A 53560-nucleotide genomic window follows, 5' to 3' on the forward strand; every position below is an offset into this window, starting at 1 on the left:
GGCCGTCCAATTGCGAGAGATGCTGCTCGCGCTCCAGCACCAGCTCGGTCGCCGCCAGCGCGGTCGACAATTGGCGCGCCTCGTCGGAGACGCGGGCGGCGTAGAGGCCGATGAAGGCCGCGCTCAGCACCAGCGCAGTCCACACGCCCGTGCGATAGAGCAGCGGAAAATGCAGCTCCACGCCCTCGTACCAGGGCAAGGGCTGAAATTCGACGGTCAATATCGTCGCCGCGGCGATCATCAGCACGCCGAGCAGAATGGTGAGCTTGCGCGGCAGCGACACGGCCGAGATCATCACCGGCGCCAGAAACAGCATGGCGAAAGGATTGGCGACGCCGCCGGTGAGATAGAGCAGGGCGGAGAGCTGCAATATGTCATAGGCCAAGAGCAACGCCGCCTCGCCGTCGTCGAGACGGAATGTGCGCGTCGTGGCGAGCCGCAGCGCAGCGTTGAGGCAGGCCGAGGTCGCAATCGCGATGAAGCTCAGACCGATCGGGAAATCGAACTGAAAATAGAAGAAGGTGACGAGCGTCGCGAAGGTCTGGCCTGCGATCGCCAGCCAGCGCAGGATGATGAGCGTGTCGACGCGAAGTTGGCGGGCCTGATGGCCGAAATCGGCGTCGGCGGTATTGGTCATGAGGCGGCGTTGTCTCGAAAATTGCAGCAGCGCGAGACGCGCGGCTCTGTGATTTGTAGCGCGTTTCGCCTGTGCTCGGCAGCGATTTTCCGTAGGACTATATGCCGCGCCCCCTCGCCGCGCGCCATAGCCGCCATTGTCGTCGCCATTGCGCGGGCTCGGCGATGGAGCGGAAGGGATCGAAGCCTTTGCGCTCCATCTCGCCGAGATAGAGTGGAATCAAAGCGGCGGGCAGCAGCGCGGCGCGCGCCGCGCCATCGCCGCGCACGGATTTGCGCGCTCTCTCGAAAGCGTCGCGGGCCGCGCCGCGCAGTTCCGCCAGAGCGGCGGCGACCGCCGGCGTCGCTTTCGCTTCGGCGAAATCCTCCGCGGCGCGATGGCGCGCGAGAAGATCGGCGGGCGCGAATCGCTGCCCCTGCGCCAGATGGCGGGGCAGGGCGCGCAAAATCGCCGTGAGGCCATAGGCGCGACCGGCGAGGCGCAGCGCCTCCTCCTGCCGCGCGGCGTCCGCAGCGTCGATGATGCGCGCGCGCCAGCGCAGAGGCGCGCCGAACACGCGGTCGCAATAGGTCTCGAGCGCCTCGAGGCTCTCCATCGGATCGTCATAGAGATCGAAACTATGCGCTTCGAGCAGCTCGGAGACCTCTTCGCGCGGGATGGTGCAGCGGTTCAGCGTATCGAAAAGAGCGTCGGCGATCGGATGGGCGCGGGCGCCTTCGTTATCGTCCGCCGCCTCCAGCGCATCGTACCACCAGCGCAGCCGCATCTCGCCGAGAATCGGCTGCGAGACACGGGCGCGCACGCTGGAAATCTCCGCCGCGAAAGCGCCGATCGCATGGAGATGCGGCCGCGCCTGCGCCGGCGCGAACAGGCAGGCGAGCCAAAGGTCGAGGTCCTGCTCGCGCAGCGCCGCCTCGCAATGGCGGTAGTGCTCGGCGAGCTCCGTCTCGCGCTCGGTCGTCGCGGCCTCATCCATGGGCGAAACCTCGGCTCACACCACGATCAGCACGGCGGCGACGCGGCGGTCTTCGTCGAGCAGCATATTATAGGTGCGAACGGCGGCTCCGGTGGCCATGGCTTCGACCATGATTCCCGCCTGCTTCAGCCGCGCGCGCGAGGCGACCGAGGGCGGCCGCAAATTTTCGCCGGAGCCGAAGATCAGCAGTTCGATCGTCCCTTCGCCCTCGGCGAAGAGAGGAGCGAGCGCGGCCTCGTCGATTTCCGCCGCGGCGACCGCCTCCAGCGCATGAATTCCCGAGGGCAGCGCGAGCAGCGAGCCGCGATGCGACATTTCCGCGAAGCGAAAGCCGCCGCCACCATAGGACTCTATCTTATGGCGGCCCGGAACGAAGCCTCGACCCTGCTCGGCCATCAGGCCGCTTTGGGCTTGGCGCGCGTCGTCGCTTTGGCGGCCTTGCTCGGCGCCGTCTCCGGCGCCTTGTCGGTGTCCTCGTTGCGCAGGCCGAGATAGATCAGCATGGGTGAGCAGATGAAGACGGAGGAATAGGTGGCGACGAAAATGCCCCAGATCATGGCGAGCGAGAAGGAGCGGATCACATGGCCCCCGAAGATCGCCAGCGACAGCAGCGCCAGAAACACCGTCGTCGCCGTCATGATCGTGCGCGGCAGCACGGCGTTGATGGAGAGGTCGATCATCTGATCGGTCGGCATTTTCTTATATTTGCGCATCATCTCGCGAATACGGTCGAGCACGACGACGGTCTCGTTCAGCGAATAGCCGACGATGGTCAGGATCGCCGCGATCGACGTCGTGTTGAATTCGAGATGGGTGAGCGAGAAGAAGCCGACGGTGAGCAGAAGATCGTGCATTGTGGCGATGACCGCGCCGACGGCGAATTGCCATTCGAAGCGGAACCACAAATAGGTGAGCACGGCGACGATGGAGAGCACGACGCCGAGCGTGCCGGACTGCACCAGCTCCCCGGAGACGCGCGGGCCGACCACCTCGACGCGGCGCAGCTCATAGTCGGAGCCGACCGAGCCGCGGACCTTTTCGACCGCCGCCTGCTGGGCGACGTCGCCGCCCTTCTGCGGTCCGAAGCGGATCGTCGCATCCGATTGATTGCCGAAGGCCTGCACCTCGACGTCGCCGAGCTCGAGCTTCTCCATGGTCGAGCGCAGCGTCGCGATCTCGGCGTCGCCGGTCTTGGCGCGCAATTCGATGACCGTGCCGCCGGCGAAGTCGATGCCGAAATTCATGCCGCTGAGAAAGAACAGCAGCAGTGAGCAAATGGAGAGAAAGGCCGAGAACGGATAGCTCACGCGGCGGAACCGCATGAAGGGGAACTTGGTGTTCTCCGGGGCGAGACGCAGCAGCTTCATGTCGGTTTCACCCTCAGATCGGCAGGCGCGTCGGGCGCGCGTAATGATACCAGATCGCGATCATCATCCGCGTCATGGTGACGGCGGTGACGATGGTCGTCAGAATGCCGAGCGCGAGCGACACGGCGAAGCCGCGCACCGGGCCGGAGCCCAGAAAGTAGAGGATCGCCGCGGCGACGAACATCGTCACATTGGAGTCGACGATGGTCGCAAAGGCGCGGTTGAAGCCGGCGTCGAGCGAGGCGAGGATCGAGCGCCCGCCATGCTGCTCCTCGCGGATGCGCTCATAGATCAGCACATTGGAGTCGACCGCCATGCCGATCGTCAGCACGATTCCGGCGATGCCCGGCAAGGTCAGCGTCGAGCCGAGCAGCACCAGGCCGGCGAAGATGAAGGCGATATGGACGAACAGCGCCAGATTGGCGAAGATTCCGAACACGCCATAGGTGATGAGCATATAGACGACGACGAGGCCGGCGCCGACGTAAGCCGCGCGCTTGCCGGCGTCGATCGAATCCTGGCCGAGGCCGGGACCGACGGTGCGCTCCTCGATGATGTTCAGCTTGGCGGGCAGGGCGCCGGCGCGCAGTAGGATCGAGAGGTTGTTGGCCTGCTCGACCGTGAAATGGCCCGAGATCTGGCCGGAGCCGCCGGTGATCGGCTGCAGAATGCGCGGCGCGGAAATCACCTTGTTGTCGAGCACGATGGCGAAGAGCCGGCCGACGTTTTTGGAGGTCACCTCGCCGAATTTCTGCGCGCCGCGAATGTTGAAGCGGAAATTCACCACCGGCTCGCCGCCGCGCTGCTGGTCGAAGCCGGGCTGAGCGTCGGTCAGATCCTCGCCCTGCACCATGACCTGCTTCTCGATGGCGATCTTGCCGGATTGATCGGATTGCTCGAGCTCTTCCAGCTCGGACGGGCTTTGGCCCGGCTCGGCGACGAGGCGGAATTCGAGCTTGGCGGTCTCGCCGAGAACGATCTTCAGCTGCTTGGGGTCCTGGAGGCCCGGCACCTGGACGTTGATACGGTCGTCGCCCTCGCGCTGAATGCTGGCCTCGCGCGTGCCGAGCGCATCGACGCGCTTGCGGATCACTTCGATCGATTGGTCGACGGCGTGGCGGACTTTGTCCGTCACGCCGGCGTCGGTGACCGTGATCTGGACCAGTCCGTCGCCCGAATCGCGCACTTCGAGCGGCGGCGCGCCGCCGATTTTCGCGCCGGCGAAGCTGTTTGCCAGATTGCGGAATTTCGGCAGCACTTTGGCGCGGTCGGCGGCGTCGGGAATGCGAAGTTGCACGCCGCGGGCCTGCGTTCCGATGCCGCCGGTGATGGCGACCTTCTCCTCGCGCAGGATGCGGCGGACGTCGTCGCGTAGATTGGTCACCTGCGTGTGCAGGACCGAGGCCTTGTCCACCTCCAGCATCACATAGGAGCCGCCTTGCAGATCGAGGCCGAGCACGATGGTGCGCGGCTGCGCCCAGGACGGCAGGGCGCGTTCGAGCGCCTTGAAGCTCGCCGGCGCGAGCGTGCTCGGGACGATGACGAGAACGGCGGCGAGCGTCAGCGCCAGTATGGCGATGATCTTCCAGGTGGCGAAGCGCAGCATGGATCGTCGGTCCTTGAGAGGCGGTCCTGAGGGATTTGTCCCGGCGCCGGAGGGGCGGCCGGGACGGGGCGGCGCATTCTTCGAGAGGGCTAGCGCGAGGCCGCTTGATCCTTCACCGGCTCGCCCTTGGCGCGCACCTCGGCGATGGCGGAGCGCAGCGCGCGCACGCGAATATTCTGGGCGAGCTCGACCTCCACTTCAGCGTCGTCGACGACCTTCGTCACTTTGCCGATGAGCCCGCCGCTGGTGACGACGGTGTCGCCGCGCCGCACGTTCTTGAGCGATTCCTTCTGTTCCTTCGTGCGGCGCGCCTGCGGGCGCAGCACGATGAAATAGACGATCAGCGTGACGAACAGCAGCGGGACGATCTGTGAGATCATGTCGGGCGCCGGAGGCGCGGGCGGAGCGGCGGCGTCCGGCGTGGTCTGCACCGTCGCGCTCGGCGGAACCGGCGGCGCCGCGGGAGGCGCCGGAACGGGCGGCGCCGTGGGGGCGGGCGGAGCGGGGGGCGTCGCCGCAGGGGCGTCGGTCTGAGCTTGGGCGGTCTGGATCAATTTCATGTTCGATCTCTTGGAAGCGGCGCGCGCGCCTTCGTGCCGGCAGGATGCCGCCTTGCAACGGGCGCGGACTATAGCCGGCCTTATCTCGAAATCAATGGCGGCCGGCGCCGCGGCGCAACGCCGCTCCCGGTTATGATTTCGGCGAGCTCTGTGCGACAACTCACAGTCGGCGGCCTCGGCGGGGGATATGTCGCTTCATGGAAGCATCGGGGCGGAGAGGCTCCGCGCGCTTCGCAGCGAAGGTTGAGGAGATACCGATGTCGAAGAAATTGTCGCTCGTTCTCGCGCTGGGCGCCGCTCTGGCGCTGCCGGCCGAGGCGCTCGCTCAGCATTACGGCGGCGGCCACGGGGGCGGCCATGGCGGCGGCCACTGGGGCGGAGGTCACGGAGGCGGCCATGGCGGCGGCGGCCACTGGGGCGGCGTCCATGGCGGAGGCCATGGCGGTGGAGGTTGGCACGGGGGCGGTCACGGCGGCGGTCACTGGGGCGGAGGCCATGGCGGTGGAGGTTGGCACGGGGGCGGTCACGGCGGCGGCCACTGGGGCGGCGGCCATGGTGGCGGCTGGCATGGCGGCGGCGGTTGGCATGGCGGCGGCCATGGCTACGGCCGCGGCCGTTATTGGCACGGGCGCTGGTATAATTACGGGGTCGGGCCGTGCTGGCGTTGGGCCGGCTATTGGGTCTGGGCCTGCTACTGAGCCGAACATCGCGCGACGCTCGGCGCCTCTAGCCTAGGCGCCGAGCTCGCGGGCGAGGCCGCGCATGAAATCGACGCAGGCCGAAAGTTCGCTCACTTCTATATATTCGTCCGGCTGATGCGCCTCGTCTATGCGGCCGGGGCCGCATATGACGCTCGGAATGCCGGTCTGCTGGAAGTGCCCCGCCTCGGAGGCGTAAGGCACGGCGATGGTGCGGTTGGCGTGGGCGAGCCGCAGCGCCAGGGTTTCCGCCGGCGAGCCCGGCTGCGGCGCGAGGCCTGGAACCTCCACCTCCATTCGGGTCTCGATCCCGGTTCCGGGAAAGGGCGCGAAGAAACGCTGCGTCAGCTCCGCCGAATAGGCGGAAATGCGCTCCTCGACGATTCGGGCTGCGTCGGTTCCCGGCACGCCGCGCACTTCCCAATGGAAGACGCAGTCCTTGGCGACGATATTGCGCGCCGTCCCGCCTTCTATCGCGCCGATATGCAGGGTGGAATAGGGCGGATCGAAACGCCCGGTCGGATCGCCCGCGGCGACCAGCTCCTCGCCGATTCGCAGCAGCTCCGCCCCGAGCAGCAGAGCGACATGCACCGCGCTGACGCCGCGATGCAGATTGGCGGAATGAATCTCATAGCCGCGGACCCTGGTGACGAAGGTCGTCACGCTCTTATGCGCATCGGCCACCTGCATGGAGGTCGGCTCGCCGATGACGGCCGCCGCCGGCCGCGGCAGCTCATAGCCGAGCCGGCCCAGCAGGTCGAGCGGCCCGAGGCAGGTGGTCTCCTCGTCATAGCTGAGAAACAGGTGGATGGGGCGCTTCAGCCCCGCCGCCTTGAATTCCGGGACCATGGCGAGGCAAACCGCGCCGAAGCCCTTCATATCGACGGCTCCGCGGCCGAGCAGCCGGTCGCTCTCGCGGCGCAGAGTGAAAGGATCGGCGGTCCAATTCTGCCCCGTGACCGGCACCACATCGGTATGGCCGGAGAGCACCACGCCCCCCTCGATTTGCGGGCCGATCGTCGCGAAGATCGCCGCCTTGTCGCCCTCGGCGTTGGGCGCGCGGATGAACGGCACGTCTTGCGCGCGCAAATAGCCTTCGACGAAATCGATGAGCGCCAGATTGGATTTGGAGCTCTCCGTGTCGAAGGCGACGAGCCGGCCGGTCAGCTCGATCGCGCGCTCGAGGGTCGACATGTTCTGCGACATGGGCCGGCTCAGTTGAGAGTCGGCTTGGAGAGCGGGCTGTCCAGCGAGAAGGCCGGCACTTCTATGTCGAAGGTCTCGCCGTAGGGAGTGATCATCGTATAGCTTCCCTTCATCAGTCCGGAGGGCGTCGAGAGCGGACAGCCCGAGGCGTAGCGGAACGTCTCGCCGGGCTCGAGAATTGGCTGCTCGCCGACCACTCCGGGTCCTTTCACTTCTTCCCGACGCCCATAGGCGTCGATGATGATCCAATGGCGTGACAGCAATTGGACGCGCTCCTTGCCGAGATTGGCGATCTCGATCGTATAGGACCAGACGAAACGATCGTTGGCGGGGTCCGACTGCTCCGGCAGGAAGTCGGGCAGCGCGGTGACCTGAATGTCGCGAGTGACGGATATATACATGAGGCCTACTCTAGGACGCGGCGCGCCGAAGGGGAATGTGGAATGTGTCGGCGCCCCGCCGCAAAAGCCGGCGCCGACCCGCATCTGCGTAGCAAAATCTGTGACATAATTGACACGGGTCAAGGAAAAGACGCTCCGTCGACGATGAGCTCGATTGCTCGCGCCGTCTTCGGCGCGTAGCTTCGGCGTGGGAAAATCTCCCGAGCGGCGAATGGTGGCGATGCGTCGAATTTCTCTCCGCGGCATGTTGGCGGTCGTCGCTCTGGCGCTTCAGGCGCTGAGCGCCGCCTATGCGCTCGGCGCTCCCATCGCCGGCGCGCATGGCCGCGGCGACTTCGCCTATTGCGAGGCGGCCGGCGTAGAGAGCGACCGGCGCGCGCCGGCCGGCGGCCATAGGGACGCTGGCGCCTGCCTCACCTGCCAGCTTTGTCTCGGCGGCTTCTCGCCCCTGCTGCCCTATTCCCTCGCAGGCCGTGCGCTCGACCGGCGCCGCGTCGCCGATGCGGATTGGAGCCGGGATGCTGTGGCCGGCGTCGGCTCTGGCCGCGCCCATGCCCATGGGGCCCGCGCCCCGCCCGCATTTTCCTGACACGACGGCGCCGCCGCCCGAGCGCTGCGGCCGACGAGGCGATGTCACGCGGACGCCGGAGCGTCGGCGAGCGCGCGCCGCTCCGATCCATCCCATCGAGACCAACCTCCCCATCGAGACGATGCGCGCCGGCTTTGGCGAGCCGCGGCGCGTCGAAAAGCGCCCGACCGAAGGCGCAGGAGACCAGAATGAGCGATCATTTCCATTTGCTGCGCGGCGCCTCCGCCTGCGCGCTGACCTTGTCACTCGCCGCCGGAGCGGCGCGCGCGCAAGAGGCCTTGCCGTCGATCGACATCGCCGGCGAACAGAAACCCGCCCAGGGACAGGGCTCCGGGCGTGGGCCGGAGGCGCCGGTCCGCCGCGCCATTCCGGACAATATTCCCGCCGTGGTGGAGAGCGTCACCCGCGCCGACATCGACCGCACGGTCAATGTCATGACCACCGCCGAGACGATGAAATATATGCCGAGCGTGCTCGTGCGCGAGCGCTTCATCGGCGACCGCAACGGCATATTGCAGACGCGCGTCAACACGCCGATCGCCGGCGCGCAGAACCTCGTCTACGCCGACAATATGCTGATCTCAAATCTGTTCGGCAACACATTCAGCACCGCGCCGCGCTGGGGCATGGTGTCGCCCGGCGAGATCGACCGCGTCGATCTCATCTACGGACCCTTCTCCGCCCTCTACCCCGGCAATTCGATGGGCGGCGTGATGACGATCACGACGCGTATGCCGGAGAATTTCGAGGTTCACTTCGCGGGCAACGCCGGCGTGCAGACTTTTTCGCTCTATGGCTCGAAAGAGACTGCGCTCGCCGGCGACATGAACCTCCTCGTCGGCCATAAGATCAATGATCTCTCCTTCTGGGTCAGCTATGACCGGCTCGACGCGCAAGGCCAGTCGCAGACTTTCCCCGGCGGCAATGTCAAGACGGGCAAGGTGAGCGGAACGCCGATTCTCGGCGGCTTCGCCGACGTCGATCAGGCGGGCAATCCGCGTTTCGTCGGCGGCGCCAATCAGGCCGACCATTCCCAGCAGCATATGGCGAAAATAAAGCTCGACTACGAGCTGGCGCCCAAAATCCACGCCACTTATCAGCTCGGCTTCTGGTCGCTGATCGACGACACTTTTCCGACGACCTACATACGCGACGCCAATGGCGTGCCGATCTATAATACGCAGAACGGCAATGTGCAGGTCGGCAACGCCGTCTTTCCCTTCACCGTCAATCCGAGCCATGGCAACGCCTCGCATCTGATGCAGGCGCTGTCCTTGAAGTCGGACACCAAGGGCGTCTTCGACTTCGATATCTCGGGAAGCTCTTACAATTATCTGCGCGACTACAATAATACGGCGCGCGCCTATGGCTGGCTGCCCAACGCCGCCGGAACCTCCTATTCGATCAATCCGCGGGGCTCCAACGTCAATCTGACCGGCAGCTTCTGGCATACGCTCGACATTCGCGGCGTCTGGCGTCCCGAATGGACCGAGCTCGGCCGGCACGAAGTCTCGGTCGGCGCGCATTGGGACATTTATTCGCTGGCGCAGACGCAGACCAACACCAATGTCTTCACCGATAATTACTACAACTCCATCCAGGCGATAAACCTCGGCAAGACCGAGACCAAGGCGCTCTATCTGCAAGAGGTCTGGTGGTTCGCGCCGAAATGGAAGCTGACCGTGGGCGGGCGCCAGGAGTTCTGGAGCGCCTTCGGCGGCGTCAACAACACGCTCGGCCAGAACTATGCGCCGGGCTTCGCCGGCTGGCCGCCCATGCTGGTCACGCCGCCCACTCTGCCCGCGGTCTCCAAGCCGACCTTCTCGCCCAAGGCGGCGATCGAATATCAGGTCTTCCCCGATTTCACGCTGCGCGGCTCGGTCGGACGCTATTATCGCTTCCCCACCGTGCTCGAATTGTTCCAGAACATCTCGGGGCCCAACTCCGTCTCTATCAGCAATCCGACGCTACAGCCGGAGAGCGGCACGTCCTATGACCTGACCGGCGAATATGTGACGGAGAATGTGTTCGGCGGCCTCATCGGCGAGGCGCGGCCGCGCATCTCGCTGTTCATGGACCATCGCTGGAACTCGATCGTCTCGCAGACCGACTTCACCACCGGTATCCCGGTGTCGCAGAACTCCAACATCGGCAAGGCGATCTTCCGCGGCGTCGAAGGCTCCGTCGTGCTGAAGGACATCGTCTGGAAAGGTCTCGACTTCAACGGCAGCGTGACCTTCACCGACGCCAAGATCGTGTCCGACTATCAGCAGCCCTGGATTCAGGGGATGCAATATCCGCGCATTCCGCGCATCCGCATCCGCGCTGTCGCCTCCTATGCGCCGACCGACGAGTTTTCGATTGCGGCGGGCGTGCGCTATGGTTCGGCGGCCTTCGTCAGCCTCAATAATTCTGACTTCAATCACAATATTTACGGTAGCGTCGACAATGAATATCTCGTCTTCGACGCCAAGGCGACCTATAAGCTCACGAAGGAATGGACGCTCAACGCCGGCGTCGACAATATCGGCCGTTGGAAATATTACGTCAATCCGAACCCATATCCGCAACGGACCTATTTCCTCGGTCTGAAATATGACTTCGGCGGTCCGGCATCGGGGATGTTCTCCGATATGAAGCTCGGCGCGAAATAGAGCGTTTGCAGCCGAATGCGACGCGACGACGGGGAGGTGATGCTGCGGCGCATCACATTCCCCGCCGCCTCGTCTCTTGCTCCGCGGGGTGAATTGCGACAGACTTTCGTCCCGTCGCAGGCAGGAGCGTTCATGCGTCGGAATTTGGCCAGCATATTGCTGTTTTCGTTGGCTTTGGCCGTTCAGGCTATTGCGCCGGCGACGGCTGGGCTCGCCCGATCCGCGCTCGCTCCGGGGCAGATTTGCGCGGCCTTCGCCGATAGCAGAGCAGCGCCTTCGGTCGTCCCTGCGGGCCATGCCGAGGCGGGACCTGAGCTCTGTGATCTCTGCGCCCTTTGCTGCGGCGTCGCGGCTCCTCTGGCGGCGTCTCCTGAAATCGCGCGGATTGCTTCGCCGGGCTGGACCGGGGCCGAATGGGCGGCGACGGTCCGACGCGCGGCTATTTTCGAGCCCGATCATGCGCGGCGGGCGCGGGCGCCGCCTCTCTCCATCTGACTTCCGACCGAATTCGACCGCCCGCCGTCTCGCGGGCGTCGGCACGTGGTTTCGAAAAAAGATGATGCGTCGCGAAAGGCGGCGCGGGGAGGGGAGATTGTTTGGATTTTCGATGAACGATCGCGCCGGCGTCGGCGCGTTTTTCCGCGATTTTCTGCGGACGCTCGCCGGCGAGCGCCGCACCTTCGGGCTGTTCGAGACGCGCGGCGTGATCGGCGTTCCGCTCCCGCAGCCGGAGGAAAAGCCGCGGCCGGCGCCCGTTGTCGCTGCGCGGCGCAGCGGCCGCCTCATCAACCTCGAGCGCCGTGCGAAATTCGGCCAGTTCTGACCGTTCAGCCGCGCGCGGCGGAAAGGCCGCGCGCAAGATCGTCGAGGAGATCATCCGTATCCTCGAGCCCGACCGAGAGACGCAGCAGCCCATCGCCGACGCCGATGAGCGCCCGCGCCTGTGGCGTCAGCCGCTGATGCGTCGTCGTCGCCGGATGGGTGACGAGACTCTTGGCGTCGCCGAGATTATTGGAAATCTTGACGATTTTCAGCGCGTTGGCGAGGCGGAAGGCCGCCGCCTTGCCGCCGGCGACGTCGAAAGTCACCAGCGTGCCGCCGCCCGTCATCTGCCGCCGCGCCAGCTCCGCCTGCGGATGATCGGCGCGGAAAGGATAGAGAACGCGGGCGATCTCCTTCTGCTCGGCGAGGAAATCGGCGATCCGCGCCGCGCTCGCCGTCTGCTGCGCGACGCGCAGCGGCAGAGTTTCCAGCGCCTTCAGCATGGTCCAGGCGTTGAAGGGCGACAGAGCCGGCCCCGTCTGGCGCAGGAAATTATGGATATTCTCCTCGATCAGCGCCTGCGACGCCAAAATGACGCCGCCCAGGCAGCGGCCCTGGCCGTCTATGTGCTTGGTCGCCGAATAGACGACGACATCGGCGCCCAATTCGAAGGGCTTTTGCAGCAGAGGCGTGGCGAAGACATTGTCGACCACGAGCCGCGCGCCGGCCTCATGGGCGATCTCGGCGATGGCGCGAATGTCATAGACCTCGAGGCCGGGATTGGTCGGGCTCTCGAGGAAGAAGAGCTTGGTCTCCTCGCGGACGGCGGCCTTCCATTGCGAAAGATCGGCCCCATCGACCAAGGTCGAGGCGACGCCGAATCGCGGCAGCAGATCCTCCACCACATAGAGACAGGAGCCGAACAGCGCCCGCGCCGCGACAATATGATCGCCGGCGCGAAGCTGCGCCAGCAGCGCGGCGGTGACGGCGGCCATTCCGCTCGCCGTGGCGCGCGCCGCCTCGGCGCCCTCGAGCAGGCACATGCGCTGCTCGAACATTGCGACGGTCGGATTGGAGAAGCGCGAATAGATGAAGCCCGGGTCCTCGCCCTTGAAGCGCGCCTCGGCGGCCTCCATCGTGGGATAGGCGAAGCTCTGCGTGAGGAACATCGCCTCGGAGAGCTCGCCGAATTGCGAGCGCAGCCCCCCGCCATGCACGAGCCGTGTCGCGGGGCGCAGTTTCTTCTCGTCGTCGCTCAACTTAGGTCTCCCCTGCGGCGCGCGGGGCGCGCCACGGCGACAAAAAGCGGATTTCACGAGGAAACCCGGCCTTTTAGCGCCTTGTTTTACGTGGCGGCAAGCCGGCCGGCTCAAAGAACCACGCGTTCGTTTAACAGAATGAACCGAAGGACGCGGCCAAGTCAACACTCTGCCGCATCCTTGCAGCGCACCGATTTTATCGCCACTAGAAGACGATGGCGTCGGGCGTGTAAGGTCCCACAACGACTGAACCGTTGTGATAGGAGTTTCGATGGCGTCCGCCGTCCATGGCGTGCTCTCCTGCGAGCAGATCCGAGAATTGGCGGCTTCCGGCGCGATTGTCGCGACGCTGCCGATCGAGGAGGGCCAGCATCAGCCGGCGAGCCTCGATCTGCGCCTCGGCCCGACGGCCTATCGCGTCCGCGCCAGCTTTCTCCCCGGCAAGCGCCGCAGCGTCGAGGCGCTGCTCGCCGAGCTGACCTATGACGAGATCGACCTGCGCGGCGCTGGCGCGGTGCTCGAGCGTGGCTGCGTCTATGTGATTCCGCTGCTCGAGAGCCTGCATCTGCCGGAGGATATCTCCGGCGTCGCCAATCCCAAGAGCTCGACCGGGCGGCTCGATATTTTCACCCGCCTCATCACCGACGACACCGAGATTTTCGATCATGTCGCGGCCGGCTATCGCGGGCGGCTCTATGCCGAGGTCTCGCCGCGCAGCTTTAGCGTGCGGGCGCGGCAGGGTTCGCGGCTCGATCAGCTGCGCCTGCGTCGGCGCGCGGTCGTCGGCGAAGCGACGCTCTCTGACGCCGCGCTCGCGGCCCAGCATTCGCGCGCGCCGCTCGCCGATGGCGAGCTGACGCTGCGCGACGGCGTGATCCTGCGCGTCGCGCTGGACGGGCTCGGCGATGTCGTCGGCTATCGCGCGCAAAAGCATACGGATGTGATCGATGTCGATCGCGTCGATCATTACGCCATTGAGGATTATTGGGAGCGCCTCGCGCCGCGTCGCGGCAAGCTCATCCTCGATCCGAACGAGTTCTACATTCTCGCCTCGCGCGAGCGCATCCGCATTCCCTCCCATCTCTCGGCCGAGATGATGGCGATCGACCCCGCAATGGGCGAGTTCCGCGTGCATTACGCCGGCTTTTTCGACCCCGGCTTCGGCTATGGCGCGCAGGGCCTGCCCGGCAGCCGCGCCGTGCTGGAAGTGCGCAGCCATGACGTGCCCTTTATTTTAGAGGACGGGCAGGTCATCGGCCGGCTCGTCTATGAGCGAATGGCCGCCGAGCCGAAGATTCTCTATGGCCAAGGCGGCGTCTCGAATTATCAGGGACAGGAGCTGAAGCTCTCCAAACATTTCAAGGCGCCGTGAGCGCGTCCGAGAGCGGCTGATCGGAGACTAAGATGTCGTTCCAGAGCGTTCATCACATTTTTGTGATCCCGGGATGTCTGCTGCTGGTCCTGGCGGCATTCAATCTCCTCCGCTACAGACATTGGGGGCGTGTGACGGGAACGATTGTGGAACGTCAGACGCTGCCTAGTGAGGTCATAGAAGATAAGATCGAGGTCGCGTATGTCATATCCGATCGCCGATATGTTTCCGACCTCCAGCAAACCTTCGGTCAAGTACGTATTAGCGCCGAAGCGAACGACGAAGTCGAAATAAGCTATGATCCGCTGAACCCGAGCCGATGCATGGCTTATGCGCCGACTGAAAATATCTTCACAATCGCCATTGCGATCGTCATGATTCTCGTCTGATGCGGCGCGACAGCGCGTCGCGTCGATTTTTGTCGGGAAACTGCAATAATTCGATGAGATCAACGAGGGCCGCCGGTTCGACGGAGCGTCGTCGCGCGCCGAGACGCCGCGCCGATTTCGAACGCTAGATTCGAGACAATGGACAAAGGCATGGCCGAGGCCCGTTCCATCGTCGACGCCGCCGGCCTCGAGGCTCTGCTCGAGGCTCTGCGCGGGCAGGGCTATGCGCTCATTGGCCCGACCGTGCGCGACGAGGCGATCGTCTATGACGAGATCGCCACGCTGGACGATCTGCCGCGCGGCGTCGGCGATGAGCAGGACGGCGGCCATTATCGGCTGACGCGCCGCAATGACGAAGCCTTGTTCGGCTATGTCGTCGGCCCGCAATCCTGGAAAAAGCTGCTGCACCCGCCCGTGCTGCGCCTGTGGCGCGCGCGGCGTGAGGGCGACGCGTTGCGCGTCGAGGCCGAGCCGACTCGCGCCGAGAAATTCGCCTTCATCGGCGCGCGCTCCTGCGAGCTGCACGCCATCGCCATTCAAGACCGCGTGTTCCTCGGCGGCGCTTACGCCGATCCGCATTATCGCGCGCGGCGCGAGGACGTCTTCGTCGTCGCGGTGAATTGCGGCGTCGCCGGCGGCGCCTGCTTCTGCGTCTCGATGGATACGGGGCCGAAGGCGACCGTGGGCTTCGACATAGCGCTCACCGAAATCGTCGTCGGAAGCTCCTTTCTCGTCGAGATCGGCACGGATGCGGGGAGGGCGCTTCTCGACTCTCTGCCGCGTCGCGCGGCGAGCGCGAGCGAGACAGAGGAGGCGGAGGCTATTCTCGCGCATACGGCCGAGAACATGGGCCGCAGTCTCGAGGCCGGCGATGTGCGGGAATTGCTCGCGCGCAATCTCGAGCATCCGCGCTGGGACGATGTCGCGGCGCGCTGCCTCGCCTGCACCAATTGCACAATGGTCTGCCCCACCTGCTTTTGCACCAGCGTCGAGGATGCGAGCGATCTCACAGGCCTCGAGAGCGAGCGCTCGCGGCGCTGGGATTCCTGCTTCACGCTGGATTTTTCCTATATTCACGGCGGCAGCGTGCGGCAGAGCGTCAAATCGCGCTATCGCCAATGGATGACGCATAAGCTCTCCACTTGGTACGACCAATTCGGAAGCTCCGGCTGCGTCGGCTGCGGACGCTGCATCGTCTGGTGTCCCGTCGGCATAGACTTGACCGAGGAGGCGCGCGCCATTCGCGAGAGCGACGCGCAGAAAGGCGCGACATGATCGAGAGCATCGAGCATATCGTCAAAGAGCATCGCTTTTTTGCCGGCATGGATGCGGGATTCGTCGCGCTCGTCTCCGGCTGCGCGAAGAATGCGCGCTTCGATCCGGGCCAATATCTTTTTCATGAAGGCGACAGCGCCGATTGGTTCTTTCTGCTGCGCAATGGAAGCGTCGCCATAGAGCTGCGCGATCCGGCGCGCGGCGCCGTCACCGTGCAGACGCTGCATGAGGGCGATCTCTGCGGCCTCTCCTGGCTCGTGCCGCCCTATCGCTGGACATATGATGCGCGCGCGATCGATCTCGTCCGCGCCATCGCCGTCGACGCCGCCTGCCTGCGCCGCAAGAGCGAGGCCGATCCACGGCTCGGCTATGACATGATGAAGCGTTTCATGCCGCCGCTGGTCGAGCGATTGCAGGCCGCGCGAATGCAGATGATCGACATTTATGGCGCCCATGACTGATGCATTTTCCGCGGCGAGCATCGCCGATCCCATGATTCCGCGTGTCGCCCGCGTCGTGAAGCGAAAGCGCGAGATCGCGGATGTCGTGACTCTCGAAATCGAGGGCGGCGCTTTCGATTTCGCGCCGGGGCAATTCAACATGCTCACCGCTTTCGGCGTCGGCGAGGCGGCGATCAGCGTCAGCGGCGATTCGGCCAATAGCGCGCGGCTCGTTCACACGATCCGCGCTGTCGGCGCCGTCTCGCGCGCGCTCACAGAGCTGCATGTGGGGGAGCCGATCGGCCTGCGCGGACCCTTTGGACGCGGTTGGCCGATGGTGGAGGCGGAGGGGCGCGATGTGATCGTCGTCGCTGGCGGACTTGGCCTCGCGCCGCTGCGGCCGGCGCTCTATCGCCTCTTCGCCGAGCGCGAGAAATACGGCCGTATTCTTCTTTTGTTCGGCGCGCGCAGCCCGGCGGATATTCTCTTTCGCGACGAGCTCGAAGCCTGGCGCGGGCGGCTCGACGTCGAGGTGGAGGCGACGGTCGATCATGCGCGCGGCGATTGGCGCGGCAATGTCGGCGTGGTGACGACGCTGCTGTCGCGTGCGCAATTCGACGCCGCCAATGCGCTCGCCATGCTCTGCGGACCGGAGATCATGATGCGCTTCGTCGCCAATGCGCTGCTCGAGCGGGGCGTCGCGCAAGAGCGCGTCTATCTTTCCATGGAACGCAATATGAAATGCGCGATCGGCTGGTGCGGCCATTGCCAATTCGGGCCGGTCTTCATCTGCCGCGACGGGCCGGTGTTTCCCTATTCGCAATTGCGCGGCCTCATCGCGAAGAAGGAAATCTGAGCATGAGCGGGCAAGGACATCGGACGCCGTCTGCGCCGCGGCTCGCGGTATGGAAATTCGCCTCTTGCGACGGCTGTCAGCTCAGCCTGCTCGATTGCGAGGACGAACTGCTCGCCGTCGCGCAGGCGCTCGATATCGCCTATTTTCCAGAGGCGACGCGCGCGCCGATCCGCGGCAATTATGATCTCTCGCTCGTCGAGGGCTCGATCACCACGCCGCATGACGCCGAGCGCATACAGGATGTGCGGCGCCGCTCGCGCGCGCTCGTCACCATCGGCGCTTGCGCGACGTCCGGCGGCATACAGGCGCTGCGCAATTTCGCCGATGTGCGCGAATATGCGTCGATCGTCTATGCGCGGCCGGACTATATCCATACGCTCGCGACATCGACGCCGATTTCGGATCACGTGAAGATCGATTTCGAGCTGCGCGGCTGTCCGATCGACAAGGGCCAGCTGATCGAGGTGATCTCGAGCTTTCTCGCCGGCCGCAAGCCGGCGACGCCGTCGCATAGCGTCTGTCTGCAATGCAAGCTGAAGGGCAATGTCTGCGTGATGGTCGCGCATGGAACGCCCTGTCTCGGTCCCGTCACTCATGCCGGCTGCGACGCGCTGTGTCCTTCCTATGATCGCGGCTGCTATGGCTGCTTCGGCCCCGCCGAGACGCCCAATGCGCCATCGCTGAGCGCGCAGCTCGCGGCGCTCGGCATGGATGAGCGAGCGCTGCAGCGCGTCTATCGCACATTCAACGCGCAAGCCGAGGCCTTCCGCGAGGAGAGCGAGCGCCATGACGAGTAGAACCATTTCTGTCGGCGCGCTGGCGCGGGTGGAAGGCGAGGGCGGGCTCGAAATCACCGTGCGAGACGGCGTGGTGACGAGCGCGGCGCTGACGATTTTCGAGCCGCCGCGCTTTTTCGAGGCGCTGATGCGCGGGCGCGCCTTCGCCGAGGCGCCCGATATCGCCGCGCGCATTTGCGGCATATGTCCTGTCGCCTATCAGATGAGCGCCGTCCATGCGATCGAGGATGCGCTCGGCGTCGCCGTGACCGGACCGCTGCGCGATCTGCGGCGCCTGCTCTATTGCGGCGAGTGGATCGAGAGCCACATGCTGCATGTGCATATGCTGCATATGCCGGATTTTCTCGGCTACGCCGGCGGCGTCGAAATGGCGCGCGACCATGGCGATATCGTGCGGCGCGGGCTCGCGATCAAGAAGGTCGGCAATGAGATCATGACGCTCATCGGCGGGCGCGAGATTCATCCGATCAATGTGCGCGTCGGCGGCTTTTATCGCGCGCCGCGCAAGAGCGAGCTGCGCGCGCTCGGCGAGCGCCTCGAGCGCGCGTTGGAGCAGGCGCTGGAGGTCGTACGTTTCGTCGCCGGATTCGATTTTCCCGATTGCGCGCGCGATTACGTCTTCGTGTCGCTTCGTCATCCGGGCGAATATCCGTTCAACGAGGGCCGCATCGTCTCGAGCCGCGGCCTCGACATCCCCGCGCGAGAATTCGAGGCGAACTTCGAGGAGTTCCACGTCCAGCGCTCGACGGCGCTCCATGCGCGGATGCGCCATGGCGACGATCCCTATCTGGTCGGTCCGCTCGCCCGCTATGCGCTCAATTTCGAGCGGCTGTCGCCGCTCGCGCAGGAGGCGGCGCGCGAGGCGGGTATCGGATCGATTTGCGCCAATCCCTATCGCAGCATCATCGTGCGCGCGGTGGAGACCGTCTATGCATTGGATGAAGCGCTGCGCATCGTCGCACGCTATGAGGAGCCGGAAGCGCCTCACATCGCGATCGAGCCGCGCGCCGGCGTCGGCTTCGCCGCGACGGAGGCGCCGCGCGGGATGCTCTATCATCGCTATCGGCTCGAGGCGGACGGATCGATCGCCGAGGCCGTCATCACGCCGCCCACCTCGCAAAATCAGGGGTTGATCGAGGAGGATTTGAAGAGCCTCGTCGGCGCCTTTCTGCATCTGCCGGAAGATGATCTGCGTCATCGCTGCGAGCAGACGGTGCGTAATCATGATCCCTGCATCTCCTGCTCGACGCATTTTTTGCGCCTCGATATCGATCGGGGCTGAGATGGAGCGCTGCGTCATTCTGTGCGTCGGCAATTCGGATCGCGGCGACGACGCCGTCGGCCGCACGGTGGCGGCGCTGCTGCGGGACGCGGGCGCGCCGGAAATCGTCGAATGCCCGGGCGAGTCGGGCGCCGTTCTCGACGCGCTCGAAAAGGCCGGCGCGGCGATCATCGTCGACGCGGCCTTGTCCGGCGCTCCGCCCGGAACCGTGCGGCGCTTCGAGATCGGCGGCGACGGCCCGCCGCTCCGCCTGCATTTCGGCTGGTCGAGCCACGGCCTCGGCCTCGCCGAGGCGCTCGGTGTCGCGCGCGCGCTCGGCGAAATGCCCGCTGTTTGCGTTCTGTTCGTGATCGAGGGAGAGAGCTTTGCGCCCGGCGCGCCGCTATCGGAGGCGGCGAGAGCCGGGGCCGCCGAGGCGGCGCGGCTGATTTTGCGGGAGCTCCCGTCGATTCGGCGATCCGCCGCGCCATTGTTTTCCACCGGCGGTGACATGGTCGGACGCGGCGACTTGGTCGGACCTTGCCCACAGGGCGGAAAAACCCTATACGAATAGTCACCTTCGGGCGGTCTGCGGGCGTAGTTCAGTGGTAGAACGACAGCTTCCCAAGCTGTATGTCGTGGGTTCGATTCCCATCGCCCGCTCCATGTCCGGCCGATCGCGCCTTTTAGAGCGCTCCTTTCGTTGCGGCCGGGCCGCGCCCGTCGAGGGCGGCTCGGGTCGTCGCATGTGGATCGCTCATCCATGCTGGTCTGTCTCATGACATTGTTCTCGACCCATTCCCTCGTCACCGGATTGCTGGGCCTGTTCGTGCTGCTCATGTGGCGCGAGGATCGAGAGGAGAGGGAAAACCTCTGGTGGTCGGCGGCGCTGTTTCTGGTCTGCGGCGGGCTGGCGCTGCTCGCGGCGCGCGGCTCCCATCCTCTCCTCGCGATCTCGCTCGGCAATGCGCTGACCTTATGGGGCACGGCGGCGGTCTGGGGCGGCGCCCGCGTCTTCAATGGACGCCCGGTCGACTGGCGGGTCATTCTCGCCGGCGGGGCGCTGTGGGTCGTCGTCTTCCCGTGGCGAGAGATAGAGATTCGCCTCATCGGCCGCTGCGCGATATCGGCGGCCTATTGCGCGCTGCTCGCCTTTGAATTCTGGTCGAGCGCCAAGGAGCGAAGCTTCGCCTCGCGCGTCGCGACGGCGCTCGTCGTCGCACATGGATGCTTCCAACTCGGCGCCATCGCGGCGATCGGCTGGCGAATGGAGGCCGGCGGGACGTTCGACGCCTCGCTTCTTCTCGAACTCCTCCCGGTCGAGGGCGTGATCCACGGCGTTCTGATCGGCTTCATTCTGCTCGCGCTGTCGAAGGAGAGGGCGGTCGCGCGTCAAAAGCGCGTCGCGGCCACCGATCCGCTGACCGGCTTGTTCAATCGGCGCAGCTTCGATCATAAGGCGAGTCAGGCGATCCGCAATTCGCGCGGGCGGGGCGACACGGCGCTGCTCGTCTTCGACCTCGATCGGCTGAAAATCATCAATGACAGTTTCGGCCATTCCATGGGCGATCGGGCGCTGGTCACATTCGGCGAAGTGGCGGAGCGCAATATTCGCGTAGGCGATTTTCTGGCGCGCGTCGGCGGCGACGAATTCGCGCTGCTGCTGACGCGGGTGGACGCGGCGCGGGCGGTCGCGGTGGCCGAGCGCATCCGCGCGGCCTATCTCTCGGCGGCGGCGGCGCTCGGCGACGGCCTCTCCTCCGTCAGCGTCGGTATCGCGCTCTTCGAGCGCGAGAGCGATCTCTCCGCGCTGAAGGAGGCCGCCGACAAGGCGCTCTACGCCGCGAAATCCGGCGGCCGCAATCAGGTGTTCGTCGCGCAGTCGTGAAATGGCGTCACCGAGCCTCGGCGCGGGTCAGCCCGCCCATGCGCTCGATGAAGGCGGGGATCGTTTCGAGCCCGACATTTTCTTTCAGATTGGCGAAGACGAAGGGACTTCGCCGCGCATTCGGCGGGCGTCGCGATCCATTACCTCGAGCGAGGCTCCGACCAGCGGCGCGAGATCGATCTTGTTGATGACGAGAAGATCGGAGCGCGTGATGCCGGGCCCGCCCTTGCGCGGAATTTTGTCGCCGGCCGAGACGTCGATGGCATAGAGCGTCAAGTCGGCGAGCTCGGGGCTGAAGGTCGCGGCGAGATTGTCGCCGCCGCTCTCGATGAGAATGAGATCGAGATCCGGGAATTTGCGGTTCATCTCGGCGACGGCGGCGAGATTGGCCGAGGCGTCCTCGCGGATCGCCGTATGCGGGCAGCCCCCGGTCTCGACGCCGACGATGCGCTCGGGCGCGAGCGCGCCGGAGCGGGTGAGGAATTCAACGTCCTCCTTCGTGTAAATGTCATTGGTAATGGCGGCGAGACGATATTTATCGCGCAGAAACTTGCACAGCCGATCCATCAGCGCCGTCTTGCCGGAGCCGACCGGGCCGCCGACGCCGACGCGCAGCAGGCCGTTGGGAGGGGCGCGGTCATGAGCGGAACAGCCTCGTATATTGCGTTTCATGGCGCATGGACGCGATGTCTATGCGCAGGGCGGAGGTGCGAGCTGGCTCGCACGCGGCAAGTCGAATCTCGACATAGCCGAGATTCTCTGCATCTCGCCGCGCACGGTGCATGAGCATTTGGAGCGCATTTTCGTGAAGCTCGGCGTCGACAGCCGCTCCTCCGCCGCCTCCGTGGCGCTGAAGGCGGTGGCGACGGATCGAGGGGACGGCGAGGGCGGCGGCGGAGCGGAAGCTCTTGTCTTTCCGCGCGATCGAAGCTTGGATGCGCGCGCCGGCCGATGGGATGTGCGGCGCAATGGAGTCCTCATGAGCGAAGAGCTGTCGGAATTGTCCTCTCGTCTCGTCGCCCTGGAGACGGCGCTCGCGCATCAGGACAGGACCGTCGCCGAGCTGAACGACGTCATCGCGTCGCAATGGCGAAGGATCGATGCGCTGGAACGGCAGCTCGCCCGATTGCGCGAGGAGTTCCAGACGCTCGGCCACCGCGACGCGCCAGAGCCCCCGCCGCCGCATTACTAATGCGGGCGCGCGCTATCTATTTGAATTTATGAATATTATTGGTGCCCCTGGCCGGAGTCGAACCAGCACTCCTTGCGGAACTCGATTTTGAGTCGAGCGCGTCTACCAATTCCGCCACAGGGGCGCGGGCCGGCGGGGCCGGCGTCGCGGCGCGGATATTAGCCGGGCCGAAGCCTCCGTCAAGGCGACCTCGCACATCTTCGAGCCTCGAGCCTCGCTTCCCGACTGCCGAAATGATAAACGAGAGGCGCTCCGCCTTCCGAACCGGTTGGAAAATGATCAAAAAGCTCTACGACTGGACCATGTCGCTCGCCGCCAGCCGGCACGCGCCGCTCGCGCTCGGCGCCATAGCTTTCGCGGAAAGCTCTTTCTTTCCGGTTCCGCCGGATGTGATTCTCCTGCCCATGTCGCTGGCGCAGCCGAAGCGCTCCTGGCTCTATGCCGCGATCTGCACTGTCGGCTCGGTCGCGGGCGGCGCGCTCGGCTACGCCATAGGCGCGCTGTTCTACGACACGATCGGCCTCTGGCTCATCGATCTCTATGGCTACGCCGCCAAAATGGAGGCGCTGCGCGCCTTCTACGCCCAATGGGGCGCCATCTTCATTCTGGTGAAAGGGCTCACCCCCATTCCCTATAAGCTCGTCACCATCGTCTCCGGGCTGATGGATTATAATTTCGGCCTGTTCCTCGCGCTCTCGCTCGTCACGCGCGGCGCGCGCTTCTTCATCCTCGCCGCCGCCATCAATCATTTCGGCGATTTTCTGCGCGACAAGCTGGAGGCGAATTTCGGCGTGTTCGTCGGCGGCATGGCGGCGATCGTCGTCGTCGGATTCGTCGTGGCGGCGAAATTCCTGTGATCGCGGCGCTGCTCTCCACGCGGCGGCGCGCGGCGCTGGTCGTTCTCGGCGTCGCCGTCGCCACCATAGGCGGCGCCTGGATCTTCGAGGCGATGGGCTTCGCCCCCTGCGAGCTGTGCCTGAAGCAGCGCATACCCTATTACGCCGGCATTCCGCTCGCCGCCTTCGCGGCCATAGCGCTGCAGCGGGGCGGGGAGGGCGCCGCGCGCATCGCGCTGGCGCTGCTCGGGCTGTTGTTCGCGGCGGGGACGGCGCTGGCGCTCTATCATTCCGGCGTCGAGCTGAAGCTTTTTCCCGGCCCCTCCGAATGCACGGGGGCGCTGAGCAAGGCCGGCTCCTTCGACGATTTCCGCTCCTCGCTCGACAAGATGAAAGTGGTGAGCTGCGATCGTCCGGCGCTGCGCATTTTCGCGCTCACGCTCAGCAATTGGAATGTGCTGATCTCCGCCGCTCTCGCCGCCATCGCCTTTCGCGCCGCGCGCGGCCGCTGAAATTCTCCGAACGGCCTTGTCGCAGCGGCCGCTCGCGCCATCCTCTGCCCGATAGAGAATTGACCATTCTCGATCGGCGGCGGCGCGGCCCGCTCGCGAGCAATCGGAGAATTTCCATGCGAGTCTTCCAGCAATACGACATGCAGACGCAGGGCGTTCAGACCAGCCCGGACGGCTCGCCCAACACGCGGGCGCTCGGCCGGCATCTCATCCTATTGGAGAATCGTTTCAACGAATTGGCGAATGACGTCAATCTGATGCAGGACAAGCTGACGAAGATTCTCATCACGCTCGACAAGCTCGCCAATAAGGGCGCGCCGACAAATGGCCCCGTCACCAGCGCGGAGGCGCTGCGGCGGCTGCTGGGCTGACAGGCGCCGCGAACATCGGGCCGCAGCTAGCTTTCGGGGCGCGCGCGCCGAACGACTCCGCTGGCGGCGAAGAAAGCGTTCAGACGCTCCGTTTCGCCTTCGAAATCGCCATGGGCGATGGCGACGACTTCGCCGGATCGGCGGTCCACGTCGACCGTTTGTCGGCATTTGTGCGTGTGCCAGCGCTCGCCTTTGCGTATGCGATCCGTATAGATAACCGCGACGGACGTGTCGGAGACGTCGGCTCGATCGATCTCCGATTCGTAGACGACTTCATCGAATGTCGCATGCGCCCAAGCCGAGGCGGCGCGATAGGAGTCGATGATCGCGATGCGTCCCGTCACGACGTCGCCGCCGGTGTCGTAGACGCAATCCTCACTCAGAAAACAACTCGCCGCATCGAAATCATCGCGGTCGAGAGCCTTCGCCAGTCCGTCGACGATCGGGACGATGTCTCGCATGGATATCTTTCCGGCGATCTCGTTCTTCGGGACCGAGCGCGCTCTATTCCACCGCGAGCCGCGCCCTTGCGCGCAGCTTCTCCGTCTCGCTCTTCAGCTGACCGCAGGCCGCGAGAATGTCGCGGCCGCGCGGCGTGCGCACCGGGCTCGCATAGCCGGCGTTGAAGACGATGTCGGAGAAGCGCTCGATCGTCTCCCAATCGGAGCATTCATAAGGCGCGCCCGGCCAGGGGTTGAAGGGGATCAGATTGATCTTGGCCGGAATGCCCTTCAGCAGCCGCACCAATTCGCGCGCTTCCGCCGGGCTGTCGTTGACGCCCTTCAGCATCACATATTCGAAGGTGATGCGCCGCGCATTGGAGGCGCCGGGATAGTCGCGACAGGCGTCGAGCAATTCGCGGATCGGATATTTCTTGTTGAGCGGGACCAGCTCATTGCGCAGCGGATCGCGCACGGCGTGCAGCGAGATCGCCAGCATAGGCCCGCATTCGGCGCCGAGCTTCTCGATCTGCGGCACGACGCCCGAGGTGGAGACGGTGATGCGCCGCTTCGATAGCGACAGCCCGTCGCCGTCGGACATGATCTCGATCGCATCCTCGACCTGCTCGAGATTATAGAGCGGCTCGCCCATGCCCATGAAGACGATGTTGGAGACGGCGCGCACGTCCGGCCCCGAGGGCACGAGCCCATCGGTCGGCGGCTCGAGGCCGGGAAAATCGCCGAGCCGCGAGCGCGCGACGAGAAGCTGCGCGACGATCTCGCGCGTCGAGAGATTGCGCACCAGCTTTTGCGTGCCCGTATGGCAAAAGCTGCAATTGAGCGTGCAGCCCACCTGGCTGGAAACGCATAAGGTGCCGCGGTCGCTCTCGGGAATATAGACGCATTCGATCTCCGCGCCCTTGTCATTGGCGTCGACGGGGTCGAGCCGCAGCAGCCATTTGCGCGTGCCGTCGGTGGAGACCTGCTCGGCCGCGATCTCCGGCAGAGCCAAGGTGAAGCGCTCGGCGAGCTTCGCGCGCACGGCTTTCGAGATGTTGAGCATCTCGGAAAACTCTCGCGCGCCGCGGAAATAAATCCAATGCCAGAGCTGCGAGACCCGCATTCTGATCTCGCGCTCCGGTATCTCTATGGCGCCCAGCGCATCGGCCAGCTCGGCGCGTGTGGCGCCGGCGAGCGACGGGCGAGGATCGGAAGCGGAAGCGGCGGTCATCAAGTCCTCTTTTCTGCGAGGAAATCAGTATAACATGCGCGCCAGCCGACTCCATGGGGCGGCGAAGGGACGAAGACGGACATGGGAGACGGGCGGAAAATCGTCATAGCGACCTTCGGCTCGCTCGGCGACCTCAATCCTTACGTGGCGCTCGCTCACGCGCTGAAACGCCTCGGCTTTCGCCCGGTGATCGCCACCAGCGTCTTCTATCGCGACTGGATCGAGAGCGAGGGGCTCGGCTTCGCCGCCGTGCGGCCGGACGTCGAGGAATTGACCGAGCGGCTCGGTCTGGACTTGGGCGGCGTCGCCGATCGCGTCGCGCGCGACGACGGCTTCATGTTCCGCGAGCTGATCTTTCCCTATCTCCGCCAGAGCTTCGAGGATGTCGCGGCGGCGGGCGAGGGTGCGGCGGCGGTGGTCGCGCACAGCATCTGCTTCTCGGCGAAGCTCGCCGCGGAACGGCTCGCCGTGCCGCTCTTCGACGGCGTCGTGTCGCCGCTCTTCCTGTTTTCGGCCTATGATCCGCCGCTCGGTCCGCGCTCGCGCTTCGTGGCCGACCCGCGTTCCGGCCTCGCGCTCGCCTATAACAAAGCGTTGGCTTTCGCGGTGACGCATTTTCTCGCTTGGCAGGGGCGGCCGATCGCGCGGCTGCGGCGCGAGCTCGGCCTGCCGCATCGACGCGGGCGCGATCTTTTGACCGGCGGCTCCTATGCGCAGGCGACTCTCGGGCTCATGAGCCCGCTGCTGGCGCCGCCGCAGCCCGATCATCCGGCCAATGTCTTTCTCGCCGGCCATACCTTCCATGACCGTTTCACCGATGCGGCCGAGGGCTTGCCGGAGCCGCTCGTAGATTTCCTCGAAGCCGGCGCGCCGCCGATCGTCGTGACGCTCGGCAGCTTCGTCGTGCGCGGGCGCTCGGACTTCTACCGCGCCGCCGGCCATGCGGCGCTCCGCCTGGGGCGGCGCGCCGTGCTGCTGGTCGCGGAGGAGGAGCGAGAGGCTTTGGCCGAGGGGCTGCCGCCGCAGCTCTTCGTCGCCGGCCATATCCGCCATTCGCTGATATTTCCGCGCGCCGCCGTCGTGGCGCATCACGGCGGCTCGGGAACCTGCGGGCAGGCGCTGCGCGCCGGGCATCCGCAGCTCATCGTCCCCGTCTTCGGCGATCAGGGCGACAACGCCGCGCGCGTGGAGCGTCTCGGCGTCGGCCGGCGCCTCCCTTATGAGCAATGCTCGAGGGAGCGCCTCGTCGAGGAGCTGGGCGCTCTCTTTTCCGATGACCGCTACGCCGAAAGCGCCCGCGAGGCGGCCGGGCGCATCGGCCGCGAGGATGGCGCAGCCGCGGCCGCGGCGAAGATATCGGAGCTTGTCGGATGCGCGGCAGTTGCTGTCGAGGCTTAAGGATGACGAAGCTGGTTCTTATCGCGATCGCGATGATTTTGCTCGAATTATCGTCGGTTCGAGCCGGGGAGGCGCATCTGACGCTCGCAAAGGGCGAGACGCGGAGGCTCGAATTGATCGAGAATCCCTCCACCGGCTATGTCTGGCGCTTCGACCGAGCGGCGAGCACAAATCCGGCCATTGTGCGGGTCGTGGATGGCGGTTTCGTCCCTTCGGGCGACGAGTCGGAGCCGCCGCGAGCCGGCGCCCCCAGCCTGCGTTTTTTCCGCATCGAGGCCGTCGTCGCCGGCAGAGCGCGTCTCGTCTTCGTCGAGAAGCGGCCTTGGGAGAAGCAGGTGGTGCGCCGCCGGGAGGTCGAGGTTCGCGTGCGCTAGCGATCTGCGAGCCGGAAGGCGCGCTTCGCGAGACACTGGACCGCTACGACGATCCTTCCTTCGGCTTCAGCGCATCGGCGAGCCGCATTTGCGCCGAGCCGGGCTCGAGCGGCTTCTGCTGGCTCTCGTGCGGCGCCCAGCCGGAGAGCCAGACCAGCTCCATCGTCGCGCGCACGCGGCCGTCGGCGTCGGAGAAGCGCGTCGCGTAGATTTCCGCGGCCCGCAGCAGAACGGCGCGCCGCAGCGGCTTGCGGGAGCGCTGCGTCAGCACATTGGCGGCGCCCATGGCGCGCAGCTCGGCGCAGAGCGCGAACATGGAATCATAGCGCAGCGTGAAGGAGTCGACGTCGGTCACCGGCAGGGCGAAGCCGGCCCGCTGCAATAGCCCGCCGAGATCGCGCAGATCGACGAAAGGCGAGACGCGCGGGCTCGCCCCGCCGCAAATCTCGTCCTCCGCCTGGGCGAGCGCGGCGCGCAGCTCGATGAGGCTCGCGCCGCCCGGAAAACAGGCAAGAAAAAGCCCGTCCGGCGCCAGCATCCGCCGCGCCTGGGCGAGCGCGCCGGGGAGGTCGTCCACCCATTGCAGCGCAAAGCCGGAGACGATGAGGTCGAAGGCCTCCGCCGCGAAGGGCAGCGTCTCCTCCTCGGCGACGAGATCGACGCTCGGCTCCTGAAAACGCCCGGCCCGCAGCGGCGCGGGCCGCCCGCTCGCCGCGACGATCTGTGCGAAATGCGCCGCGGGCGTGCAGAGATCGAGCGAGCGGGGGAAGGGACGCTTTATGCCCCTCAGCCGATCGGCGAGATCGTCGGCGGCGCGGGCCAATAGAAAATCGGGCGCGCCGCGGGACGCCGCCCGCGCCAGCCGGCGGCGCAGCAGGGCGCGGTCGAAAATCGCCGGCGCGGACTGTCCATGTTCCATGCCCCGTCATGCCCCGAACACGCGCGCCGCGCAACCGGCGCCGCGCAAGGCCGAATTAAGGCGGAGATTTCCCCAGCTTCTGTCGCGCTTTAGCGAGACAGGTAAGGAAATCTTAGTGTTAAACCGTAACCGCAACTATGAGATGGCTGGCGCGAATTATGGCCGAAGCTAGAATGCGCGACATGTTCGAATGCGACGCCGGCCATTCGGAGAAGGTGTGAGCCATGAGCATTTCGTTTCGTCAGCGTATTTCGCGTTACACGGCCGCGGCGGCGCTCGCTTGCGGCCTCGCCTCGCTGCCGGGAGCGGCGAGCGCGGCGCATAATGTCGTCTCCTACAGCGCCCCGGTGCAGCCGGGCACGGTGGTGATCAGCGCCCGCCAGCGCAGCCTGTTCCTGGTCAATGGGGACGGCACCGCCATTCGCTATCCGGTCGCGGTGCCCAAGGCCGGCAAGGAATGGTCCGGCTACGCCCGCATCGACGGGAAATATGTGAATCCCGATTGGGTTCCGCCGGCGGTGGTCAAGCAGGACCATCCCGAGCTGCCCAATTTCATCCACGGTGGCTCGCCGCATAATCCGATGGGCGTCCGCGCTCTGACGCTCGATCGCAATCAGGTGGCGATCCATGGCACGACCAATAAAATGCGCGCCTCGGTCGGCACTGCGGCCTCCTATGGCTGCATTCGTATGCTGAACGAGGATGTCGTCGACCTCTATGAGCGCGTCAGCGTCGGCACGCCGGTGGTGATGACTCCTTAAAAAAGACGAGAGCGGAGCCGGTCCGCCGCGTCGCGCAGCTTCGCGCAAGCCGCGCGACGCAGACTTGTCCCACGGTTTTTCGTTTCGCGAATGCTTCAGCTTGTGGACGTCGGCTCGCCGCCTGTAGACCGGCGGAAACGAATCCACCACTGTGCGACAAATCAACGAACGCACATGAGGTTCGCGTCCACACATCGTCGAGTCGGCGGCATTTCAATTGTTTCGAGTAGAGTGAACGAGCAGGACGATTCGTTTCGTCGGGCGGTTTCCACAAGGGGAGCGCGAAGGCTCGCAGTCAGCGTCTGCGTCTCTGAAGAGAGAAGCGTCCGTCGCCCTTGTCTGGCCGACCCTCACATTAGGTTTCGCTCATGCTGATCGCACCTGACAAAGACTTCGACCGTCCCCGACATCCCGTCGATATCGTCGAGCAGCTGGCCTCCACCAATGACTGGAGCTTCGATCGCGACGACGAAGACGAGATTTCGATCTCTGTCGCCGGCGGTTGGACCGACTATCATGTGGCCTTCACTTGGCTGGCGGAGCTCGAGACTCTCCATGTGAGCTGCGCCTTCGATCTGCGCGTGCCGGAACGCCGCCGCACCGAGGCGCAGGCGCTGATCCGCACGATCAACGAACAGCTCTGGGTCGGCCATTTCGATTTGTGGCCGAGCGAGGGGGTCGTCATGCACCGCCAGGGCCTGCTGCTGACCGGCGGCGCCCAGCCCTCCGGTCCGCAATGCGCCGCTCTGCTGGACCATGCGCTGGAGACCTGCGAGCGCTATTATCAGGCGTTCCAATTCGTGCTCTGGGCCGGCAAGGGCGCTAAGGAAGCGCTCGAGACCGCGACCTTCGAGACCAAGGGAGAAGCGTGATCCAAATGGCCGACGCGGCCGAGCTGCCCCGCTCCATCACTCTGGTCGGGGCCGGAAAAATGGGTTTCGCCCTGCTGCAGGGCTGGGCGGCTCGCGGGCTTTCTGGCGCGGGCGTGACCATTGTCGAGCCGCAGCCTTCGCCGGCGCTCGTCTCGCTCGCACAGGAGCGCGGCTTTCGCCTCAATCCGGAAAATCGCGAGGCCCCGCGCGCGCTTCTGCTCGCCGTGAAGCCGCAGGCGCTGGATCAGGTCGCGCCGACGATCGCGGGAGAGGCCGGCTCCGATACGCTCATCGTCTCCATTCTCGCCGGCAAGCGCGTCGCCGATCTTTCCGCTCGGCTGCCGCAGGCGCGGCTTTTCGTGCGTGCAATGCCCAACACGCCGGCCGCCATCGGCCGCGGAATCACCGGCGCCTTCGCCGCGCCCGCCGTCGATACGGAGAATCGCGCGCTGGCCGAGACTCTGCTCGCCGCCGTCGGCGAGGTGGTCTGGGTCGAGACCGAGCCGCTGGTCGACGCCGTGACTTCCGTGTCCGGCTCCGGTCCGGCCTATGTCTTCTATTTCGTCGAATGCCTGACCAGAGCGGGCGTCGAGGCCGGCCTGCCGGAGGAGACGGCGGCGCGGCTGGCCCGCGCAACCGTTTCCGGCGCCGGCGAATTATTGCGTCAGAGCGCCGGTACGACGCCGGCGACGCTTCGTCAGAACGTCACCTCGCCCGGCGGCACGACCGCGGCGGCGCTCGAGGTTCTGATGGCGGGCGACGGCCTCGCGCCGCTGCTGGAGCGCGCGGTCGCCGCGGCGAAGCGCCGGGCGGGGGAATTGTCCGGCTGAGCGGCGCAAAGCGCTTCCGATTCGGCCAAAACGCCCTAAATTAGCTTGCCTAAATTAACGTGGAAGCGGCTGGCTTCGAGCGATGTGAGGAGGCGGCGATGGCGACGAGCGGCAAGACCAACGAAACAGGCAATAGAAGCGGCTCGGTCCGCGACCGGATCGTCGAATCCTTGATGCGGCTGGCGGCCCGCCGCGCCTTCGAGGATATCGCGATTTCCGACATCGCCCAGGACGCGGATGTCTCGCTCGCGGATTTCCGCGACAATTTCCCCTCCAAAGGCGCGGTGCTGGCGGCTTTCTCGCGCAAGATCGACCGGCAAGTGCTGGAGGATTTCTCCGGCCGCTACGCCTCCGAGCCCGCCAAGGAGCGGCTCTATGAGGTGCTGCTGCGCCGTCTCGAAGCGCTCGAGCCCTATCGTAATGCGCTGGAGTCGGTCTCGCAATGGGCCTCGACCGATCCGCTGGCGGCGGCCGCGCTCAACCGCGAGACGGTCAATTCCATGCGTTTCATGCTGGAGGCCGCCGACATAGACAGCGAAGGCGCGCTCGGCGCGTTGAAGCTGCAGGGCCTCTCCATCGCCTGGTGGCGCGTGCTCGGGACCTGGTTCGACGATCGCGACGTCGATCTGTGCCGCACCAAGGCCGCGCTCGACCGTGAGCTCTCGCGCAGCGAGGCGGTGATCGAGCGCATCGAGGATGTGAGCCGCCTGACCTCGCCGCTGCGCGGTCTGGCGCGCGCCGTGTTCCGCGGAATGACCGGCCGCCGTCGCCACCGCCATCATGCGCGTGATCGCGACGATGAGTTCGAGGAAGATTATGAGGAGGCGCGTCGGCGTCATCACCACGCCGAAGACCATCATCACGCCGAGGGCCATCACCACGGCGAAGGCCATCGCCGGCATCAGGACGACGCCACCGCCTGACGGCGGCGTCGTCCCGCTTTCATCAAAAGCCGATGCGCACGGCCGTCGTCACCGAATGGGCGACGGCCCCGTTGCGAGTCGCGACATCGGCGTCATAGCCGATGTGCCAGCCGATATTCGGCGCGAGATCGCCTTGCGCGCCGACGCCGACCGTGACGGAGTTACGATCATAGGTCGGAATGAGGATCGTCTGCGTCGCCATTTGGCTGAGCACGCCGGCGAGGCTGACGTTCACGCGTCTGGGATCGCGGTCGAGCATCTCATTATAGGCGACCCGCACCCAAGGATTGACGCCGAGGAAAGAGGCCGAGACCTCGCCGCCGAAGCGCAGCGTCGTCGCATAGGTCGAGTGCTCTGGATAAACGACATTGCCGCCGGCGGCGCCGCTCTCCGTATAGCCGCGAATGGTCGCATGGGTCTGCGTCACGCCGAAGAAGGGCGTGAATTGGAAGGCGTCTAGCTTCAGCTTGGCGCCGATCTCGCCGCCGAACGCGTAAGAATCGACGCTGGTGCGGCCGACGCCGGTGAGCCCATAGGCGCCGAGGCGGCGAATGTCGGAGAAGCCGACGTCCGGCGAGAAGGTCGCCGTTCCGTGCAGATAGAAGAGATCGCCGAAATAGCCGGCGTAGAGGCTCGGCGAGACGGTCGGCGAAATGTCGAAATAGCCCAGCGCGCCGCCGCCATATTGGCCTGCGCGCACCGTCGCCGCGACGCCCACGCGAATCTCCTTCCAGCCATAATCGACGCCGAAGGAGCCGCCATAGAGCGTGCGGTCGCCGTCGAGCCCGGGCCGCGACGAAGTGGGGCCGAAATCGACATTGCCGCCGAGCCAGGTCGAGAGGCCCTGCGCCGCGAAGACGCCGCTCTGCGCGCGTCGAATCGATTGCAGCTGCGCGATGACCGGCGCGGCGGCGCTGGAGGCGAGGCCGAGAGCGCCGGCGTCGATGCGGCCGAGCACCTGAGGCGCCGTGTCGCGCATGGATTTGAGGAACAGCGGATCGACGGCGGTCGGCAGGGTGAGCTGATAGACCAGGACCATATTGTCGTTGTTCTGGCCGGAGTTGTAGGTCTGGCCCTGCATCACGCCATTGGTCGTGGTGAAATCATTGTCGTTGGAGACGAAGAGATAGAAGTCGTTCGGCCGGCCCTCGACGAGCGTCGGGACGAGCGCCATGCCCTCCCATTTCTCCGACAGGGTGAGCTGCGACTGCGCCGACTGGCCGGGCGCTCCATTGTTGAGGTTGAGGCCGAAGCGGGCGAGCTGTGTCGTGTTCAGCATGTCCACGAGCTCGACCGACTGCGCCGGCGTGATCGCCGGATTCAGCACGCCATTGGGCGCGACCTGGCCGCCCGCCGTCGTATCGGCGGCCGTGCCGGAGACATTGGTCGCCTGTCCGATGTCGACGAGATAGATGGATTTGACCATGATCGGATTGCCGGCCGCCGAACCCTGGCCGGTTCCGTCGCGCGCCAGCACGAGGAACTGCTTGTCGTTGAGCGCCACCATCTCGCTCTGCGCCGCGGTGCGATTGGCGCTGCCGCCATCGCCGTTCTGCCTGTAGGTCGGCAACTGCAGCACATAGGTCTCGATCGGCGCCGCCGGCGTCGGATTGAGCGAAATATCATAGACCAGGATGCGCGTATTGTTGCGCGTTTGCTGTCCAGAGGCCTGGTCCTGCATCGTCGCGCTCTGCAGGATCGCGAACAGCCGGTTGCCGTCCGGGCTCACCGAGACCGCCTCGAGGCCTTGATTGTTGCGGCGTCCCGTCGTCGGCGCGACGGTCGAGTTGAAGTCGATCGCGCCATTGGTTCGCGGCAGCAGCGAAGAGGGAACGCCGACCGAGCCGACGAGATTGCCATTGGCGTCGAAATAGAAGATCGACGGGCCATATTCGTCGCTGACGTAGAAGCTGCGGTCGGTCTTGAAGGCGAGGCCCTCCGCGTCGAGCGATATCTTGCCGGCGCCTATGCCGGCGGCAGGGCTCGGCGCGAGGCGGCCGAAGAGATTGACGGCGCCGCCCGACCCAGAATCGGCGCCGGTGAATGTCTTGCCCTGATTGTCGCGCAGCAGAACGCCGCCGTCGGGCGTCATCTGCACCTGATTCTGCGAGCTGGTGGAGGCGGGGAGATTCGCGCCCGAATAGGGCGAGAAGGCGATGTTGAAGCGCAGCAGCCGTCCCGCATAATCGGAGAAGACGCCATTGGCGGGATCGTTGAGGCCGCGGTCGGGCAGGGCGAGCATGGTCGCGACGAAAGTCGAGCCGCTGCGCCGCCAGGAATAAGGATCGATGGCGAGGCTCGAGAAGGAGCCGAGCGTGTCGCCGAGGAAATCGACCGTCCCAGCCGGAAGACGTCCGGTTCCGACGAGACCTTGATTGGTGAAGGTCACGCCTCCCATGCTGATAGAGGCGGCCCCGTCATTGGCGACGACATTGGGCGTGCGATAGGTCTGCGCCGTTGCGGCGCCATGCAGCGCGAGCGTCGAGATGGACGCGAGCAACCAGTTACGAAAAGGCATTTTATCCCCCGGCTTTAGCTTGGCCGGAGGTCGGTCTATGGCCGCCCGTTAACGATTCCGTGACGGTCTGGCCACGGTCGCTAACAGGACGGAAACATTCTCAGGCTGTGGCCCTTCCGCCACAATTCGCGAGCGTCACAAGGAGACGTAGACGAATTTGAGGCCCTTGAGCGTCGGGTAGTTCTCGCGCAGCGCCTTGGCGATCTTGCCGACGAGGTCCTTGTCGCCGGCCGCCGAGGGGCCGACGAAATCCGTTCCCTGCATCCATGTCTCGAGGAAGCAGTGGAGCGTGTTGTCGTAGGCGTCGTCGGTGGGATGCGCCGTCTTGTCGGCGAGCGAGGCGATTCCGTCGGCGCTGACCTCGAGGCGCCAGTCGCGGTCGTCGACGACCGAGCCGATCAGCTTCGCAATGTCGGCGTCGGTCCAATCGCCCTTCAAATCAACGGCCATTTTTTTCGCTCCTTGCTGCGCGCGGCTTCGGCGGCGCGGGACAAAATGGACGAAGGGCCGGGATCGCCTGTCGGATAGCCGACAGGCGCACATCGCGGCCCTTCCCGCAGGCTCACTTCTTGGTGAGCTTCGCCACCGCCATGTCGATCGCGGTCGTCGCTTCGCCGACGGTGAGCCACGCCTCGGCGCGGTCCTCGTTCTTGAAGGATTTGCCGAGATTATACGGCTCCTCGCCCGGAACGTGCAGGAAGCAGGCCCATTTTCCGTCGGCCTGCTCCTCGACCGTCACTTTGTAGTCCGCCACGCGGTCCTCCTGTTGCTTTGCTGCGTCTGTTCTCACGGTGCGCCGGTCCGTCCCCGGCGCGACTGTGGCGAAGCAGATTGGGCGCCATATGGCGAGACATGCGGCGGCACGCTTATTGAACCTCGCCTCGCGGCCGGCGGAGCGCCGGGGCAAGGAGGACGAACCCCATGACCGACATTGTCGAAGGGCCGGCGCTGGCCGCTCTCTCCTGCGGCAAGCCCGCCTTTCTCGTCGTGATGCTGCATGGCGAGGGCGCCGACGGCCAGACCATGGTCGATCATGCGCTGAACTGGGCTCCCACCATGCCCAAGGCCGAATTTCTCGCCGCCGAAGCGCCCGCGGGCGTCGATGGCGTGAAGCGCTGGTTCGACGGCGGTGATCCAGAGGGGCTCGCCAAAGGGCTGGCGGCGCTCGAGCGCTTTCTCGAGGCGGCGCTGGCGAAGCGCCGCCTTCCGGCCTCGCATCTGGCGCTGGTCGGCTTCTCGCAGGGGGCGACGCTCGCGCTGCTCGCCGGCGTCGCGCGGCCGGGGCCGGCGGCGGCGGTGGTGGCGTTTTCCGGCGGTCCCTATGGCGCTCCGCCCGTCGGCGCCGATGGCGCGCCGCCCATTCTGCTGATCCATGGCGACGCCGACGTGGTTTCGCCGCTCGCCGCCGCACGCGAGACAAAGGTTGAGCTGACGGGGCAGGGCGCCAAGGTCTGGTCGATGACGCGCAAGGGGCTCGATCATGCGATGGACGACGATGGCGTTATCGCCGCCGGCGATTTCCTCACCGAGCATGTCGCGCACAAGAAGAGCGCGGCGCAAGACGATCACGACCACGATCATGACGACCACGATCACGCGCATTGAGGCTCGGCACGGCTCTTGCGGGACGAGGTCAGGCTCTATGCGAAAGGAGATATGGCCATGGCCCTGACCGCCGAGGACATAAAAGAAGGCAAATGCTATGCGACCCGCGGACCCGAGCGATACAAGGTGATCGCCATCAATCCGCGCGGGATTGTCACCTTCATCACCTGGGAAGGCAATCAGAAGCCGAGCCCCCTGCGCGCCAATTGCGGCCTGAAGGCCTTTCTCGAAGGCGTGACGAAGGAAATCCCCTGTCCGGCGGAGGGCTGACCGTCACACCGGCAAGGTGACGGTCGCGCGCAAGCCGCCGAGCGGCGAGCCCTCGAGCGTCACCTCGCCGCCATGCGAGCGCATGATGTCGCGCGCGATGGCCAGGCCGAGACCTGAATGGCTCTCGTCCTGATTGCGAGATTCGTCGAGCCGGTAGAAGGGCCGAAAGGCGTCTTCTCGTCGCTCGACCGGAATGCCCGGGCCGTCGTCGTCTATGTGGATGGTCAGCATATGGCCGTCATTGACGGCTGTGAGCGATATGTTTTTCGCATAGCGCTGGGCGTTGCCGACGAGATTGGCGAGGCAGCGGCGGAAGGCGGCCGGGCGCACGGCGACCTGCCTGCGGCCGGCAAAGCTCGTCTCGGCCCCAAGGCCGCGCCGCTGGGTGTCGGTTTTCAGCTCGTCCAGAATGGCGGTCACATCGGTCTCCGCCGTCGCCTCGCCGCCGTCGCCGCGCGCGAAGGCGAGATAGGCCTCCACCATGCGCTCCATCTCGTCGACGTCCTTCTTCATCTCGGCCGTCTCCGCCGTCTCGCCGATGAGGGCGAGCGACAGCTTGAAGCGCGTGATGATGGTGCGCAGATCATGCGACACGCCGTTGAGCATGGTCGTGCGCTGCTCCATGGCGCGCTCGACGCGGCGTTTCATCTCCAAAAAGGCGGCGCCGGCCTGCCGCACCTCGCGCGCGCCGCGCGGGCTGAAGGCGACCTCGCGGCCCTTGCCGAACTCCTCCGCCGCGCGGGCGAGGCGCAGGATCGGGCGGATCTGATTGCGCAGGAATGAGGTGGCGATGGCGATGATGACCAGAGACGCGATCACCGTCCAGATGAAGAAGATTTCCGAGTTCGACGCATAGGCCTGGGTGCGATGCGCGAGCAGACGCATCACCGAATCGTCGAGCGCGACTCTTATTTCCACAATGTTGGAGCGCCCCACCGTGTCGATCCAGAAGGGGCGCTGCAGGCGCAGCGACAATTCCCGCGACAGCGTATGGTCGAGCAGCGAGAAAAAGGGCTTGGCGGCGGGCGGCGGCAGCGGCTCCTTGGGCAGGAAATGAACGTCTATGCTCAAATCCTCGCCGGCGATGCGCTGGATGATGTCGCGATGCTCTCCTTGCGGAAAGGCGTCGTAGAAATCGATCAGCGCCGCCACATCGCGCGCCACGGCGGCGGAGAGGCGCGACGTCACCGCCTGCCAATGCCGCTCCATGAAGAAATAGGCGACCGCCGATTGCAGCAGCACGATCGGTAGAATCACGATCAGCAGCGAGCGGGCGTAGAGGCCTTTGGGCATGCGCTCGTGCAGCCAGCCGGCGAAGCGCCGCCAGAGCTGGCGCGGGGCGTCGAGCGCGGCGGGGAGGGCTGATGTCATTGCGCTTTTCCGTATTCCTCGTCCGATCCGATGACGGCGTCCGCCCACAGCCTGTAACCGCGGCCGCGGATTGTCTGCAAAAGGCGCGGGCCTTGCGCGTCGCTCTCGAGCTTGCGGCGCAGCCGCGCCACCTCGACATCGACGCTGCGTTCGCCCGCGCTCTCGACTTTGCCATTGACGAGGCGCTGCGCCAACCTCTGCCGTGACACGATCTCGCCCGCATTCGTCGCCAGCACGCGCAGAATCTCCTCTTCGCGAGTCGTCAAATGGACGATTCGATCATGCTCGCGCAATCGGCCCTTTTCGAGATCGAAGCCGAACGCGCCGAAGCGCACGCTCGCCGCCGCCGGGGCAGGGCGGGCGGCGCGGCCGGCGCGGCGCAGAATGCTGGCGATGCGCAGCGACAGTTCGCGCGGCTCGAAGGGCTTGGCGAGATAGTCGTCGACCCCCGCTTCCAACCCGGCCACGCGATCGGCCGTCTCGCCGCGGGCGGTCAGCATGAGAATGGGGGAGGAGCGCAGCGGCTCCGCCTCGCTGCGCAATTTGCGCGCGAATTCCGGCCCGCTCTCGCCGGGCATCATCACATCGAGGACGATGAGATCGAAGGTCATGTCCGCGAGCCGCGCGCGCGCCTGGACGGCGTCGGCGGCGGCGCTGACCAGATAGCCCTCGGCGGCGAGATAGCGTGACAGCAGCGAGCGTATGCGCCTGTCGTCGTCGACGACGAGAATATGCGGGCCGGGCTCGGTCGCCGTCAGCGGCGCCGGCGCGCTCATGCGGCGTCGTCTTCGGTGAGCGGCCGCCGCCGCCGGCGCGGCGGCAGATGCGCGCGCACTTTCTCCCGATCGGAGACGTTGACCATCGCCAGCAGAAAATCCGCGGTCGTCTCGCGCGCCTCCGGCGGCAGCTCGCCGAAGACGCGGCGAAAACGTTCCGATTGCAGCGTCGCCAGCTCCTGGGCGAGACGCGCGCCTTTGGCGGTCGGGAAGAGGAGGCGCTGGCGGCGGTCGGTCGCGCCCTCGCGCGCCTCGACGAAGCCGGCGTCGAGCAATTGCTTGAGCACACGGTTGAGGCTCTGCTTGGTGATTTTCAAAATATCGAGCAGAGCGGCGATGGCGAGGCCGGGGCGGCGATAGACGAAATGCAGCACGCGATGATGGGCGCGGCCGAACTCGTAATTCTCGAGCAGCCGGTCGGCGTCGCCGACGAAATCGCGATAGGCGAAGAAGAACAGCTCGATGAGATCGAGCATGGGCTCGCTCTCGGGCGCGGGCTCGCGTCCGAGGTGGGTCTGCGTCGAGGCCGGGCGCAATGGCTTGCGTTCGATGGATGCTTTCACGTCGGGAACCGCTATATGTCGGTGGAAGCGAAAACCCTCGGGCAGGGCGAACGAGCGAAAGACGGAAGCGCTGGTATGAGAGGCGTTTCCACCTCCCCCTCGAGGGGGGAGGTCGAGCGCCGAAGGCGCTCGAGAGGGGGTGACGTCCCGAGTCTCGGGGGCACCCCACCCCGTCCTGCTACGCAGGCCGACCCTCCCCCTGAAGGGGAGGGTGAAACGCCCTCCGGCGTTCATTCGATCATCCTGAACTTATACGTCAGCTATATTGACATATTTCTGACCGATGGCTAGTGGTTTGGGGAAGGCCGGCTCGAGACCGGCCGCCGCATGGGACGGCTCCCTTCTTTTTCGCCCTTGACCTCATCGGAGTGTCGGATGTCGGTTTTGCCTTTCGACCAGCGCGACGGCTACATCTGGTTCAATGGCGCGCTCATCCCTTGGCGCGACGCCAAGCTCCATGTTCTTTCGCATGGGCTGCATTACGGCTCCAGCGTGTTCGAGGGCGAGCGCGCCTATGGCGGCGTGATCTTCAAATCGACCGAGCATTCCGAGCGCTTCAAGCGTTCCGCGCAAATCCTCGATTTCGAGATTCCCTATAGCGTCGCCGAGCTCGACGCCGCCAAGGCCGCGGTGGTGAAGGCCAATGGCTTCGACAGCTGCTATGTGCGGCCGGTGGCCTGGCGCGGCAGCGAGATGATGGCCGTCGCCGCGCAGAATTCGACGATCAATGTCGCGATCGCCGTGTGGGACTGGCCGAGCATGTTCGACGTGGGCGCCAAGATGAAGGGCATTCGCCTCGACGTCGCCGATTATCGCCGGCCCGATCCGCAGACCGCGCCCTCGCTGGCCAAGGCGGCGGGCCTCTACATGATTTGCACCATCTCCAAGCATCGCGCCGAGCGCCGCGGCTACGCCGACGCTCTGATGCTCGACTGGCAGGGCCGCGTCGCCGAATGCACCGGCGCCAATATCTTCTTCGTGAAGGACGGCGTGCTGCACACCCCCATCGCCGATTGCTTTCTGGACGGCATCACCCGCCGCACGGTCATCGATCTCGCTCGCCGCCGCGGGATAGAGGTGATCGAGCGCCGCATCATGCCGGACGAACTGCCGAGCTTCAGCGAATGCTTCATCTGCGGCACGGGCGCGGAGGTCACGCCGGTCGCCGAGGCCGGCCCCTATCGCTTCACGCCGGGCGCCATTTCGCGCACGCTGATCGAAGACTATACGCGCGAAGTGAATCCGAAGGCGGCCGCCGCCTAAAGACGAATTGCTTCGTGTCCTTCGCGTCTTCGTGGTAAAAAAATCCCTCGAAGGCGCGACTGACGCGACGGGCCGAGGGGTTGGCGAGGCATGGGAAAGGTCACGGGGTTTCTGGAAGTCGACCGGCAGGACCGCAAATACAAGCCGGCCGCCGACCGCATCCGCCATTATGACGAGTTCGTCATACCCCTCTCGGAGGAGGCGACGCGCAATCAGGCGGCGCGCTGCATGGATTGCGGCATTCCGTTCTGCCACAATGGCTGCCCGGTCAATAATCAGATCCCGGACTGGAACGATCTCGTCTACAACGGCGACTGGCGCCGCGCCCTGGCCAATCTCCACTCCACCAATAATTTCCCGGAATTCACCGGCCGCGTCTGCCCCGCGCCCTGCGAGGCCTCTTGCACGTTGAATCTCGTCGATCAGCCGGTCACGATCAAGACGATCGAATGCGCGATCGTCGACCGCGGCTTCGAGGCGGGCTGGGTTCTGCCCGAGCCGCCGAAGAAAAAGACCGGCAAGCGCATCGCCGTCGTCGGCGCCGGCCCGGCCGGTCTCGCGGCCGCGCAGCAGCTGGCGCGCGTCGGCCATGACGTGCATGTCTATGAGAAATTTGCCAAGGCCGGCGGCCTGCTGCGCTATGGCATTCCCGACTTCAAAATGGAGAAGCATCTCATCGACCGCCGCGTGGCGCAGCTCGAAGCGGAAGGGGTGGCTTTCCATTACAATGTGCATGTCGGCGTCGATCTCGAGGCGGAAAAGCTCGTCGGAGAGCATGACGCCGTGATCCTGTCCGGCGGCGCCGAGCAGCCGCGCGATCTTCCCATTCCGGGTCGCGATCTGCGCGGCGTGCATTTCGCGATGGATTTCCTGCCGCAGCAGAACCGCCGCGTCTCCGGCGAGCCGCTCGTCACCAATGAGCCGATCCTCGCCTCCGGCAAGCATGTCGTCGTCATCGGCGGCGGCGACACGGGCTCGGACTGCATCGGCACATCGGTGCGGCAGGGCGCGCTTTCGGTGACGCAGCTCGAGATCATGCCGCGCCCGCCGGAGAAGGAGGCCAAGCTCGTCACCTGGCCGGACTGGCCGCTGAAGCTGCGCACCTCCTCCTCCCATGACGAGGGCTCGACGCGCGAGTTCGCGGTGATGACGCGGGAGTTTCTGGGCGCTGACGGCGCCGTCACGGGCCTGCGCTGCGAGCGCGTCGACGGTAAGCTGGCCGCCGTTCCGGGCAGCGAGTTCACGCTGAAGGCCGATCTCGTGCTGCTGGCCATGGGTTTCGTCTCGCCGGTCCGCGAGGGCCTGCTGGAGAAGCTCGCGGTCACGCTGGACCCGCGCGGCAATGTAGCCGCCGACGTCAAATCCTACCGATCGTCACGCGAGAAAGTCTTCGCGTGCGGAGACATGCGGCGCGGGCAGTCGCTCGTCGTATGGGCGATCCGCGAGGGCCGGCAATGCGCCGCCTCGGTGGACGCGTTTCTGATGGGCGAAACAAATCTACCGAGGTGAGGAAAATGCCCACGGCCCTGTGGTACTGTGAGAATATCGGAAATTCCGCGCTGCCCTATCTGCTGCTCGCCATGCCGATGGGCGGAGCCTATCTCTACGGGCAGAAGAAAACGCGCATCGCCTGGATATTGATCGGCGTCTGGGCCGTCGCGCAGATCGTCATGTCGGGCCTGACCAACGCCAATTGCGTCGGCTGACCTTCGATCCGAATAGAGAGCCGAGAGCGTGATCCGATGGGATCGGATCACGCTTCGGATCGGACGAGCGCGGGGTTTTCGTCAGAGCGGGGATCGCGTCAGAGAACGTGGACCTGCGTGCCGACCTTCACGCGGCTATAGAGGTCGGTGACGTCGCCGTTCAGCATACGTATGCAGCCGGAAGAGACGCCATGGCCGATCGTCCAGGGCTCGTTGGAGCCATGGATGCGGAACATCGTGTCGCGGCCGCCCGAATAGAGATACATGGCGCGCGCGCCGAGCGGGTTGTTGGCTCCGCCGCTCATATGGCGCGGCAGATCGGGGCGGCGGTGCAGCATGGCGGAGGGCGGCGTCCAGGCCGGCCAAGCCTCCTTGCGGCCGATATGGGTGTGGCCGCGCCAGGTGAAGCCCGGTCGGCCGACGCCGACGCCATAGCGGATCGCCTGACCATCGTTCATCGACAGATAGAGATAGCGGTTTTGGGTATCGACGGTGATCGTTCCCGGCCGCTGGCGGGTCGGATCGGCGACGACCGAGCGGGTCGACGAAGCTTCGCCGGCGAGCTGGCCGTCGGAATAGGACGGAGCGTTCGCGGCGGAACGTCCGCTGAACAGGAAGGCGAACGGGTTTTCGAAAGCCTGCGCGGCCGGCGCGGCGCAGCCGAACGCCAGAGCGAGCGCGACGGAAAGAGACGGACGACGAAAATTCATGATGGCTACTCCCTTCGAGGCCCTCGGGCCCTTCGAGCGGGAGGAAAATGCCGCGTGAGGCGCGCCGGTTCCGACGCTGGCGCGCTGTCGTCGCGCTTCATTCGAGACGAATTGAACGCGCAATTGACGGCTTTTGCGCGTTTTGAGGGATTTCGCGCCTCAGCGCGTCTCGGCGGCGGACGGCGGGGCCGCTACCGGGGCCGGCGTCGACGCCTGCGTGGCGGTCGGCGCGAGATTTGGCGCACCCTTCGGCCGAGACGCGCCCTTGGGCCAAGAGAAGTCATCGGCGCGGCCGGGCTGGCTCGGCTGTTCGCCGCCCTCTACGTAAATATGGTCGACCAGCGCCCGCGCCGCCGTCGCGCGGGCCTCTTCTCCATTGGCGGCGGGCGATTTTCCGCGCCGGGCCAGCTCGCCGTCGGCGGCGATGGCGCTGGCCGTCAGCGATTGCAGCGGGCCGATCGCCGGACGATCGGGCAAAATGGGCGCGGCCGCCGGAACAGGGCCGCTCGGCGCGATGATCTGGATCGGCGGGGCGACGGCCGCCGCGGCCTCCGCGGGCGCGGTTTCCTCGGCGGATGGCTGCATGGACGGCTGGACGGGAGGCGCAGCGGCGGCGTCGGCCGGCGCCGCGTCGGGCGCCGGATGGCGCGCGTCGAACAGCCGCTTGATCTCGCCCTCGACGAAATGAGCGAGCTTTCGCGCGCCGACATCCGTGAAATGGACGCCGTCCGCCGATCTCAGCTTGACGATGCGTCCATTTATGTCCGGGCCGAAGGCCTGATATTGGTTGCGCTCATCGGCGAAGGCCTCCCAAATATCGATGAAAGGCGCGCTCTCCTGCGCCGCCGCGCGACGATAAATATCGTTGAGCTTGGCCATATCGGCGGCGAAATGCTCATTCTTGGTGACGGGCAGGCCGACCCAGACGAGCGGAATCTTCTTCTCCCGAAAAGCGGCCCTGACGCTCTCCACGCGCTGGGCGTAGCGCTCGCGCCAGCGCGGCGACAGCGCCTCCATCGTCTCCGAGCCCTCGTGAATGGCCTGGCGATCGTTCGAGCCGATCATGATGACGGCCATGTCGATCTTGTCGCCGCCGGCCAGCAGCTCGCGCGCGGCTTTCGGCCAATCGAAAAAATCCTCGCGCACGAGGCCGGTGCTGTCCTTGGCCCTGTGCAAAATGCGAATGTCGGCGCGGTCCGAATAGGCCTCCTCCAAGCCGTCGGCCAGCATCTGCCCCAGGCTGTCGCCGATCACCGCCACATGGAAGGGCGGCGGAGCGTCGGGGTCCTCGGGCTTTTGGGTCTTCTCCTTTTTGGCGGCCTTGCTCTGGCCGCGCCAATAGGCCGGCGCGCTATATTCGCGATGCGGCACCAGGCGGCGCATTCGTCCGGTCTCATGTGCGGGCGGGCGCGCCTGCGGAGCGTGCGGCCTCCCGCCGAACAGCCCTTGAAAAAAATCCGCGACAGGGTCCTGCGCGCGGGCGCTCTCGACGCCGCCGAGGAGCAGCGCGACGAGAAGGACCGCGAGGAGGCCGAGAGAATGGGACAGGCTGCGCATTTCGCCAATATAGCGCGGCCCCGGCGGCAAAGCGATCCGGCGTCCCGCTGAGGCGCGCGCCATCGGCGGCCGCGCTCGCGCTGTCACCGCAGATGCGCGGGCGCCTGCGGATTATGCGCCGGATCGGTGTCGTGTTTGGAAAGCTTCTCGACCAGGCCGCCGCCGACCAGCGGCGCGAGATCGGCCTCGAGCGCGTCCGCGGCGGCTTTCGGATAGACCTCCTCGCCTTCGACATAAAGGGAGAAGGATTTGACATGCTTGGCCTTCTTGACCGGATCCGCGATCGTCGCCTTGGTCCATTTATAGAGCGGAAAATGTTCGACGCCCTGTTTCTCCGCCTCGGCGACATAATGGGCGAAAGCGTCGAATTGATTGCTCAGCGCCGCATGATGCTTGGCCAAGATCGCCGCGATCGGCGCGAGCGCGGCGTTCTGCGGATCGGTGCGGGCGAGCTCGGCGTAGTCGTCGCTGATGTTCAGCCGGATCTGATAGCGCAGCTCTTCGCTCATCTTCATGCTCCTCTGGTCGGCGAGACGGGACGCCGCGCCCCGGTCTGCGTCCTGGCGCGTCGCGGGGACGATCGGCGCGCTCCGCGCGGGCTCGGCGAGCCCGAGCAGCGCAAAGCCGGCAAGGAGCGTGCGAATAGCGCTCGGCATATGAGCTTCCCTATGACGTCGCCCTGTCGCGTCGATGCGATATCCTAGTGAATAAGTAGATTGCGTCAACGCCCTCCGTTTCGCCGCGCGGAGGCTTGACGCGGCGCCTCGCGCTCCGGCATCAATCCGCTTCCGGGATTTTGCGGAGCGGCGCATGTTCAAGCAATCGATCTTCGTCGGCGCGGTCCTGGCGCTGCTGTCGCTTTTCGCGCCGATCGGCGTCATGGCGGAGCCGGAGCGTGAGCGGAGCGCGGCGATCGATCCGGCGGAGGCGCGCGGCGCCGGCTCCTTCGACTTCTATGTGCTGACGCTCTCCTGGTCTCCGGCTTTTTGCGCGAGCGGCGGCGGCCGCGAATATCGTTCGCAATGCGAGCCCGGCCTCGGCAAAGGCTTTGTCACGCATGGCTTGTGGCCGCAATATGAGCACGGATTCCCCAGCGATTGCGACGGCGCCGCGACGCCCTCGCGCATGGCGCTCGACCATGCCGCAGGGGTCTATCCCGACGAGGGGCTGGCGCGGCACGAGTGGCGCAAGCATGGCCGCTGCTCGGGCAAGAGCCCGAGCGATTATTTCCTCGATGTGCGCCGCGCGACGCAGAGCGTGACGATCCCGGCGCCATTCGAGCGGCCGCGGGAGGCGCAGAGTTTCGCGCCGCTCGATATTCAGCGCGCTTTCATCGCCGCCAATCCGCGGCTGCGGCCGGGGATGCTCGCCGTCACTTGCCGCAAGGGCGCGCTGCAGGATGTGCGCATCTGCCTCTCGCGCGATCTGCGCGAGTTCCGCCCCTGTCCCGAGATCGTGCGAAGCGCGTGCCGCGCGGGCGAAATCTCCGTGCCGGCACCGCTGTAGACGATGAATTATCGCCATGGGTTCCACGCCGGCAATTTCGCCGATGTGTTCAAACATGCGCTGCTGGCGCGGCTTTTCCTCTATCTCACGCGCAAGGAGACGCCGTTTCGCGTCATCGACACACATGCGGGGGAGGGCGCCTATGACCTTTCCGCCGATGCAGCCGAGCGCACCGGCGAATGGCGCGGCGGCGTTGCGCGGCTCGCCGATCTCTCCGGCGCCGATGCGCGATCGCGCGAATTGCTCGCGCCCTATCTCGATGTCGTGGGGCCGCTCGGCGCCGATGGACGGCCGGCGCTCTATCCCGGCTCGCCGCTGATCGCGACGCATTTCCTGCGTGCGCAGGATCGCGCCGTCTTCTGCGAATTGCTGCCCGACGCATATGACGCGTTGCAGACGCGCTTCGCGCGCGACAAGCGCGTCAAGACCATTCATCTCGACGGCTATGTCGGCCTCTCGGCTTTCGTGCCGCCGAAGGAGCGGCGCGGGCTCGTGCTCGTCGATCCGCCTTTCGAGCAGCGCGACGAGACCGAGCGTATGCTGAAGGCATTGTTCGAGGCGCATCGCAAATGGCCGACGGGCATTTATGCGCTGTGGCGGCCGATCAAGGACGCGGCGGAGTCTCGCTCGTTGATCGGCGCCTTGCGCGAGAGCGGCGTGAAGAAGATCTTGCGTCTCGATCTTTCGGTGGGCGGCGCCGATCTGGATACGAAATTGCGGAGCACAGGGCTCATCGTCGTCAATCCGCCCTTCACCTTCGAGGAGGAGGCGAGGGCGATTTGCGCCTTTCTCGAAAAGCGGCTGGCGCAGGGGGCGGGCGCGAAATGCGAGATCGAATGGGTGAGTGGCGAGTGAGATTCGAATCTCGCGCGCCGTCCCTGTCGTGAGGAAATCCGTGATCGCGCTGTGCATGTCCGAAATGCGGCCGAGCCATGCTGTCAAGCTCGTGCTAAAATCATGCGTCGATGTGATCGAGCTGCTCGGCCCGTCGATTTTCGACCAGACGCCCGGAGGCGCGCATGAGGTTTTTCGTCGCATTTTTGTGTAACATCGCCGCCATGACGTTCGCGGGATCGTGTTTCGCTTTTTCGCCGACCTATTTCACATGGCCGGATCACAGCGGATACAATCTCGATCAGATCTTGCGGATCGAAAGAGCGCCGACGCCGGAATTCGGCGGGTTCTTCTGGTCCCACCAATTCTACGTCGGCGACAAGAGCGATCATGACACGATGTATATGGGCCTGCAGCAACAGCAGGACGGCAGACGAAACGTGATCATGTCGATATTCTACAAGCCGACGACGGTCGTCGACGCGAAAAGCGTCAAATGCCCTCTGCCGGCAGATCGCTACATTTCGTGTCAGGCGTCGCAGAAGGCCGGCGACCAAGCTCCCGGCGCGCAGATCGTCGCGACCTATCCCTGGGTCGAGGGTCGCGATTATCGGCTGCGCGTCTGGAATGTCGACGGAAGCTGGTGGAACTTCTACGTCATGGACATGACGACGAAGGAGGAGACCCTTTTCGGCTCGATCGACAGCCAGGACTTCCCGAAAGGACGTCTCAATCCGACGAATTCGAGCGTCCAGTGGGAGGAAGTGTTCGGCGGCCAGCAGAGCCGCGGCAATTGCGCCTATTCGCCGCAAAAAGTCGTGTGGACGAGCCCCACGATGGACAATCTCGGCGTGCTTCCGAAGACATATGGCTACGACGGGACGCAAGCGCCTTTCAAGATCTTTCCCGAATCCGGGAACAGGCATTACGAGACGCTCACCTGCCCGCTCGGCGGCGTTCCGATGGGCAATTACGGGGCGAGCGCCTGCTATTATCTCGGCGACGCCGGAAAATCCTGCTCTGAGGTCTGCACCTCGGCGCGAACCCTGCCGACGACGACATGCAGCGCGGCGGTCCCCTACACGCTCGGTGGAATCGCCTCCGATCGCGTGACATCGCCCTATCTCGGCACGCCCGGGCAGGGAGGGGATGTCGGAAGATGCGACAGCGTGCTGGCGGCGCTCCAGCTGCCGAAAGCGGAGGCCGGCACGCGCATAAATCCCCAGGAGGGGCTCGGTTGCCACCGCTATGCCCCCAAGAGCTGGTGGCTCTTGAAGCCCGACACGACGGCCGCCTCGTCGGCGCCCGGCGCGCAGCGCATTTGCGGCTGCGGTCCCTGAGCCGGACGAGAGGGGAGAGCGAGGCGCGGCTCCGCGCGACGACGCGAGAGGCGGATCAAATCTCCGGCGCAGCGCCTCGCGCGGCGCCGGTCGTCATTGCGCCTATGCCTTCAACATGGGCTTCACGCGGCTGCCGCCCCTGACCGCCGCGACGAGCGCCAATGTCAGCGCCATGCCGTCCTCCCTCGTGTCTCAGCCTTCTGGAACCTCGCGCACGGCGCCGCGCGCGGCGCTGGTGGTCATGGCCGCATAGGCGCGCAGCGCCTTCGAGACTTTGCGCGCGCGTTTCGCCGGCTTCCAGGCGTCCTTGCCGCGCGCTTCTTCCGCCGCGCGGCGCTTCGCCAGCTCGTCATCGGAAACGGCGAGGCGGATGGAGCGCGCCGGAATGTCGATCTCTATCGAATCGCCCTCGCGTACCAGGCCGATGAGCCCGCCCTCGGCCGCCTCCGGCGAGACATGGCCGATGGAGAGGCCCGATGTGCCGCCCGAAAAACGCCCGTCGGTGATGAGCGCACAGGCTTTGCCGAGGCCTTTCGATTTCAGATAGCTCGTCGGATAGAGCATCTCCTGCATTCCGGGGCCGCCGCGCGGGCCTTCATAGCGGATCACCACCACATCGCCGGCGACGATCTTTCCGTTCAAGATCGCATCGACCGCGGCGTCCTGGCTCTCGAAGACGCGCGCCGGGCCGGCGAATTTCAGAATGGAATCGTCGACGCCCGCCGTCTTCACGATGCAGCCGTCGAGCGCCAGATTGCCGGTGAGAACCGCGAGACCGCCATCCTTGGAGAAAGCGTGGTCCGCGTCGCGCACGGCGCCCTTCTCGCGGTCGAGATCGAGCGCGTCGAAGCGGCGGCTCTGGCTGAAGGCCACTTGCGTCGGCACGCCGCCCGGCGCGGCGCGGAAGAAAGTCGCGACGCTCTCGCTATTGGAGACGCGCACGTCCCAGCGCGACAGCGCCTCGCCGAGCGTGGCGGAATGGACGGTGGGGAGCTCCGTATGCAGCAGGCCGGCGCGCGCGAGCTCGCCGAGAATGGCGTAGATGCCGCCGGCGCGATGCACATCCTCGAGGTGAATGTCCGGCACGCTGGGCGCGACCTTGCACAGAACCGGCACGCGCCGCGACAGGCGATCGATATCGGCCATCGTAAAGGGAACTTCCGCCTCATAGGCGGCGGCGAGAATATGCAGCACCGTATTGGTGGAGCCGCCCATGGCGATGTCGAGCGTCATCGCGTTCTCGAAAGCCTCGAATTTCGCGATGGAGCGCGGCAGCACGCTGGCGTCATCCTGTTCGTACCAGCGGCGGGCGAGATCGACGATGAGATGGCCGGCCTCGACGAAGAGGCGCTCGCGATCGGCGTGCGTCGCCAGCACAGTGCCATTGCCGGGCAGGGCGAGGCCGAGCGCCTCGGCGAGGCAGTTCATCGAATTGGCGGTGAACATGCCGGAGCAGGAGCCGCAGGTGGGGCAAGCGGAACGCTCGATGACCGCGACGTCGGCGTCGCTGACCTTGTCGTCGCCGGCGGCGACCATGGCGTCGACGAGATCGAGGGCGTGAGTCTCGCCATGCAGCGTGACCTTGCCGGCCTCCATCGGCCCGCCGGAAACGAAGATGGTGGGAATGTTCAGCCGCAGCGCGGCCATCAACATGCCTGGGGTGATCTTGTCGCAATTGGAGATGCAGACGAGAGCGTCGGCGCAATGGGCGTTGCACATATATTCGACGCTATCGGCGATGATCTCGCGCGAGGGCAGGGAATAGAGCATTCCGTCATGGCCCATGGCGATGCCGTCATCGACGGCGATCGTGTCGAACTCCTTGGCGACGCCGCCGGCCTTCTCGATCTCGCGCGCGACGAGCTGGCCCAGATCTTTCAGATGCACATGGCCGGGCACGAATTGGGTGAAGGAATTGGCGACGGCGATGATCGGCTTGCCGAAATCATCGTCCTTCATGCCCGTGGCGCGCCACAGGCCGCGCGCGCCCGCCATATTGCGTCCATGGGTGGTGGTGCGGGAGCGGAACGGCGGCATTGGGCGGCTCTCTTCTTCTTGCAAAACGCGTGTTCCCGGATGCACTATCCCAACGAGCAAGGCCCCGCAACCAGTCGACGCCCGTCGAGCTCCGGCGTCGGGAGGCGGGCGGCTCGGCCCGCGCCCGTCATGCGGGGCGCGGCGCGAAGCGCGCCGTCCAGCAGTTTTATTTCGAACGATATAGGCGAATACGCTCAGGTCTCCTGAAAAATCGGCTCCCGCTCGAGGATTGCGTTAGCGGAAAATTAAGGTATATTACTTGCGTGTATTTTCGGGGTCGATGCGTATGTGGTTGGATTACAGCGACTCGCGGGAGATCGCGTGGTCCCATAGGCCAACGCTGAAGTCGAAGCGTATTTCTCTGTATAATTTCGCCGCTGGATTTGCGGCCTTCGATATGATCGCTCTCCTCTTCGCCGGTTTCCTATGCGCCGATCTTTTCAGCTCGCCGCGATTTTCGGGCCAGCCGCCGCATGACGGGCAAATCTGGGCGATTTTCTTCGCCGCGGTTCTGCAATTCGGTCTCGCGCATATTTTCGAGCTGTATCGGACGCCCACCATATTGGACCGCCGCCATGTGCTGAGGCGCGCGGCTCTTTCCTTTCTGTCCACCTTCGCCATGATGATCTGCGTCGCCGCGGCGACCAAGTCGGCGGAGAGCTATTCTCGCCTCTGGTTCTTTTCCTGGGCCATGGCCAGCGCATCGCTCGCCATCGTCGCGCGCGCTCTGGTCCTGAAGCGCATTCGGCGGGCGCTCTCGGAGAGCGCCTTCGTCCATCGCGCCTTGTCGGTCGGCGTGTTCTGCGCGCCGCTGCATCCGCGAGAGATCGAGGGCGAGACCCGCAACGAGGAGGTCGTCGTCGGCTACGCCAAATATAACGATCTCGCCGAGCTCGCGGATTTGTCGGATCGCATCGTCCAGGACGAGATCGATCACGTCTATCTCGCGGCGCCATGGGACAAGATCCCGCTCGTTCTCCGCAATCTCGATCTGCTGCGACATTTGTCGACCCGCGTGTTCGTTCTGCCGGCCGATCGGCGCGTTCTCGCGGATATGTGCGGCGTCGCGAAATTCGGCGACCGCATCTCCTTTTGCGGCATGGAGGAGCCGATCCACGGCTGGAGCTTGTGGTTCAAGCGGCTCGAAGACATTGCTATCGCCAGTTGCGCCCTCGTCGCGCTCGCGCCCTTGATGGCCGCGACAGCCCTCGCGATCAAGCTCGACTCTCCGGGCCCTGTCTTTTTTCGTCAAAAGCGCGTCGGATTCAATGGCCGCATTTTCCAACTGTGGAAGTTCCGTTCCATGTTCGTGGAGCAGACAGACCCGCACGCCGCCGTTCAGACGAGCCGCGACGATCCGCGGGTCACGCGCGTCGGTCGTCTGATTCGCCGCTCGAGCATCGACGAATTGCCGCAGCTATTGAATGTGATCGTGGGGGATATGTCGATCGTCGGCCCGCGGCCTCATGCGTTGTCGACCAAGACAGACGGGCGCAATCTCGAGGAGCTCGTCGACTATTATGCGGTGCGCCACAGGGTGAAGCCGGGCATGACCGGCTGGGCGCAAGTCGAGGGATTTCGTGGCGAGCTGGACACGCTCGACAAGCTTCGCAACCGGGTGGATTGCGACCTCTATTATATCGACAATTGGACGCTGATGCTGGACATCGGCATCATATTTCGAACGCTGAAGATGGTGCTCCACGATTCTCGCGCCTATTGACGCGGCAATCATCGTTCGAGAGGCGGGGGAGGGCGCGTTTCGGCGAGGAGCCGCGATTCGCCCGCTTCGTCGCCGTCAATACTCCCGGATCGCATCCTTGATGATCACGACGCCGACGGCCTTGTCGGCGTCCATGCCGCTCGACAATCGATGCGGGCCGAGATGGTCCTTGCTGTCGGGATATCGATTGAGCATCACCAGTTCGATCAGCGGCGAGCCGCAATCATAGAGACTGTCGTCCTCGCCATGGACCATGACGCGCGCCGCTGGCGGCAGCTTCTGCAAGGCTTCGATCAACTCGCCGACCGTCTTCGGGCGTTCTCTGGTGAATGTCGGTTCGTCGGGCAATGTGATCTCCTCTGGAGCGTTTTCCGCCGGCGCCTCTGGCGTCGGACGGCTCATGCAAGAAACGGAGCGACGCTCTCCGACGCGCTCCGGGCGGCGAAAAAAGCCGCCCCTCGCGGGGCGGCGCAGAAGAGTCGGGAGGAGGGTGGAATTGACCGCCCGCCGAGAATGGCCCGAGCCCTTCGGGGAAGATGTGCGCGAACGCACAGGGCCGATAGCCTCTTTCGCCGGCGCAGCTGCCGCTATTTTCGGCGGCGTCTGTCTGCGCACGGTCGAGGCGGCGCCGAGCCTCATTGCGGCGCCGCTTATTGAAGCCGCGGCGCGTGGCGATATTTGACAGCTCGGCCATTCACCGAGGCACAGCCGAGCGTCACGAATGACGGCATTGTTTTCGCTCGATCGACTCTTGACGAGACATATCGCTGCGGGTTCGCTGACGCTCGTCGGGCCGGACGCCGGCGTGCGCCGTTTCGGGCGCGGCGCGCCGGAGGTGACGATCGAGATAAAGGATCGCAATCTCGCGCAAAAGCTGATGCTGGCGCCCGATATCGCGCTGGGCGAAGCCTATATGGACGGCTCTTTCACCGTCGCCAGCGGCGACGTCTATGATTTTTTCGATCTGTGCTTCGCCAATTTCGGCCGCGGCTATGGCCATTGGCTGTGGCGCGCCGGCGCCATGGCGCGGCGCCTGCAAAAGCGCCTCGGGCGCAGCAATTCGCTGAGCGCGGCGCCGGATGAAATCCGCTCGCATTACGATCTCTCGGACGAGCTCTATTCGCTGTTTCTCGATTCCGAGCGTCAATATTCCTGCGCCTATTATCTCACGCAGGAGGATACGCTCGAGCGGGCGCAGGAGCAAAAGCTCGCGCATATCGCCGCCAAGCTGATGCTGCGGCGCGGACAGCGCGTGCTCGACATCGGATGCGGCTGGGGCGGCCTCGCGCTCTATCTCGCGCGCGTCGCCGATGTCGAGGTGACGGGCCTCACCTTGTCGCAGGCGCAATGCGACCATGCGCGACGGCGCGCGCGGGAGACGGGGCTCGACAATCGCGTTCGCTTCGTCCTGCGCGATTATCGCGAGGAGACGGCCTGCTATGATCGTATCATATCGGTCGGCATGTTCGAGCATGTGGGATACGGCCGCTATTGCGAATTTTTCGGCAAGTTGCGCGATCTTCTGGTTGACGACGGCGTCGCCTTGATGGACACGACCGGCAGCGCCGCGGGGCCCGGCGCCGGCAGCCCATGGATCGAAAAATATATCTTCCCCGGCGGCCATGTGCCCGCTCTCTCGGAGATCGCGTCGGCGATCGAGCGCGCCGGGCTCTTTGCGACCGACATTGAAATTCTCCGTCTCCACTATGCCGAGACGTTGAGAATGTGGCGGCGGCGATTCAAGAACAATTGGTCGCGCGTCGCCGAAATATACGACGATCGCTTCTGCCGAATGTGGGATTTCTATCTCGCGAGCTGCGAAGCGGGATTTCGACATTCCGGCCTCGTCGACTTCCACATTCAGCTGGCCAAGCGCATCGACGCGGCGCCGCTCACGCGCGACTATATGTATCGCTCGATCTGACATTCGAAGGAGACGATCGCATGGCGTCCGGCGACGAGACCAATGGAGTTCGCGAAGCTGTCGGCGTGTTCGACGCGGCCGATGCGCTGCAAGAGGCGGTCGACGAATTGCAGACCTCCGGCTTCGATCGCGCCGACATCAGCCTGATGGCCGGCGAGTTGACGGTGCAGCAAAAGCTCGGTCACGCATATGAGAAAGCCGAGGA

General features: G+C 65.5%; 58 protein-coding genes, 2 tRNA genes, 1 pseudogene and 1 riboswitch (2 of these 62 cut by a window edge). Of the genes and pseudogenes, 36 read left to right on the forward strand and 25 right to left on the reverse strand.

Features of this window, described 5'->3' with window-relative positions:
• From FMZ75_RS11210 to yajC, 6 genes are all read right to left on the reverse strand, one after another.
• A protein-coding gene (locus FMZ75_RS11210) for an ActS/PrrB/RegB family redox-sensitive histidine kinase (RefSeq protein ID WP_108918375.1) crosses the window boundary here: on the reverse strand, nt 1-637 show its 5' end (the start). Its footprint begins 764 nt before the window's first position; 637 of the gene's 1401 nt are visible here — the first part of the coding sequence; it begins with the start codon at nt 635-637; its stop codon lies beyond the left edge, outside the window.
• A 97-nt stretch (nt 638-734) separates the two neighbouring features.
• Nucleotides 735-1613 carry a squalene/phytoene synthase family protein gene (locus FMZ75_RS11215; protein WP_166142836.1) on the reverse strand — a complete coding sequence of 293 codons (879 nt, stop codon included), beginning with the start codon at nt 1611-1613 and terminating at the stop codon, nt 735-737.
• A gap of 15 nt (nt 1614-1628) precedes the next feature.
• Nucleotides 1629-2009 (reverse strand): Mth938-like domain-containing protein, encoded by a 381-nt coding sequence (locus FMZ75_RS11220; RefSeq protein ID WP_142863821.1) that lies wholly within the window; start codon nt 2007-2009, stop codon nt 1629-1631.
• Nucleotides 2009-2980 carry a protein translocase subunit SecF gene (secF, locus tag FMZ75_RS11225; RefSeq protein ID WP_142863822.1) on the reverse strand — a complete coding sequence of 324 codons (972 nt, stop codon included), beginning with the start codon at nt 2978-2980 and terminating at the stop codon, nt 2009-2011. Before secF ends, FMZ75_RS11220 begins: the two co-directional genes overlap by 1 nt.
• 13 nt (nt 2981-2993) lie before the next feature.
• Nucleotides 2994-4586, reverse strand: coding sequence for a protein translocase subunit SecD (secD, locus tag FMZ75_RS11230; RefSeq protein ID WP_142863823.1), 1593 nt, complete (start codon nt 4584-4586; stop codon nt 2994-2996).
• Nucleotides 4587-4675: 89 nt separating this feature from the next.
• Nucleotides 4676-4966, reverse strand: coding sequence for a preprotein translocase subunit YajC (yajC, locus tag FMZ75_RS21550; protein ID WP_244594762.1), 291 nt, complete (start codon nt 4964-4966; stop codon nt 4676-4678).
• A gap of 437 nt (nt 4967-5403) precedes the next feature.
• Between yajC and FMZ75_RS21315 the strand changes: the two genes are divergently transcribed.
• Complete coding sequence (locus FMZ75_RS21315) at nt 5404-5844, forward strand: hypothetical protein (RefSeq protein WP_207783397.1); 441 nt, start codon at nt 5404-5406, stop codon at nt 5842-5844.
• A gap of 33 nt (nt 5845-5877) precedes the next feature.
• Here the strand turns inward: FMZ75_RS21315 and argE are convergent, their stop codons facing one another.
• Both argE and apaG read right to left on the reverse strand, forming a co-directional pair.
• On the reverse strand, nt 5878-7038 hold the full coding sequence (gene argE / locus FMZ75_RS11245) for an acetylornithine deacetylase (RefSeq protein ID WP_166142904.1): 1161 nt from the start codon (nt 7036-7038) through the stop codon (nt 5878-5880).
• Between the two features lie 20 nt (nt 7039-7058).
• The gene (gene apaG / locus FMZ75_RS11250; protein WP_108916365.1) at nt 7059-7451 is read right to left on the reverse strand and encodes a Co2+/Mg2+ efflux protein ApaG; all 393 of its coding nucleotides are present in this window, start codon (nt 7449-7451) and stop codon (nt 7059-7061) included.
• Nucleotides 7452-7671: 220 nt separating this feature from the next.
• Between apaG and FMZ75_RS11255 the strand changes: the two genes are divergently transcribed.
• From FMZ75_RS11255 to FMZ75_RS11270, 4 genes are all read left to right on the forward strand, one after another.
• Entirely contained in the window at nt 7672-8040 is a 369-nt protein-coding gene (locus tag FMZ75_RS11255) for a hypothetical protein (RefSeq protein ID WP_142863826.1), read from the forward strand.
• Nucleotides 8041-8228: 188 nt separating this feature from the next.
• Nucleotides 8229-10694, forward strand: a complete 2466-nt coding sequence (locus tag FMZ75_RS11260; protein WP_246728903.1) for a TonB-dependent receptor — start codon at nt 8229-8231, stop codon at nt 10692-10694.
• A gap of 132 nt (nt 10695-10826) precedes the next feature.
• Nucleotides 10827-11189: a hypothetical protein gene (locus tag FMZ75_RS11265; protein ID WP_166142840.1), complete on the forward strand. Its 363-nt coding sequence runs from the start codon at nt 10827-10829 to the stop codon at nt 11187-11189.
• 112 nt (nt 11190-11301) lie between these two features.
• Nucleotides 11302-11517, forward strand: a complete 216-nt coding sequence (locus tag FMZ75_RS11270) for a hypothetical protein (protein WP_166142842.1) — start codon at nt 11302-11304, stop codon at nt 11515-11517.
• A gap of 4 nt (nt 11518-11521) precedes the next feature.
• Here the strand turns inward: FMZ75_RS11270 and FMZ75_RS11275 are convergent, their stop codons facing one another.
• Nucleotides 11522-12715, reverse strand: coding sequence for an O-succinylhomoserine sulfhydrylase (locus FMZ75_RS11275; protein WP_142863830.1), 1194 nt, complete (start codon nt 12713-12715; stop codon nt 11522-11524).
• A gap of 53 nt (nt 12716-12768) precedes the next feature.
• Nucleotides 12769-12847: riboswitch (SAM riboswitch) on the reverse strand.
• Nucleotides 12848-12986: 139 nt separating this feature from the next.
• On the opposite strand from FMZ75_RS11275, the gene FMZ75_RS11280 reads away from it, so the two are divergent.
• The 10 genes from FMZ75_RS11280 (at nt 12987) to FMZ75_RS11325 (ending at nt 20993) form a co-directional block, all read left to right on the forward strand.
• Complete coding sequence (locus FMZ75_RS11280; protein WP_166142844.1) at nt 12987-14087, forward strand: 2'-deoxycytidine 5'-triphosphate deaminase; 1101 nt, start codon at nt 12987-12989, stop codon at nt 14085-14087.
• Between the two features lie 32 nt (nt 14088-14119).
• Nucleotides 14120-14476 (forward strand): DUF3592 domain-containing protein, encoded by a 357-nt coding sequence (locus FMZ75_RS11285; protein WP_166142846.1) that lies wholly within the window; start codon nt 14120-14122, stop codon nt 14474-14476.
• Between the two features lie 150 nt (nt 14477-14626).
• Entirely contained in the window at nt 14627-15751 is a 1125-nt protein-coding gene (locus FMZ75_RS11290; protein WP_166142848.1) for a 4Fe-4S dicluster domain-containing protein, read from the forward strand.
• Nucleotides 15748-16212 carry a cyclic nucleotide-binding domain-containing protein gene (locus FMZ75_RS11295; protein ID WP_207783389.1) on the forward strand — a complete coding sequence of 155 codons (465 nt, stop codon included), beginning with the start codon at nt 15748-15750 and terminating at the stop codon, nt 16210-16212. Before FMZ75_RS11290 ends, FMZ75_RS11295 begins: the two co-directional genes overlap by 4 nt.
• Nucleotides 16196-17047, forward strand: a complete 852-nt coding sequence (locus tag FMZ75_RS11300) for an FAD/NAD(P)-binding protein (protein WP_142864766.1) — start codon at nt 16196-16198, stop codon at nt 17045-17047. Before FMZ75_RS11295 ends, FMZ75_RS11300 begins: the two co-directional genes overlap by 17 nt.
• Before the next feature lie 2 nt (nt 17048-17049).
• Nucleotides 17050-17844: an oxidoreductase gene (locus FMZ75_RS11305; protein ID WP_166142850.1), complete on the forward strand. Its 795-nt coding sequence runs from the start codon at nt 17050-17052 to the stop codon at nt 17842-17844.
• A complete protein-coding gene (locus tag FMZ75_RS11310; RefSeq protein WP_166142852.1) occupies nt 17834-19126 on the forward strand; it encodes a Ni/Fe hydrogenase subunit alpha in 1293 nt (430 codons plus the stop codon). Before FMZ75_RS11305 ends, FMZ75_RS11310 begins: the two co-directional genes overlap by 11 nt.
• Nucleotide 19127: 1 nt before the next feature.
• Complete coding sequence (locus FMZ75_RS11315; RefSeq protein ID WP_166142854.1) at nt 19128-19679, forward strand: hydrogenase maturation protease; 552 nt, start codon at nt 19128-19130, stop codon at nt 19677-19679.
• Between the two features lie 17 nt (nt 19680-19696).
• Nucleotides 19697-19771, forward strand: a tRNA-Gly gene (locus FMZ75_RS11320).
• A gap of 97 nt (nt 19772-19868) precedes the next feature.
• Nucleotides 19869-20993, forward strand: a complete 1125-nt coding sequence (locus FMZ75_RS11325) for a diguanylate cyclase (protein ID WP_166142856.1) — start codon at nt 19869-19871, stop codon at nt 20991-20993.
• A gap of 7 nt (nt 20994-21000) precedes the next feature.
• Here the strand turns inward: FMZ75_RS11325 and ureG are convergent.
• Nucleotides 21001-21665 (reverse strand): annotated as a pseudogene (ureG, locus tag FMZ75_RS11330) (urease accessory protein UreG).
• Here ureG and FMZ75_RS22135 point away from each other — a divergent pair.
• On the forward strand, nt 21664-22185 hold the full coding sequence (locus tag FMZ75_RS22135; protein WP_370464703.1) for a SlyX family protein: 522 nt from the start codon (nt 21664-21666) through the stop codon (nt 22183-22185). The pseudogene ureG and the gene FMZ75_RS22135 sit on opposite strands and share 2 nt — an antisense overlap.
• Nucleotides 22186-22224: 39 nt before the next feature.
• Here the strand turns inward: FMZ75_RS22135 and FMZ75_RS11345 are convergent.
• Nucleotides 22225-22309: transfer RNA gene (locus tag FMZ75_RS11345), tRNA-Leu, on the reverse strand.
• A gap of 151 nt (nt 22310-22460) precedes the next feature.
• On the opposite strand from FMZ75_RS11345, the gene FMZ75_RS11350 reads away from it, so the two are divergent.
• From FMZ75_RS11350 to FMZ75_RS11360, 3 genes are all read left to right on the forward strand, one after another.
• Nucleotides 22461-23042, forward strand: a complete 582-nt coding sequence (locus FMZ75_RS11350) for a YqaA family protein (protein ID WP_174800264.1) — start codon at nt 22461-22463, stop codon at nt 23040-23042.
• The gene (locus FMZ75_RS11355; protein WP_108916468.1) at nt 23039-23533 is read left to right on the forward strand and encodes a disulfide bond formation protein B; all 495 of its coding nucleotides are present in this window, start codon (nt 23039-23041) and stop codon (nt 23531-23533) included. Before FMZ75_RS11350 ends, FMZ75_RS11355 begins: the two co-directional genes overlap by 4 nt.
• 116 nt (nt 23534-23649) lie before the next feature.
• Nucleotides 23650-23904 (forward strand): hypothetical protein, encoded by a 255-nt coding sequence (locus FMZ75_RS11360; protein ID WP_142861356.1) that lies wholly within the window; start codon nt 23650-23652, stop codon nt 23902-23904.
• 26 nt (nt 23905-23930) lie between these two features.
• On the opposite strand, the gene FMZ75_RS11365 is transcribed toward FMZ75_RS11360, so the two are convergent.
• Together FMZ75_RS11365 and rlmN are read right to left on the reverse strand one after the other, a co-directional pair.
• Entirely contained in the window at nt 23931-24365 is a 435-nt protein-coding gene (locus FMZ75_RS11365) for a hypothetical protein (RefSeq protein ID WP_166142858.1), read from the reverse strand.
• Between the two features lie 43 nt (nt 24366-24408).
• Entirely contained in the window at nt 24409-25575 is a 1167-nt protein-coding gene (rlmN, locus tag FMZ75_RS11370) for a 23S rRNA (adenine(2503)-C(2))-methyltransferase RlmN (RefSeq protein WP_166142860.1), read from the reverse strand.
• An 81-nt stretch (nt 25576-25656) separates the two neighbouring features.
• Here rlmN and FMZ75_RS11375 point away from each other — a divergent pair, with 81 nt between their 5' ends.
• Nucleotides 25657-26973, forward strand: a complete 1317-nt coding sequence (locus FMZ75_RS11375; RefSeq protein ID WP_142861353.1) for a glycosyltransferase — start codon at nt 25657-25659, stop codon at nt 26971-26973.
• A gap of 2 nt (nt 26974-26975) precedes the next feature.
• A complete protein-coding gene (locus FMZ75_RS11380) occupies nt 26976-27347 on the forward strand; it encodes a protease inhibitor I42 family protein (protein ID WP_166142862.1) in 372 nt (123 codons plus the stop codon).
• Between the two features lie 43 nt (nt 27348-27390).
• On the opposite strand, the gene FMZ75_RS11385 is transcribed toward FMZ75_RS11380, so the two are convergent.
• The gene (locus FMZ75_RS11385) at nt 27391-28266 is read right to left on the reverse strand and encodes a methyltransferase domain-containing protein (protein ID WP_108916474.1); all 876 of its coding nucleotides are present in this window, start codon (nt 28264-28266) and stop codon (nt 27391-27393) included.
• Between the two features lie 224 nt (nt 28267-28490).
• Between FMZ75_RS11385 and FMZ75_RS11390 the strand changes: the two genes are divergently transcribed.
• From FMZ75_RS11390 to FMZ75_RS11405, 4 genes are all read left to right on the forward strand, one after another.
• Entirely contained in the window at nt 28491-29027 is a 537-nt protein-coding gene (locus FMZ75_RS11390; RefSeq protein ID WP_108916475.1) for a L,D-transpeptidase, read from the forward strand.
• 368 nt (nt 29028-29395) lie between these two features.
• Nucleotides 29396-29899: a YbjN domain-containing protein gene (locus FMZ75_RS11395; protein WP_108916476.1), complete on the forward strand. Its 504-nt coding sequence runs from the start codon at nt 29396-29398 to the stop codon at nt 29897-29899.
• A 5-nt stretch (nt 29900-29904) separates the two neighbouring features.
• On the forward strand, nt 29905-30729 hold the full coding sequence (gene proC, locus FMZ75_RS11400; RefSeq protein ID WP_166142864.1) for a pyrroline-5-carboxylate reductase: 825 nt from the start codon (nt 29905-29907) through the stop codon (nt 30727-30729).
• Between the two features lie 98 nt (nt 30730-30827).
• Entirely contained in the window at nt 30828-31652 is an 825-nt protein-coding gene (locus tag FMZ75_RS11405) for a TetR/AcrR family transcriptional regulator (RefSeq protein ID WP_166142867.1), read from the forward strand.
• Between the two features lie 22 nt (nt 31653-31674).
• Here the strand turns inward: FMZ75_RS11405 and FMZ75_RS11410 are convergent, their stop codons facing one another.
• The 3 genes from FMZ75_RS11410 to FMZ75_RS11420 form a co-directional block, all read right to left on the reverse strand.
• On the reverse strand, nt 31675-34170 hold the full coding sequence (locus FMZ75_RS11410) for an esterase-like activity of phytase family protein (RefSeq protein ID WP_166142869.1): 2496 nt from the start codon (nt 34168-34170) through the stop codon (nt 31675-31677).
• A gap of 135 nt (nt 34171-34305) precedes the next feature.
• Entirely contained in the window at nt 34306-34620 is a 315-nt protein-coding gene (locus tag FMZ75_RS11415) for a hypothetical protein (RefSeq protein WP_108916478.1), read from the reverse strand.
• Nucleotides 34621-34732: 112 nt separating this feature from the next.
• On the reverse strand, nt 34733-34924 hold the full coding sequence (locus FMZ75_RS11420) for a hypothetical protein (RefSeq protein WP_026191360.1): 192 nt from the start codon (nt 34922-34924) through the stop codon (nt 34733-34735).
• A gap of 167 nt (nt 34925-35091) precedes the next feature.
• Between FMZ75_RS11420 and FMZ75_RS11425 the strand changes: the two genes are divergently transcribed.
• Nucleotides 35092-35775 carry an alpha/beta hydrolase gene (locus tag FMZ75_RS11425; protein WP_166142871.1) on the forward strand — a complete coding sequence of 228 codons (684 nt, stop codon included), beginning with the start codon at nt 35092-35094 and terminating at the stop codon, nt 35773-35775.
• Between the two features lie 57 nt (nt 35776-35832).
• Nucleotides 35833-36045, forward strand: a complete 213-nt coding sequence (locus tag FMZ75_RS11430) for a hypothetical protein (protein WP_166142873.1) — start codon at nt 35833-35835, stop codon at nt 36043-36045.
• A gap of 3 nt (nt 36046-36048) precedes the next feature.
• On the opposite strand, the gene FMZ75_RS11435 is transcribed toward FMZ75_RS11430, so the two are convergent.
• The 3 genes from FMZ75_RS11435 to FMZ75_RS11445 are packed head-to-tail and all read right to left on the reverse strand — an operon-like array spanning nt 36049 to nt 38755.
• Nucleotides 36049-37416, reverse strand: a complete 1368-nt coding sequence (locus FMZ75_RS11435; RefSeq protein ID WP_166142875.1) for an ATP-binding protein — start codon at nt 37414-37416, stop codon at nt 36049-36051.
• Nucleotides 37413-38192, reverse strand: coding sequence for a response regulator (locus tag FMZ75_RS11440; RefSeq protein ID WP_166142877.1), 780 nt, complete (start codon nt 38190-38192; stop codon nt 37413-37415). The genes FMZ75_RS11435 and FMZ75_RS11440 overlap by 4 nt, the downstream gene beginning before the upstream one ends.
• A complete protein-coding gene (locus FMZ75_RS11445; RefSeq protein WP_166142879.1) occupies nt 38189-38755 on the reverse strand; it encodes a MarR family transcriptional regulator in 567 nt (188 codons plus the stop codon). The genes FMZ75_RS11440 and FMZ75_RS11445 overlap by 4 nt, the downstream gene beginning before the upstream one ends.
• 375 nt (nt 38756-39130) lie before the next feature.
• Between FMZ75_RS11445 and FMZ75_RS11450 the strand changes: the two genes are divergently transcribed.
• From FMZ75_RS11450 to FMZ75_RS11460, 3 genes are all read left to right on the forward strand, one after another.
• Entirely contained in the window at nt 39131-40018 is an 888-nt protein-coding gene (locus tag FMZ75_RS11450; RefSeq protein ID WP_166142881.1) for a branched-chain amino acid aminotransferase, read from the forward strand.
• 90 nt (nt 40019-40108) lie between these two features.
• On the forward strand, nt 40109-41527 hold the full coding sequence (locus tag FMZ75_RS11455) for a glutamate synthase subunit beta (RefSeq protein ID WP_166142883.1): 1419 nt from the start codon (nt 40109-40111) through the stop codon (nt 41525-41527).
• 5 nt (nt 41528-41532) lie between these two features.
• Entirely contained in the window at nt 41533-41724 is a 192-nt protein-coding gene (locus tag FMZ75_RS11460; protein WP_108916486.1) for a hypothetical protein, read from the forward strand.
• 98 nt (nt 41725-41822) lie between these two features.
• Here FMZ75_RS11460 and FMZ75_RS11465 read toward each other — a convergent pair whose 3' ends face one another.
• The 3 genes from FMZ75_RS11465 to FMZ75_RS11475 form a co-directional block, all read right to left on the reverse strand.
• Nucleotides 41823-42434, reverse strand: a complete 612-nt coding sequence (locus FMZ75_RS11465; RefSeq protein ID WP_166142885.1) for a L,D-transpeptidase — start codon at nt 42432-42434, stop codon at nt 41823-41825.
• Nucleotides 42435-42593: 159 nt separating this feature from the next.
• Nucleotides 42594-44054 carry an SGNH family hydrolase gene (locus FMZ75_RS11470; RefSeq protein WP_246728904.1) on the reverse strand — a complete coding sequence of 487 codons (1461 nt, stop codon included), beginning with the start codon at nt 44052-44054 and terminating at the stop codon, nt 42594-42596.
• Between the two features lie 20 nt (nt 44055-44074).
• On the reverse strand, nt 44075-44647 hold the full coding sequence (locus tag FMZ75_RS11475; RefSeq protein WP_370464704.1) for a hypothetical protein: 573 nt from the start codon (nt 44645-44647) through the stop codon (nt 44075-44077).
• Nucleotides 44648-44801: 154 nt separating this feature from the next.
• On the opposite strand from FMZ75_RS11475, the gene FMZ75_RS11480 reads away from it, so the two are divergent.
• From FMZ75_RS11480 to FMZ75_RS11490, 3 genes are all read left to right on the forward strand, one after another.
• Nucleotides 44802-45497, forward strand: a complete 696-nt coding sequence (locus tag FMZ75_RS11480) for a ribonuclease T2 (protein WP_142861342.1) — start codon at nt 44802-44804, stop codon at nt 45495-45497.
• Nucleotides 45498-45500: 3 nt separating this feature from the next.
• Entirely contained in the window at nt 45501-46352 is an 852-nt protein-coding gene (locus tag FMZ75_RS11485) for a 23S rRNA (adenine(2030)-N(6))-methyltransferase RlmJ (protein WP_166142887.1), read from the forward strand.
• Between the two features lie 164 nt (nt 46353-46516).
• Nucleotides 46517-47671, forward strand: coding sequence for a hypothetical protein (locus FMZ75_RS11490; protein ID WP_166142889.1), 1155 nt, complete (start codon nt 46517-46519; stop codon nt 47669-47671).
• 192 nt (nt 47672-47863) lie between these two features.
• Here FMZ75_RS11490 and ilvD read toward each other — a convergent pair whose 3' ends face one another.
• Nucleotides 47864-49708: a dihydroxy-acid dehydratase gene (ilvD, locus tag FMZ75_RS11495; RefSeq protein WP_166142891.1), complete on the reverse strand. Its 1845-nt coding sequence runs from the start codon at nt 49706-49708 to the stop codon at nt 47864-47866.
• 397 nt (nt 49709-50105) lie between these two features.
• Here ilvD and FMZ75_RS11500 point away from each other — a divergent pair, with 397 nt between their 5' ends.
• Entirely contained in the window at nt 50106-51431 is a 1326-nt protein-coding gene (locus FMZ75_RS11500; RefSeq protein WP_246728906.1) for an exopolysaccharide biosynthesis polyprenyl glycosylphosphotransferase, read from the forward strand.
• Between the two features lie 75 nt (nt 51432-51506).
• Here FMZ75_RS11500 and FMZ75_RS11505 read toward each other — a convergent pair whose 3' ends face one another.
• On the reverse strand, nt 51507-51779 hold the full coding sequence (locus FMZ75_RS11505; protein WP_108916560.1) for a hypothetical protein: 273 nt from the start codon (nt 51777-51779) through the stop codon (nt 51507-51509).
• 403 nt (nt 51780-52182) lie between these two features.
• Between FMZ75_RS11505 and FMZ75_RS11510 the strand changes: the two genes are divergently transcribed.
• Both FMZ75_RS11510 and FMZ75_RS11515 read left to right on the forward strand, forming a co-directional pair.
• Entirely contained in the window at nt 52183-53355 is a 1173-nt protein-coding gene (locus tag FMZ75_RS11510; RefSeq protein ID WP_246728908.1) for a cyclopropane-fatty-acyl-phospholipid synthase family protein, read from the forward strand.
• Between the two features lie 20 nt (nt 53356-53375).
• A protein-coding gene (locus FMZ75_RS11515) for a hypothetical protein (protein ID WP_166142897.1) crosses the window boundary here: on the forward strand, nt 53376-53560 show its beginning. 385 nt of this gene lie beyond the right edge of the window; only the first 185 of its 570 coding nucleotides appear in the window; its start codon is at nt 53376-53378; its stop codon lies beyond the right edge, outside the window.

The sequence above is a fragment of the Methylosinus sp. RM1 genome (genome assembly GCF_011378635.1).
In the GTDB taxonomy this organism is placed as follows: Bacteria; Pseudomonadota; Alphaproteobacteria; order Rhizobiales; family Beijerinckiaceae; genus Methylosinus; species Methylosinus sporium.

Bases quoted from the DNA above. Each gene is read 5' to 3' on its own strand.
- proC (WP_166142864.1), top strand. From the start codon at position 29,905: ATGGCCGACGCGGCCGAGCTGCCCCGCTCCATCACTCTGGTCGGGGCC.
- rlmN (WP_166142860.1), bottom strand. From the start codon at position 25,575: ATGACCGCCGCTTCCGCTTCCGATCCTCGCCCGTCGCTCGCCGGCGCC.
- FMZ75_RS11360 (WP_142861356.1), top strand. From the start codon at position 23,650: ATGCGAGTCTTCCAGCAATACGACATGCAGACGCAGGGCGTTCAGACC.
- FMZ75_RS11375 (WP_142861353.1), top strand. From the start codon at position 25,657: ATGGGAGACGGGCGGAAAATCGTCATAGCGACCTTCGGCTCGCTCGGC.
- FMZ75_RS22135 (WP_370464703.1), top strand. From the start codon at position 21,664: ATGGCGCATGGACGCGATGTCTATGCGCAGGGCGGAGGTGCGAGCTGG.
- FMZ75_RS11380 (WP_166142862.1), top strand. From the start codon at position 26,976: ATGACGAAGCTGGTTCTTATCGCGATCGCGATGATTTTGCTCGAATTA.
- FMZ75_RS11300 (WP_142864766.1), top strand. From the start codon at position 16,196: ATGGCGCCCATGACTGATGCATTTTCCGCGGCGAGCATCGCCGATCCC.
- secD (WP_142863823.1), bottom strand. From the start codon at position 4,586: ATGCTGCGCTTCGCCACCTGGAAGATCATCGCCATACTGGCGCTGACG.
- FMZ75_RS11490 (WP_166142889.1), top strand. From the start codon at position 46,517: ATGAGGTTTTTCGTCGCATTTTTGTGTAACATCGCCGCCATGACGTTC.
- FMZ75_RS11385 (WP_108916474.1), bottom strand. From the start codon at position 28,266: ATGGAACATGGACAGTCCGCGCCGGCGATTTTCGACCGCGCCCTGCTG.
- FMZ75_RS11350 (WP_174800264.1), top strand. From the start codon at position 22,461: ATGATCAAAAAGCTCTACGACTGGACCATGTCGCTCGCCGCCAGCCGG.
- FMZ75_RS11305 (WP_166142850.1), top strand. From the start codon at position 17,050: ATGAGCGGGCAAGGACATCGGACGCCGTCTGCGCCGCGGCTCGCGGTA.
- FMZ75_RS11220 (WP_142863821.1), bottom strand. From the start codon at position 2,009: ATGGCCGAGCAGGGTCGAGGCTTCGTTCCGGGCCGCCATAAGATAGAG.
- FMZ75_RS11465 (WP_166142885.1), bottom strand. From the start codon at position 42,434: ATGAATTTTCGTCGTCCGTCTCTTTCCGTCGCGCTCGCTCTGGCGTTC.
- FMZ75_RS11310 (WP_166142852.1), top strand. From the start codon at position 17,834: ATGACGAGTAGAACCATTTCTGTCGGCGCGCTGGCGCGGGTGGAAGGC.
- secF (WP_142863822.1), bottom strand. From the start codon at position 2,980: ATGAAGCTGCTGCGTCTCGCCCCGGAGAACACCAAGTTCCCCTTCATG.
- FMZ75_RS11215 (WP_166142836.1), bottom strand. From the start codon at position 1,613: ATGGATGAGGCCGCGACGACCGAGCGCGAGACGGAGCTCGCCGAGCAC.
- FMZ75_RS11270 (WP_166142842.1), top strand. From the start codon at position 11,302: ATGAACGATCGCGCCGGCGTCGGCGCGTTTTTCCGCGATTTTCTGCGG.
- FMZ75_RS11415 (WP_108916478.1), bottom strand. From the start codon at position 34,620: ATGGCCGTTGATTTGAAGGGCGATTGGACCGACGCCGACATTGCGAAG.
- FMZ75_RS11450 (WP_166142881.1), top strand. From the start codon at position 39,131: ATGTCGGTTTTGCCTTTCGACCAGCGCGACGGCTACATCTGGTTCAAT.
- yajC (WP_244594762.1), bottom strand. From the start codon at position 4,966: ATGATCTCACAGATCGTCCCGCTGCTGTTCGTCACGCTGATCGTCTAT.
- FMZ75_RS11265 (WP_166142840.1), top strand. From the start codon at position 10,827: ATGCGTCGGAATTTGGCCAGCATATTGCTGTTTTCGTTGGCTTTGGCC.
- FMZ75_RS11405 (WP_166142867.1), top strand. From the start codon at position 30,828: ATGGCGACGAGCGGCAAGACCAACGAAACAGGCAATAGAAGCGGCTCG.
- FMZ75_RS11290 (WP_166142848.1), top strand. From the start codon at position 14,627: ATGGCCGAGGCCCGTTCCATCGTCGACGCCGCCGGCCTCGAGGCTCTG.
- apaG (WP_108916365.1), bottom strand. From the start codon at position 7,451: ATGTATATATCCGTCACTCGCGACATTCAGGTCACCGCGCTGCCCGAC.
- FMZ75_RS11425 (WP_166142871.1), top strand. From the start codon at position 35,092: ATGACCGACATTGTCGAAGGGCCGGCGCTGGCCGCTCTCTCCTGCGGC.
- FMZ75_RS11475 (WP_370464704.1), bottom strand. From the start codon at position 44,647: ATGCCGAGCGCTATTCGCACGCTCCTTGCCGGCTTTGCGCTGCTCGGG.
- FMZ75_RS11325 (WP_166142856.1), top strand. From the start codon at position 19,869: ATGCTGGTCTGTCTCATGACATTGTTCTCGACCCATTCCCTCGTCACC.
- ilvD (WP_166142891.1), bottom strand. From the start codon at position 49,708: ATGCCGCCGTTCCGCTCCCGCACCACCACCCATGGACGCAATATGGCG.
- FMZ75_RS11295 (WP_207783389.1), top strand. From the start codon at position 15,748: ATGATCGAGAGCATCGAGCATATCGTCAAAGAGCATCGCTTTTTTGCC.
- FMZ75_RS11365 (WP_166142858.1), bottom strand. From the start codon at position 24,365: ATGCGAGACATCGTCCCGATCGTCGACGGACTGGCGAAGGCTCTCGAC.
- FMZ75_RS11280 (WP_166142844.1), top strand. From the start codon at position 12,987: ATGGCGTCCGCCGTCCATGGCGTGCTCTCCTGCGAGCAGATCCGAGAA.
- FMZ75_RS11485 (WP_166142887.1), top strand. From the start codon at position 45,501: ATGAATTATCGCCATGGGTTCCACGCCGGCAATTTCGCCGATGTGTTC.
- FMZ75_RS11410 (WP_166142869.1), bottom strand. From the start codon at position 34,170: ATGCCTTTTCGTAACTGGTTGCTCGCGTCCATCTCGACGCTCGCGCTG.
- FMZ75_RS11285 (WP_166142846.1), top strand. From the start codon at position 14,120: ATGTCGTTCCAGAGCGTTCATCACATTTTTGTGATCCCGGGATGTCTG.
- FMZ75_RS11440 (WP_166142877.1), bottom strand. From the start codon at position 38,192: ATGAGCGCGCCGGCGCCGCTGACGGCGACCGAGCCCGGCCCGCATATT.
- FMZ75_RS11315 (WP_166142854.1), top strand. From the start codon at position 19,128: ATGGAGCGCTGCGTCATTCTGTGCGTCGGCAATTCGGATCGCGGCGAC.
- FMZ75_RS21315 (WP_207783397.1), top strand. From the start codon at position 5,404: ATGTCGAAGAAATTGTCGCTCGTTCTCGCGCTGGGCGCCGCTCTGGCG.
- FMZ75_RS11260 (WP_246728903.1), top strand. From the start codon at position 8,229: ATGAGCGATCATTTCCATTTGCTGCGCGGCGCCTCCGCCTGCGCGCTG.
- FMZ75_RS11395 (WP_108916476.1), top strand. From the start codon at position 29,396: ATGCTGATCGCACCTGACAAAGACTTCGACCGTCCCCGACATCCCGTC.
- FMZ75_RS11460 (WP_108916486.1), top strand. From the start codon at position 41,533: ATGCCCACGGCCCTGTGGTACTGTGAGAATATCGGAAATTCCGCGCTG.
- FMZ75_RS11480 (WP_142861342.1), top strand. From the start codon at position 44,802: ATGTTCAAGCAATCGATCTTCGTCGGCGCGGTCCTGGCGCTGCTGTCG.
- FMZ75_RS11255 (WP_142863826.1), top strand. From the start codon at position 7,672: ATGCGTCGAATTTCTCTCCGCGGCATGTTGGCGGTCGTCGCTCTGGCG.
- FMZ75_RS11470 (WP_246728904.1), bottom strand. From the start codon at position 44,054: ATGGCGCGCGCCTCAGCGGGACGCCGGATCGCTTTGCCGCCGGGGCCG.
- FMZ75_RS11500 (WP_246728906.1), top strand. From the start codon at position 50,106: ATGATCGCTCTCCTCTTCGCCGGTTTCCTATGCGCCGATCTTTTCAGC.
- FMZ75_RS11430 (WP_166142873.1), top strand. From the start codon at position 35,833: ATGGCCCTGACCGCCGAGGACATAAAAGAAGGCAAATGCTATGCGACC.
- argE (WP_166142904.1), bottom strand. From the start codon at position 7,038: ATGTCGACCCTCGAGCGCGCGATCGAGCTGACCGGCCGGCTCGTCGCC.
- FMZ75_RS11455 (WP_166142883.1), top strand. From the start codon at position 40,109: ATGGGAAAGGTCACGGGGTTTCTGGAAGTCGACCGGCAGGACCGCAAA.
- FMZ75_RS11435 (WP_166142875.1), bottom strand. From the start codon at position 37,416: ATGACATCAGCCCTCCCCGCCGCGCTCGACGCCCCGCGCCAGCTCTGG.
- FMZ75_RS11390 (WP_108916475.1), top strand. From the start codon at position 28,491: ATGAGCATTTCGTTTCGTCAGCGTATTTCGCGTTACACGGCCGCGGCG.